Source organism: Microbulbifer pacificus (assembly GCF_033723955.1).
GTDB classification, from domain to species: Bacteria; Pseudomonadota; Gammaproteobacteria; order Pseudomonadales; family Cellvibrionaceae; genus Microbulbifer; species Microbulbifer pacificus.
Window position 1 is genome coordinate 1 of the sequence record NZ_CP137555.1, and the last position, 57,671, is coordinate 57,671.

Sequence of the window (57,671 nt, forward strand, 5' to 3'; positions counted from 1 at the left end):
ATGATTAAGCACGAAAAATTTCAACGAGCGCCGCTGGTACTGGCTATCGCCACGGCCTCCGTCATTGCTCCTAACGTATTTGCGCAAGTGGCGATGGACAGCGTCGCTGGCCCGCAAGCACAGCAGATTGAAGAGGTCATGGTTCAAGGGCGCCTGAAAGACTCTGCGGAAACGTTGGTCATGGAGCGTCTGGATGAAGAAGTGGTAACCGATATTCTCGGTTCCGAAATGATTGGCCGCGTGGGCGATTCTACCGTTGCTGCAGCTTTGCGCCGGGTATCGGGCCTGTCTCTGGTCAACGACAAATTCGTATATGTCCGCGGTCTCGGTGAGCGTTACTCCAGTACTACCCTGAACGGTGCCACGGTACCTTCACCGGATTTGACCCGGAACGTGATTCCGCTGGATATTTTTCCGACTTCTGTAGTCGATTCTCTGGCGGTACAAAAATCCTACTCTGCCGATCAGGCAGCCACTTTTGGTGGCGGTAATGTTGATATCCGCACCAAGAGTATCCCGGACTCGCTGACCTATTCCATCGAGCTGGGTAGCGGTATGAATACCGAAACGGACGGCGACGTACTCACCTATAGCGGCGGTGGTGACGACAGTCTGGGCACCGATGATGGTACCCGCGCAATGCCGGCGGAACTGCAAGCAGCGCTGCAGCGCTTTAAGGGCCGTCTCGGTGTCCAGGATATTCGCAAGGTTCTCGAGGCCGAAGGTAATGTTTATGGTTCTGCCTCCGAAGCGATCGCCGCAGCCCAGCAGGTCAACCGTGACTTGGCGTTGAATCTGAATCGTGATGTGAACCTGGAAGAAGAGTCCAGCAAACCCGATATGGATGTAAAGGCGAGCGTCGGCAACAGTTTTGTCCTGAACGACGACTGGGAAGTGGGTTTCCTGGCGGGCGGTTCTTACAAGAATCGCTGGCGTGAAGAGGAAACCATCAAGCGTTCTTACGGGTCTCCGGAAGAGCGCATCGATACCGAGAACACTTCCACTAATTCCGTGGATTTGAGCGCGAACGTGAACCTCGGTATCCGTTACGCCGACGAGCAGGAAGTGATGTTCACCAGCCTGTATCTGCGCAACACTGATGACGATGCGTCTATCCGTGACTACTTTAACGAAAACCGTGAAGTATCCGATGGTCGCGGATTTCGTGAATACACGCTCAAGTATGAAGAGCGTGACCTGATGCTGAACCAGGTGAAAGGCAGCCATCAAATGGGGCCTGCCAGTAAGGCATTGGTACCAGGCGGTCTGCTGAACTGGACTCCGGATGACCTCGTGGTTGATTGGTTCTACTCCGATGCAACCGCGCAAACCGATATCCCCAACGAAGTGAGCATTCTGGCCGACACCACCACCAATGCCAGTGGAGAAGTGGTCTCCTCTGCGGTGAGCACCGGTGTTAACAGCTCTGCGTTCCGTTTTACCGAGCTGGAAGATCAGGTTATCAACTACGGCTGGAGTGCTACTCTGCCGCTTGAATTCTCAAGCTCCACACTCGAGTTGAGCGGTGGCTACGCGCGTACTGAAAAAGGGCGTTGGTACAAGCAGACTGAATTCCGTCTGGGTGCCCTGACTGTCGGGGATTCCAGCTCTCTCGGTGGCAGCCTGGACGAAGTGTTTAGCGATGAGCAAATCACCAGTACCGACAATAACTACGTGTTCGATCGTGCGGGTTCCGACAACCAGAGCTACATCGCAGCAACCCTTACCGACGCTGCTTTCGGTAAGGTGGATTGGACGCTGAACGAGACTTGGCGCGTGTCTGCCGGCGCCCGCTGGGAAGAGTACAACCAGGTTGCGCTGGACTGGAACCCCTACGGTTTCACTTTGGACGACCCGCAGATCACCAACGATCCGGAAGAGCTGCGTGAAGCCACTTATGTAGAAGATGCGGTGTACCCGTCGCTGTCCCTGACCTACATGGGCTCCCTGTGGGCGGAAACCTTCCAACTGCGCTTTGGTGCCAGTAAGACTTCCGTTCGTCCTGACCTGCGCGAAATTACCGACGCGATCTACATCGATCCGATCACCGACGAGCAGATCAAGGGTAACCCCAACGCGCGTCCGTCTGAGATCACCAACTTTGATATTCGCGCTGAGTGGTTCTTTGACAATGGCGATAACCTGACGGTTTCCGCTTACTACAAGGACATCATGGACCCGATCGAGTTCTTCGAATTGGCTTCCAGTGATACCAACGTAGCGCGTGAAATCATCAACGCGGAATCCGGAGAAATCACTGGTATTGAAATCGAGGGTCTGAAGACGCTCGGCTTTATGGGTGAATTCATGGATAACTTCTTCCTGCAGGGCAACCTGACTGTGCAGGAAACCGAGCTGGTAGCAGGTACCGAAGCCGACGCGCCAACCAATCCGATTCGCGAGATGACCGGTGCCTCCGATTATGTGGTGAACATGCTGATTGGCTTCGATTCACCGGATGGCAACCATTCCGCCACCCTGGGTTATAACGTGTTTGGTGATCGTCTGTACCTGGCAGGCCGTAATGGCGCGCCGGATGCGTACGAGCAGCCGTTCCACTCGCTGGATCTGACTTACTCCTGGTATCCGACGTCGGAAATTACCATCAAGGCGAAGATGCAGAATCTGCTGGATGAGGCCATTGAAATCGAGCGCGCTGGTGTGATCGTGTTTGAAGAAAAGCCCGGTCAGACTTTCGCTCTGAGTGCGCAATACCAATTCTAAAAATATTAAGAACATTCCTGGAAGTTCTACACCAACAGGGATTGCTTGATAAGCCAGGTGCCGGTAAGGTACCTGGCTTTTTTATTGGTCTGTCACCCGGCTCTGAATCCGGTGATAAAGATTGGGCATAAAAAAGGGCACCATTGGTGCCCTGAAAAACTGACTGCTTCAGTAATTTACATGTTGGGGTAGTTGGGGCCGCCGCCGCCCTCCGGAGCCACCCAAATAATATTCTGGGTGGGATCTTTGATATCGCAGGTTTTGCAGTGTACGCAGTTCTGCGCATTGATCTGGAAGCGCTTGCTGCCGGCTTCTTCAATCACTTCGTATACACCGGCAGGGCAGTAGCGCTGAGCGGGTTCGTCGTAGATCGGCAGGTTGTGGTTTAGCGGGATGTCACTGTCCTTTAAGGTCAGGTGACAGGGCTGGTCTTCCTCGTGGTTGGTGTTGGAAATAAACACCGAGGAGAGCTTGTCGAAGCTCAGTTTGCCATCCGGCTTCGGATAATTGATTTTTTTGCAGTCAGCGGCTGGCTTCAGCTGGGCGTGATCCGCCTTGCTGTCGCTCAGGGTCCAGGGCAGCTTGCCCTTGAACAGGTTGATGTCGATGAAGGCATAGGCGGAGCCGATGATGTTGCCCCACTTGTGCTGCGCGGGACCGAAGTTGCGCTGCATGTGCAGCTCTTTCCAGGCCCAGCTGTTTTTGTAGCGCTCGCTGTAATCGGTGAGCTCGTCGCTTCCGCGTTCAGCCGCCAGTGCTTCGGCTACGGATTCCGCGGCCAGCATGCCAGACTTCATCGCGGTGTGGTTGCCCTTGATCTTGGCAAAGTTCAGGGTGCCGGCGTCGTCGCCGATCAGCAGGCCGCCTGGGAAGGTCATCTTCGGCTGTGACTGCAGGCCGCCCTTGACGATGGCGCGCGCACCGTAGGCAATGCGCTGGCCGCCTTCCAGGTACTGCTTGATCACCGGGTGGTGCTTGTAGCGCTGGAATTCGTCAAACGGGCTCACGTGCGGGTTGCTGTAGGAGAGGTCGGTGATCAGGCCGACCACTACCTGGTTGTCTTCCAGGTGATAGAGGAAGCCACCACCGGCAGAGCCGGATTCATCCAGCGGCCAGCCGGCAGTGTGCACTACCAGGCCCTGCTGGTGTTTCGCGCTGTCGACTTTCCAGATTTCCTTGATGCCAATACCGTAGTGTTGGGGATCGCGGTTGGCATCCAGAGAGAACTTGGCGATCAGCTGCTTGCCCAAGTGGCCGCGGCAACCTTCGGCAAACAGGGTGTATTTGGCGTGCAGCTCCATGCCGGGCATGTAGCTGTCTTTTTGCTCGCCATTTGCGCCGACGCCCATGTCACCGGTGGCAATACCTTTCACTGAGCCGTCGTCGTTGTACAAAACTTCAGCAGCGGCAAAGCCCGGGAAGATTTCAACGCCCAGTGCTTCTGCCTGTTCAGCCAGCCAGCGGCACAGGTTGCCGAGGCTGATGATGTAGTTGCCCTCGTTGTGCATGGTGCTCGGCACCAGTGCATTGGGGACTTTGAGGGATGAATCAGGGCCGCGCAGTACGTAGATATCGTCGCCCTTTACGGCGGTTTCCAGTGGCGCGCCGCGTTCTTTCCAGTCCGGGAAGAGTTCGTTCAGGGCGGTCGGTTCAAACACGGCGCCTGACAGGATGTGCGCGCCCACCTCGGAGCCTTTTTCCACTACGCAAACGGAAATGTCTTCGTTGATCTGACGCAGTTTGCACGCGGCGGCAAGTCCGGCGGGGCCGGCGCCCACGATCACTACGTCGTATTCCATTGACTCGCGTTCCACAGGTCACTCCTCAGCATATGTAGTTATTCAGCCGCCGAATTATGGCAGGCGCTTTTTAAACCGATGCATTATATAGAGCATCGAACAACCCTACCAATTGCAGGATTTTTCAAATCCGCTGGCAAAAGCAGTGCAATCCGGGGCGTTTCGGTCATGAAAATATGCCTGAATTATGGCCTGAAATTGATCTTGTGAATGGCTGCTAGGCTTAGTATTCAACTATTGATTTTGCCTTTTGAAAGGGCCAACATACACGCCGCTCAAACAACTGTTTGAACTTGCGGGGGGCCCGCAGGTGCCTGATTTCTTCCGCTTCGGGCGGGATAGGCTGGGCCGCCAAGTACTCGGCCGGGAGGCTGCCCGAGTTACCCATGTTGCGTCAGCGCTGTGATGGCTGCCGGCTCGCAACTTCCAAGTAGACTACTGAGACGGGATTTTCATGAAAGTTCTTGTAGCTGTGAAACGCGTTGTGGATTACAACGTGAAAGTCCGCCCCAAGGCGGACGGTTCGGATGTGGATATCGCTAATGTGAAGATGTCCATCAACCCCTTCTGCGAAATCGCGGTTGAAGAAGCGGTTCGCCTGAAAGAGAAGGGTGTGGTCAGCGAGATCGTCGCTGTTTCCATGGGCCCAAAACAGTGTCAGGAACAGATTCGCACTGCGCTGGCACTGGGTGCCGATCGCGGTATCCTGGTGGAGACCGATGCCGAACTCCAGCCGCTTGCGGTGGCCAAGTGCCTGAGCGCGCTGGTGGAAAAAGAAGCACCCCAGTTGGTAATTCTCGGCAAGCAATCCATCGACGGTGACAACAATCAGACCGGCCAGATGCTGGCGGCGCTCACCGGCATGGGGCAGGGCACCTTTGCCTCCGAGGTGAATGTAGAAGACGCGTCAGTCAAGGTTACCCGTGAAGTCGACGGCGGCCTGCAGACCGTTGAGCTGAAGCTGCCCGCGGTAGTTACCACCGACCTGCGCCTGAACGAGCCGCGTTACGCCTCTCTCCCCAATATCATGAAGGCCAAGAAAAAGCCGCTTGATACCACCACCCCGGATGAGCTGGGTGTGGACATTGCCCCGCGCACCAAAACCCTGAAAGTCGAGCCGCCGGCCGAGCGTCAGGCAGGCATCAAGGTTGCCGATGTGGCAGAACTGGTGGAAAAACTGAAAAGCGAGGCGAAAGTAATCTGATGAGCATTCTTGTAATTGCAGAGCACGATAACGCCGAGCTGAAAGGCGCAACTCTGAATACTATCGCTGCGGCCAAGGCCATTGGTGGTGATATCGACGTGCTGGTTGCCGGTAGCGGTTGCGGCGCAGTAGCTGAAGCTGCGGCCAAGGCGGACGGCGTGAGCAAGGTTCTGGTGGCGGACAGCGCCGCTTACGAACACCAGCTGGCAGAAAATGTCGCCAAGCTGGTTGCGGACCTGGGCAAGAACTACAGCCATGTACTCGCTCCGGCCACGACCACAGGCAAGAACATGCTGCCGCGCGCGGCGGCCCTGCTGGATGTGCAGCCGCTGTCCGACATCATCGCGGTGGAAAGCCCGGATACGTTCAAGCGTCCGATCTATGCCGGTAACGTGATTGCGACTGTTCAGAGCTCTGACGCCATCAAGGTGGCGTCTGTGCGTACTACCGCGTTTGACCCGGTAGCGGCCGAAGGTGGCAGTGCGGCAGTGGAGCAGGTGAGCATTGTTGATGACGCCGGCCTCTCCAAATTCGTGGGCGAAGAGCTGGCGAAATCTGACCGTCCGGAACTCACTGCCGCGCGCGTGGTCATTTCTGGTGGTCGCGGTATGCAGAACGGCGACAACTTTGAACTGCTGTACAAGGTTGCCGATAAGCTGGGTGCAGCGGTTGGCGCATCCCGCGCTGCGGTTGATGCCGGCTTCGTACCCAACGACATGCAGGTGGGTCAGACCGGCAAGATCGTTGCCCCGGATCTGTATATTGCAGTCGGTATTTCCGGTGCCATCCAGCACCTGGCAGGTATGAAGGACTCCAAAGTGATCGTAGCCATCAACAAGGATGAAGAAGCGCCCATCTTCTCCGTGGCGGACTACGGCCTGGTAGCGGATCTGTTTGATGCGGTACCTGAGCTTGAAACAAAACTGTAACCGGTAAGAAATATACTGGGATCAGTGGAAGGGCGGCGCAAGCCGCCTTTTTTATTGATGCGAAGTATTGGGGCTTGTGCTGCAATAGTTTGGAAGTGGTTAAGTTTTGTTCTTATGTGGGCGGTAACGTTGCCTTTCTCGGTTCAAGCCCCGAGAATAGGCGCCCAATAAAGAATAAGAGCTGTCTGTAGTATGGCAGCCATCTATTAGAGGCGGGTTTAGTCATGTCTTTAGTGAAGCGCACAATAACATCCGCTCTGCAGGGTTCCTCCGCCACAGTGGGGGGCAACACGGCAAAACGCAGTCTGTTGGCGACTGCCGGGGTCATCGGCGGCTGGTTTGCGGTGAATCTGCTGGCCTATGGGCATCTCGCCGTTCCGTCTGATACCGATAGCGGCTTGCTCGCGGAGCGCAGCACCCGCAGTGTCGGCACTAATACAGCGGTTTCTCTGCCGGCCACCGCTTTTTTCGGTGTTGCCGCGGTAAAAACCGAAGCTGCGCCCGAAATTGACCTCGCCAACATTCCCATTACGCAGTTGAATCTGGTACTTTCCGGCGTGCTCAGTAGCAGCGTCAATGATCGCGCCAGTGCTCTGGTATCCGAGCGCGGTAAGCCTGCAGAGCGTGTTTACGTAGGGCACAAGCTGCCTGGTGGCGCCGAAGTCTACTCTGTAGAGGTCGATCATATTATCCTTCGCCGCAACGGGCAGATGGAAAAATTGACCTATCCAGATGCTGAGGGACGTCCTGCAGTGCCAAAACAGTACGCCAGTTACGCACAACAGGCCGCTGAGGTCATCAGTGCCAATGCGGCGTCTGACCGGACGGACAAGCAACAGTCAATTCGCGAACGCCTTGAGCAGTTGCGTGAAATGGCGCGAGACCGGCAGGGGGCGCGATCTGCGAACTGAGCCGGCTTAAGGCGCCCGAGGGGGATCGGGTGCGACTTTCAAGACCATTACAACTGAACAGATAAGAATTAGAGCCAGATTTATAATGATTCGCGTGTTTCACCGACGACTGGTACCAGTCGCCCTGAGTTTTTTGTTGTCGTTTTCGGTGCTGGCTCAGACGTCCGCGGAAAGGGTGCGTGGCGTGCCCGAGCGGGTAACGCTTTCACTGGATAACGCCGATATCCGCGACCTGATCAATTGGGCGGCGGACTTCACCGGCAAAAACATCATTGTCCACCCCAACGTAAAGGGTAAGGTGACCGTCGTTGCCGGTGACCCGATGACCCATGAGCAGGCATTTGACGTGTTCATGTCGGTGCTGCAGGTCAACGGTTTCAGCCTGGTGGAGCAGGGCGATGCCTGGAAGGTGGTGCCGGATGCGCTCGCCAAGCAGCAGGCGATCCCGGTGGTGGATGACCTGACTCGCGCACCGGGCGAAGCGCTCGTGGTGCGCACCGTAAAAATCGAGAACATTTCTGCAGCGCAGCTGATCGCCATGCTGCGCCCCCTTATCCCCCAGACCGGCCACCTGGCCGCCTATGCGGATACCAACACCCTGATCGTGGCCGATCGCGCAGCGAACATTGAGCAGATCGTGCGTCTGATCAAGCAGCTCGATCGCGCCGGAGCCATCGATATCGAACTGGTACCGCTGGAGTTCGCCTCTGCCAAAGAGGTCAAACAGGTGATCAACGAATTGCTGCAAGGCGGCGGCAAGCAGGCGGGCAGTGATGTCCAGCCACTGCGTATTGCCGTAGACGAGCGCTCCAATGCGATCCTGCTGACCGGCGACCCGGTTGTGCGCCAGCAGCTGAAAAAGGTCATCGAGCGTCTGGACCAGCCGCTCTCCGGTGAAGGCAACACCGCCGTGGTTTACGTGCAGTATGCCAGCGCCGCGGATCTGAAGCCGATCCTCGAGGGTATGAGTGGCAGCATCCAGAAGACGGAAAAGGACCAGCAGGTTGCGGACGTCGAGGTGAGCATTCAGGTCAACGAAGAGCTGAACGCGCTGGTTCTCACTGCGCCGCCGTCGCTGCTGGAAACCATGAAGGGTGTCATTGCCAAGCTGGACGTGCGCCGTGCCCAGGTCCTGATTGAAGCAATTATTGTTGAGGTAACCGAAGGCACCGGTAACAAGCTGGGTGTCAAATGGATTGCCGGTAACAACGACGATGTATTTGCCGGTTTTGAAAATGATTTTGCGGAAACACCGATCATCGACGATGACGGCAATGTGCTCTCTGAATACAACCCGTTTTCCCTCTCTCCGCTGAACCTTGCGCGCTCGGGTCTCAATCTCGGATTCCTTACCGGCACAGACGTGCGGGTAGCGATCAACGCCATGGCCAGTGAGAACAACGCCAATATCCTGTCCACGCCCACCATCATGGCGCTGGATAACGAGGAGGCGGAAATTCTCGTCGGCCAGAACGTGCCGTTCATCACCGGCGAGCAATTGCTGTCTGGCAGCAATAACGATCCTTTCACCACCATTCAGCGTCAGGACGTGGGTACCACCCTGAAGGTCACGCCGCGGGTCAACAACAACAACTCCGTTACCCTTGAGATCGAGCAGAAGGTCGAGAACGTTTTGCCAGTCACCGGGCAGGCTGCGGATATCATCACCAGCAAGCGCGAAATCCGTACCAAGGTGCTGATCGACGATGGCGCCATTCTGGTGCTGGGCGGTTTGATCGAAGACAAGGTCACCGAAATCAATCAGAAGGTACCGCTGCTCGGCGATATCCCGGGGATCGGCCGCCTGTTCCGCAACTCGGACAAATCCGTCGACAAAACCAACCTGATGGTATTCCTGCGCCCGCGCATCCTGAGCAATCAGGTCGCAGGTTACGAGGAAACCCGCCGCCGCTACCGCGACATGCAGGAGAAACAACTCCAGCTGCGCGACAACACCAGTCGTGTCTGGGACTGGAACCGCGGTGAGGTCCTGCCGGATCTGCTGCCGCCAGCCGCGATCTATGAGCAGCAGGAAGAAGTGCCGCCTTTGGAGCCTGAGGACTTCAAATAATGACGGTGCTAGCGGTAAAACGTCTGCCTTACGCCTTCGCCAAGCGCCATCAGGTGCTGCTGGCGGAAGTGGAGGGCACGCCGGTGCTGCAATATGTGGCGCCGCTGAATCCCTCTGTACTGGCTGAGGTACAGCGGTTGTGCGAGCTGCCGCTGGGTATTGCCGCGGTGGATCAGGGTAGCTTCCAGCAATCCCTGCAACGGCAGTATGAAAACCGCGAGGGTGGCAATCTTTCCGACGTGGAAAGCCTCGGTGAGGATCTGGATCTGGCCGCGGTGGCCGATTCGCTGCCGGAAACCGAAGACCTGCTGGAGCAGGAAGACGACGCGCCCATCGTCAAACTGATCAATGCCATTTTTGCCGAGTCCCTGAAGCAGGGGGCTTCGGATATCCATATCGAAACCTTCGAAAAGCGCCTTGTGGTGCGCTTTCGGGTGGACGGTGTGCTGCGCGAAGTGCTGCAGCCGCGCCGTGCGCTGGCACCGCTATTGGTGTCGCGTATCAAGGTTATGGCAAAGCTGGATATCGCCGAAAAGCGCGTACCCCAGGACGGCCGGATTTCGCTGCTGATGGGCGGGCGCGAAGTGGATGTGCGGGTATCCACCATGCCGTCTTCCGCCGGCGAGCGTGTGGTGATGCGTCTGCTGGACAAGCAGGCCGGCAAGATGGACATGCGCAATCTCGGTATGTCCGAGCGCGATCTCAAGGTCATGATGGATCTGCTGGGGCGGCCCCACGGTATCCTGCTGGTGACCGGCCCTACCGGTTCCGGTAAAACCACCACCCTTTACGCAGGCCTCGCCAGCATCAATAACCGTGAGAAGAATATCCTCACGGTGGAAGATCCGGTGGAGTACAACCTGGAGGGCGTCGGCCAGACCCAGGTAAACACCAAGGCGGATATGACGTTCGCCCGCGGTCTGCGTGCCATCCTGCGTCAGGATCCGGATGTGGTGATGGTGGGGGAGATTCGCGACCTGGAAACCATGCAGATCGCCATTCAGGCGAGTTTGACCGGTCACCTGGTGCTGTCCACGCTGCACACGAACACCGCACTCGGCGCGGTTACCCGTCTTGTGGATATGGGGATTGAACCCTTCCTGTTGTCGTCCAGTATCATCGGTGTGCTGGCACAGCGGTTGGTGCGGGTGCTCTGTCCGGAGTGCCGCCAGCCTCACGAAGCGGACGCCTTCGAGTGCCGTATGCTGGGACTGGAGGAGGGGGCTCGTGCCACCATCCACCGCCCCGGTGGCTGCGAAAAATGTAACCACAGCGGTTATCTCGGTCGCGTTGGCATCTATGAGCTGGTGCCGGTAAATGAGAGACTGCGGCAGATGATCCACGATCGCGCCTCTGAAAGTTCGCTGGTTCAGGAAGCCCGCAAACTGGGGCCGAGCATTCGCGACGACGGCATGGCAAAGGTGCTGGCGGGAATCACTTCACTGGAAGAAGTACTGCGGGTAACCCAGGAGTCCTGAGATGGGTGCATTCGAGTACACCGCCCTCAATAATGGCGGACGTAAAAATCGCGGTACGCTCGAGGCGGACAGCGCAAAAGCGGCGCGTCAGCAGTTGCGGGCTAAAGGTCTTATCCCGCTGGAAGTGACTCCGGCGGTAGAATCCACTGCCGCCACCTCATCTGGCAATTTGCTTTCCGGCAGTCCGGGTCTCGGTATCAAGGCGCTGGCGCTACTGACGCGGCAGATTGCCACGCTATTACGTGCCGGTATTCCCCTTGAAGAAACCCTCGGCGCCATCGCCAACCAGAGCCGCAACCAGAAGGTACGACGCATCGTGCTCGCGGTACGTGCCAAGGTACTGGAAGGGCACAGTTTTGCGCAGGCGCTGGGCAGTTTCCCCCGTGCATTCCCCAAGCTCTACCGTGCCACCGTAGAGGCGGGCGAGCACTCCGGGCATCTGGACGATGTGCTCGAACGCCTGGGTGATTACACCGAGAACCAGCAGGTGTTCCGCCAAAAGGTACAGCTGGCGCTGATTTACCCGCTGGTGCTGGTGGTCATCTGTGTGCTGGTAGTGACCGGTCTGATGGTATACGTGGTGCCGGACGTGATCGAAGTGTTCACCGGTACCGGCCAGCAGTTACCCCTCGCCACCCGTATTCTTGTCTCCATCAGCGACTTTATTTCCGCCTGGGGCTGGATCATTCCACCGGCAATCGTGCTGTTGGTGGTGTGCTGGATTCTCCTGTTGCGCCAGCCTGGATTCCGCTATCGCTTCCACCACCGGCTGCTCGATATGCCGGTCATTGGCTGGCTGGTGCGCGGGGGCCAGAGTGCGCGTTACGTGGGTACGCTGGCCATCCTTACCGGGAGCAGTGTGCCATTGGTACAGGCCATGGGCATCGCCAGTGGCGTTATGGGAAATGACTATTTGAAAGAGCGGCTGCAGGTTGCGCAGAAATTCGTGCGTGAGGGCGGTAGTCTGCGGCGGGCACTAGAAGATGTGGAATACTTCCCGCCGATGATGACCTACATGATTGCCAGCGGCGAGTCCTCCGGGACCCTTGATCAGATGCTGGTGCGGGCGGCGGAGAACCAGGAGCGGGATCTGCAGGGTGCGGTCACCGCCTTTGTCAGTCTGTTTGAGCCAATCATGTTGCTGGTAATGGCTGGAATCGTGCTGTTTATCGTGATGGCCATCATGATGCCCATCATGAGCATGAATCAGTTGGTGGTGTGACCACCGCCAGACCTGTTCAATAGATGAACAATGCGGCAAAGTACGAAGCTTGCTGGCCGCACAATCGCTTAAAGTAAGAGGTGAAAAATGAGAAACATGCGTAAGAGCGGGGGCTTTACCCTGATCGAGATCATGGTGGTGATCGTGATTCTTGGTGTGCTGGGTGCACTTGTGGTGCCGAACATTATGGGCCGCACCGGCGAGGCACGGGTCAAGGCTGCCACTGTGGATCTGCGTGCCATCTCCACCGCGTTGGATATGTACCGTATGGACAATTTCGTTTACCCGAGTTCTGACCAGGGGCTGGAAGCTCTGGTGAGTAAACCTTCCGGTTTTCCAGAAGCCAAGAACTGGACCGAGCCCTACCTGAAGAAGGCTCCGAAAGACCCCTGGGGCAACCAGTACCAGTACATCAGCCCCGGCAGTTCTGGCCCCTATGACCTGCTCAGCCTGGGTGCCGATGGCAAACCCGGTGGTGAGGGCGAAGCCGCCGACCTGGTCGCGTCTGAACTCTGACACTGACCTGAGCCCACCATGCGCGTTGCAGCCCACTGCCAACGGGGTTTTACCCTGATCGAACTTCTGGTGGTGATTGTCATCATCGCTTCTCTTGCGGGTATGGCAACGCTCTCCCTGAATAATACCGACAGCCGCCACTGGACCGGGGAGGTCCAGCGGCTCGGTAACCTCCTGCAGCTGGTGGCAGACCGCGCGCTCATCGATAAAGCCCATTACGGGGTGGTTTTTGAGGAGCGCAGTTATCAGGTGGTTCGCTACGACTCCAGCGCCATGAAATGGCAGGAGATCGATTTTTCCGCGGCGCCCAATGTCGCCAATGCCCGCCGTTTTGCCGCCCACCAGCTTCCACCCAATATGCGCATCGAGGTGCTTTCACAGACTGAGCTGCCGGGTGCCACCAGTGAGCAATCAAGCTTTGGCGGTAACCGCAGTGGCGGTGGTTCACGTGGCGACAAAGGCAAAGAGGAGCTGTTACCCCAGTTTGCAGCGCTCTCCAGCGGTGAGGTGCTGCCGGTGGAAATTGGCTTTTTTTTGCTGAAGGACGGCAAAGACGGCCGCGGGGCAATCATCTCTTACAGCACTTTGCATGGTATGGAATTGGAGTGGCAGGCCGATGATTACTGAGTGCCGAATTGCCCGACGGCGGAATGCGGCCAGACAGCATGGCTTTACCCTGGTGGAGGTTCTGGTCGCGCTGGTGATTTTCGGCGTAATTGCCGCCAGCGTATTAAAGACCATGCAGGACAGCGTGCGGCAGCAGACTGCCTTGGAAGAGCGCCTTGCTGCCAACTGGGTCGCGCAACAGGCGCTTGCGGAAATTCGCCTGCGCACCGAGTGGCCGCCACTGGGGAAGAAGACTGAAAAGGTGACCCTGTCCGAGCGTGAGTGGCAGGTGGCCGCCGAGGTCACGGGCACCAGTGAGCCCAGAATGCGCCATATCGTCGTGCAGGTGGGCTGGCCGGACAAGCCGCCAATCCTCACCATAGATTCCTGGGTTGCACAGCCCGATGCCACTGCGGTGAGTCCATGAGTAGCTCGCAATTCAGCCGCAGCCGCGGCTTCACTCTTATAGAAATTATGGTGGTGCTGGTGATCGTATCGATCATCGGCATCGGCTCCTATTCGCTGCTGGAATCCTTTTTCACCACCGACCGTGTGCTCACCGCCCGTGCCGATGAAATGCGTCGGCTGTCGATGGCCATGTACCGGTTGGATGACGACCTGCGCCAGCTGACGGTACGCCCGGTCAAAAATGCCTACAGCGGCTATGAGCCGGTATTCCAGGGCGTATCCAATGAATTCGAGTTTACCCGCCTGGGGGCGGCCAACCTGACCGGCGAGCCCCGGGGCAACCTGCTGCGCCTGCATTACGGCATCGGCTACCCGGAAGAAGATTCGGTGCGCGGGCGGGGGCGAGATCGGGAACAGGATCAGGATGACGACACCACGCTGTTATTACGCAGCCGTTGGCGCATCCTCGATCGTGGCCCGGATTCCGAACCGATCGCGGAACCCATACTCGACGGCATCGTCGATCTGAATGTGCGCTATTACGATCGAGATACCGAGGTCTGGTTGGCCCAGTGGCCGCCAGCGTCAACGTCCACAACACCGGGTGAGGCGGATCTGCGCCTGCCGGAGGCGATCGAGATAACCCTGGTAACCCGCAGCGCCGGCGAGATGCGGCGCGTGTTTTCGCTACCTGAATACACCATCGAGTTCGGCGGTGGCTCTGGTTCCGGAGGCGATGGCGTCGATAACGGCGGCGACAGTGGTGGCGAGGATGATGGCTCTGACGAAGGTGAAGGGCGCAATAGTGATGACGCTGGCAGCCGCGACGACAGCAGTGATGGCGGCAATGGTGATTCGGAGGCCACACAGTGATCCGCGCCGGTCTCAGGCAACAGCGCGGTGTTGCGTTGATCACTGTGCTGCTGGTAATGGTGATAGCGATTGCGGCGGTCACCCATGCGGTGACCCGCAATCGCCTGGCAATTTCCCGTACCAGCGCCATTCTGGCCAATACCCAGTTGGCCGAGTTCGTTCAGGGGGCCGAGGCCTGGGCGATCATCGCGTTGGAAAAGGACTTTGAGGAAGATCGGGCCGCGGGTAACGCCAGTGACAACCTGATGGAACGTTGGGCCCAGCGACTGACGGAATTCAATCCCGGAAATGGGAAAATTCGCATACAAATCAACGACTTGCAGTCCTGTTTTAATGTGAATAATTTAGCCCAGGTTCGAGCTGGCGGCGGCGCCAACGCAAACAGTGAAATCCTTAAACGGCTTGTGCGCAATCTCGGCGGTAACCAGGAGAGCGCGCTCGCTATCGAAGATTGGGTCGATCCGGGCGATACCCCCCTTGCGTCGGACACCGAAGACAGTGGCTATCTTGGGCGGGAGCTGGCACACCGGACTCCAGACACCCTGATTACCGATGTATCTGAGCTGAGTGCCGTGCAGGGCATTGATGCAGAAGAGTGGCAGCGTATAGAGCCGCAGTTGTGTGCACTGCCGGAGGTCGGCACCAGAATCAATGTGAATACCGCTTCCCAGGAGCTGCTTAGCGCGGTGTTCCCGAGCGCGAATATTCCCGGATTGATCACACAGCGGGAGAGCGGTACCCCTTTTGCGCAGATGGCGGACCTGTCTGGGTTCGGGATCAGTGCCGGGGGAGAAGTGGAATTCAACAGCGCGTATTATGTCGCGCATATCGCCGTGCAGCTGGGTCTGGAGCATCGCCAGTATTGGGAGTCGATTCTCAAGCTGGATTCCAGAACCGGTAGAGTAAAAGTAATACAACGCCAACGGCGTGAATTTTCCGGGCAGTTATTGCAGGAATTACTGGGGGATTAATTGAGCCAGGAACTGAAATTATTGCGCCTGTGGGAGCCGGGTGCCGGTGCGTATGCCGGAGACCAGGAGCTACCTGCCGGCAGCGTACTCCTGCAGCACTGGCAACCGGACGGTTGGCATACTGTCGTCACCGACAGCAAATTCCAACGCGCGTTTGCGGCGGATGCGTCCGGGTCGATGCATAGCCAGGAAGCAGGAACGGCATTGGGCACGGCGGAAGTCGCCGAAGAGACTGCATTCGCTGGCGATGACGACATGGAAACCGCCAGCTCGGCGTCAGCTGAAACTGGGCTTCTCGCATTCGAGCCCGGCGAGCGCGCTGTGCTCCTCCTCCCCGGCAGCTGGGTGTGGAGTGGGCTGGAAACGGTGCCTCGTGCCGCGCGGCGCCAGAGCAGTGCGCTCGGCTATATGGTTGAAGACCAGCTGGCCGAAGATGTGGAAGATCTTCATTTTGTATGCGACCCGGTGGCGGGTGACCTCTGTTGTGTGATGGCCGTTGCCAGCGCCAAGCTGGAGATACTCAAGCAGCAGATCGAGCGCCTGGGTTGGCCGGTAATTGCCGCGATTCCCGAATACCGCGTACTCGCGGACGGCGCGGGCTCATCGGTCTGGCTGGAGCGGGATAAAGCACATTTCTGGCAGGGTGCCGGGCGTGGTCTTACCGTCAGTCGTCCGCTTGCGGGCATCATTGCCGGAAGTCTTTTTGCGGGTGATGACGAAGAGGGCGATGCCGAAGCTGGCGAAGGGGAGGCCTCCTTACGCTTGTATGGGGATATTTCCGAGCTGGAACTTGCCACTTTCCAACAGCTAGGCAGTGTCGAGGTTGCCGAAGCCGGTCCCGAGGCCGCTTGGTTGAAGGTGCAGGGCGCTCATATCTTGGGCAACTTACTGACCGGGGATTACCAGATTTCCCTGAAAACAGACGCGGGTCCCTGGTGGAAGAAGCCAGCAATCGCCGCTGCTGCCTGCTTTGTGTTGCAGTTGGTGTTTTTCGCCGGCGCCGGTACCTATTACAAGATTCAGGCGGGCAGGGCAGATGACGCGGCACGCAGTCTGTTCAGTGAAATCTTCCCGGGCGACTCGCCGGGCATCGATATTCGCCGTCAGATCAACGGCTACCTTAATCAGTCCTCTGGCGGTGGCGGTGAATTTGCCAGCCAATTACAACAATTGAGTGCGGTCTGGGCTACCGGCAAGCAGGGCGAGTTGAAACTGCAGTCTCTGCGTTTCGACGGCAATCGCGGCGAATTGGTGCTGCAGTTGCGCGCGGCCAACCTGGGGCAGCTTGATGCTGTGGTTGGCAAACTCAATGATGGATCCCAGTTCAAGGCCGAGCTGCTCGCCGCCAATGAATTGGAAGACGGTGTTTCCGGACGAATTCGGCTGCGCTGAAACCCGCGCGCAGGATCATCAGTGGGCTGAGTGTCCGTTTAGAAAATAATCAGATAGATCATCGACCAGATATGAAACAGACGATAGAGCAGTGGCGCCGGAAATGGGCGGCTCTGCCAGCAAATGACCAGCGTGCGCTGGGAATGCTGGGGTTGTTCCTCGGTGTGATTTTCGTTGTGTTTGGCCTGTTCAAGCCGGCGCAGTCGTTCTTTGACAATGCCCGTGTTGAAGCCGAGCAGTCGCGGGAGCTGGTGGCGTGGATTGAAAAACAGCGCCCTCAGCTCGAGCGAATTCAGCGCACCAGTGGCGGCCAGTCTCAGGCCCAGGGGACCTTGTTGCAGCGGGTGACCGCTGCAGCCAACAATCACAAGGTCACCATCAAGCGGTTTGAGCCTGAGGGTGACGGCCGCATCCGCCTGTGGATCGACGAAGCCCGCTATCAGGATTTGCAGCCCTGGCTCAATACCCTGCTGCAGCAGCGTTTTATCATCCGATCGGTCAGTGTCGACGCACTGGCGGAGGAGGGGATGGTCTCGGCACGATTGACGCTGGAGCGGTAATTCAGTCGACGGCAATCCGTTTTTTCCGCGGCCGGGTGGCCGCTTCATGAGGCTGCAGCGACGGTTACGAAAGGGTTTTTCTCGCAGTGCCGAGCATGAATAGAAAGCCGGTCTGCGTGGCGGTAGTTGATTGTTCGTTTCTGGATGCGTGAGGATGTTTTTTGTCCCAGCGTTCGTTTTTTTCGCTGGGTCTTCGGCTTATATTCTAATTTTGTTCGGTATATTGGAATTGTGACCCTTTTTTGGCCTTGGGTATGGCGCTGAAGATGCGGAAAATTGGGCTGAAATTACGTCGGAGATGGCGTCAGATTCTCCCTATACTCTAGGGTATTGATGAGAAGCAGGGGCCGATAATGCTGTTAAGAGATGCTGGATCCAACCACCTTATCGATGTCGCCGATATCGTCACTCTCTCCAACCCCTATGAGCTGACCGTGGTCGGTCGTTACCTCTGGGGGGAAGAGGTACAAGACCCTGAGGTGTTCGACAAATCGCAATTGCTTTTCCTGTCAGGTGAGGCATTACCGCGCTGCTGGCACGACAGTCGTTACCGGGACCGGGAAGTTCGCCGTATCAAGTGTGGCACCCGGATCGACGACAGCGACTACTATCAAGGCGCGTAAATAGAAAGGGAGGTTCTAACCCCATCTGCCGCTAACTCGTGGTTTCGTACCAATAGCTCCTATACAATACGCGCCAATTTTTCTCCGGCTGCTCGACGTCGGGGTGTGATGTTGGGCCCGAGAATCGAAGCGGAAAATTTGTGCCATGAGCTTTGAGCTGTTTGAAGAGTACTCCCTGTTATTGGGAATTGGCGGTCTGATCCTGTTCATGATGTTTATCGTGTGGAATCTGGCCAAGGAGTCCAAAGCCGGGCGTTTTGGCACTTTTATCTTGTTTATTGCCCTCGGCCTGGGTTTGCTGGGCTTTGTGGTGAAAACCGTACTGGTTGAAGTCATGGGTGTGGGCCAGTAAGGTCTCAGTGACTCCTGGCCCGCTGCTAACGCGAGTCGGATACAGGGAGCGTTCGCCGGAATCGTCTTATGCCGTTATTTGATCACCCCGAGCTGAAGGTCCAGAAAGACCGTCGCGTCTGCCGCAATACCGATACCCGTATCGCGAAATACAGCAGGCGCGGACTTCTGTTCAGCCTGGCGGCATTTGCCATTGCCATTGCCATTGGTGAACTTCGCACTATGGCGCCACGGCTTGTGCTGGTGCTGGCCATCGTGCTGGTGCTGGTAACCCTGGTGCGGGGTTACTATGTTTTCCGTTTCGAGCATATCTATGCCACCGGCCCCAAGCGCTGGCGGCATCGCTATTTCCTCGCGTCCACCATCGGTGCCATCTGGTGGGGCGTGATTCTGTTCTGTCACGTATTCCTGCTGGGCTTTTCTCCCTCCTCACAGTTCCTGTGGCTGTACACCGTCGTATTCTGTGCCAGTGTGGCCTCGGTATTCGCACCCTATTACCGCTTCCTCACCTGGTTTTTTGCCGCATCCCTATTGCCGGCGGCCGTAGAAGGCTTTTTGACCGGAGAAATTCTGGGAGCGATTTACGGCGCGCTGACCCTGGCGTTCGTGTGGTTGATGTCACATCAGGCCCGTCGCGAATCTGAAAATTACTGGGACCGTGTGGCGGCCATGCAGGAGCTGCAACAAAAGGCCAGCAAACTTGCGGCTGCGCGCAAGAGCTCCGATGCAGCGGTGGAAGTCACCAACGAGTTCCTGGCCAATGTGGGGCAGGAATTCCGCAGTCAGCTATCCGATTCCCTGGGTGCACTTGCCCTACTGGAGGGCGATCGCCTGACGGAACGCCAGCGGGAGTGGCTGAAACTGGCGAAGTATGCCAACAACCAGCAGTTGAAGCTGGTGGATAACGTGGGCATGTTTACCCGGGTGGCGCGCAAGGATATTCACCTGCGCCGGGCACCGTTCAACCTGGTGCGCACATTGGAAAAAGCGTTCAAGGTAGCGGCTCGTGCCGCCCAGCGCCAGCGCCTCGAGTTCAACTTCCAGATCAACGAAGATCTCCCGGTCATGGTGACGGGCGACAACCGTAAGACCGCACAACTGATTCGCAACCTGGTGGATTCCGCGACCGTTATCGCCCAGAACGGTGAGCTTTGGGGGGATGTCATTTTTGAGGAAATCGGCGCCGGGGAAGGGCAGCTGACGATCAAGCTGAGTGACAACGGCTGTGGTGAAATATTGCCGGACGAATCCGAGTTGTTCGGTGCCTTCTCGCGTCGGGATACCACGCAGGTAACCACAGGGCTCAGCCTGAATATTGCCAAGGGGCTGGCCGAAGCCATGGGTGGCTTCCTGCAGCTGCACTCCTCGGACGATGGCAACCGTTATCTGGCGGTGATCAAATTCGAAATCGAGCCGAACCAGCGTATCCACCTGCAGCCGGATCGCCGTCTGCAAGATACCGATGTACTGGTGCTGCACCAGAAGGGGCTGTTCGTCAGCGGTATCGTACAGGTGCTGGAATCATTCGGCATGAACGTGACCAGCAAGAACTGGGCAGACGGCAGTACCGAGCCCACCGATGAGCTGCTGCAATCCATAGGCCGTGGTCAGTTGGTAATCCTCGCGCCAGCCATGGGCGATGCACGGCTGCTGGGTGGCGTGACTCAGGTGATCAATTCCGCCGCGCGCCATACGCCGGCGAAGTTTCCGCTGCTCTGTGTGGGTAGTCTCGGGCACAAGAAACATTTTGCACCCCTCGCGGCGTTAGATCTGGAGGCCCAGTACCTGGCGCGCCCACTGACGCGGAAGGAATTCCACGACGCATTGGTGGTGCGCCTGTTCGGTGGTATCAAGAAAACCAGCCGTCGCGTGGTCGGCACCAGCGTGGACATTAACCGCAAGCGCAAACTGTTGTTGATCGAGGAGTCGCGCCAGCATCAGGGCGTTACTGAGGAAATGTTGCAGGCGCTTGGCTATCAGGTCGAGGTGGTGCCATCGGTGGAGGCTGCGCTCAGTCTGCTGCCCAACAACAGTTACGATTTACTGCTGGTGGACTGCCAGCAGAATACCGCCCACAGCGCAGAGATCATCGAGCGGCTGCGCCACTGGGAAAGTGAATTCTCCCCTGATGATCGCTTGCCGGTCATCGCCTTGACCAGCACCACGGAAGAGCAGTTTGAAGGTCGCTGCCTTGCCGCGGGAATGGATGACTTCCTTACCAAGCCGCTGAGCAAAGATAGTCTGGCAGAAACGCTGGAACGCTGGCTCGGCGAGTAACCTACCTCTTGTCGGTTAAAAAAATGGCCTGTCGATGACAGGCCATTGAGACTTTCGGAATATTCGACGCGATTGACACGCAAGGTGTCAAAAGCGTGTTTTCCTTAGAGATTGTCGTTTCAGGTATTTTCGACTTTTCCGTTGAGACGAAATTAGCCGTCGCCGCGATGTGGATCCGTTCGCCAGAGTTTCGCACTGGGTTACCGATAATATCGGCGCGCAGTTCCCGTTTGCTGATCGAAAACGTACCGGCAATAAAGAGAGCGCTATCGCACAAGCTGCGATAGCGCCGATCCTTTCTAAAAAACGATTAGATTTTGAATTCGGCCCAAACCGGCGCGTGATCGGAAGGACGTTCCATACCGCGAATATCGTAGTCGATACCGGTGGCGACACATTTCTCCGCGAGGCACTGACTGGCGAGAATCAGGTCGATGCGCAGCCCGCGGCGCGGCTCCCGTTCAAAACCACGGCTGCGGTAATCAAACCAGCTGAACAGGTCGTTGGTTTCCGGATTCTGTGCGCGGAAGGTGTCCACCAGACCCCAGCCCTGCAGCTTTTCCAGCCACTCCCGCTCTTCCGGCAGAAAACTACACTTGCCATCTTTCAACCAGCGTTTGCGATTGGGTTCACCAATTCCGATATCGAGATCGGTGGGGGAAATGTTCATGTCGCCCACCACCAGTACCGGCGCGTCCTTGTCGCACGCGCTATTCAGGTAGACATCCAGATCTGCGTAGTATTTGCGTTTGGCAGGAAACTTGACCGGATGCTCACGGTTTTCTCCCTGGGGGAAATAGCCGTTGATCACGGTAAGCGGCTTGTCCGCGCCGATATCGAACTGGCCGGCGACCAGGCGGCGCTGCGCATCGTCGGCGTCGGTCGGGAAGCCGTATTGCTTTTTCAGGAATGGGTAGCGTGAGAGCAGAGCGACGCCGTAATGGGTTTTCTGGCCGAAGTAGATGACTTCATAACCCAGGTCGCGCACCACATCCAACGGAAAATCATCGTCGGTGACCTTGGTTTCCTGCAGGCCGATGATATCCGGTGCGTGGCTTTGCACCAGCGCTTCCATCTGGTGCAAGCGCGCGCGGATACTGTTGACGTTAAACGAGATGACTTTCATTTTCCCTCCCCGGAATTCATAAAAAACCAAGGCCCGGGATTCGTCGCGCGAATGCCGGGCCAGGTGTCGTCGGTGGCCGGTTCAACCCGGCCCAAATTTTTTAATTATCGCTCAGTGCTCAATCAAAATTGGCGACCTGAGGCGGGCTGGTGCGTTTGTTGATGCCGATGAAGTCCGCCATGATGAATCCCGCTTCATTCAAGACCGGATCGTCTTCAAGGGTGATTTCCACCGCGCCGCCGACCGGCTCGGTATCTTCCGATTCACTCTTCTCCAGAGCCTCGAAGCTGGCGTAAGGTTCCAGTCCCTTGGCCTGGCGACGCTTATTCTCCATGGTCAGTACTTCCTGATTCATCTGTACGCGCTCTTGCTCGCGTACCGCTTCATTCAGGGACACCATTTTCTGCTTGGCGTGATCGGTCTGGTATTTGAACTGCTCGCGCAGGAAAACGAAGTCCGGATCAGTTTCGGTGCGTTTTTCATGCTTGCGAGAGAGCTCCGGTACCATCTCTTTCAGATTGAAGTACTTCGCATGGCGCACAGCGTGGATGCGATCCCAGGGCAGGGCGGTATCGTAGGCGCTCTCGCCTACGGTTTCGCTGTCGATCAGCTGCGGCATGCTGATGTCCGGTGATACGCCCGCGTGCTGGGTACTGTCGCCGGAAACGCGATAGAACTTGGACTGGGTGATTTTCAGCTGGCCCTCTTTGAGTGGTGCCATGGTCTGCACGGTGCCCTTGCCGAAGGACTGGTTGCCCACCACCAGGCCGCGGTTGTAGTCCTGGATGGCGCCGGCAAAAATTTCCGACGCGGACGCAGACAGGCGGTTGATCAGTACCATAAGCGGTCCGCGGTACATAGCGCGGGAGCGCGAACGGTTGTGGCGAGAGATCTGCTCATTGGCATGGCGGATCTGCACTACCGGACCCTGATCGATGAACAGGTCGGTGAGCATGGTGGCTTCCTGCAGGGAGCCGCCGCCATTATTGCGCAGGTCGAGGATGACACCGTCAACGCCTTCTTTCTGCAGCTCTTCCAGCAGGTTCGCCACATCGCGGGTGGTGCTCTTGTAGTTCGGGTCGCGCCGGCGGTAGGCCTCGAAGTCGATATAGAAGGTAGGCAGGTTGATCACGCCGACTTTGTAGGTCTGGTCGCCTTCGGTGAATTCAAACACGGCTTTCTTCGCCGCCTGATCTTCCAGTTTCACCTTGCTGCGCTGGATGGTGATGGTGCGGTGTGAGCCGTCGCCACCGGTAGGAATGGTTTCCAGGCGAACATAGCTGCCGGCGGTGCCGCGGATCAGGTCCACTACATCGTCCAGGCGCCAGCCGACCACGTCCACCATTTCACCTTCCTTGTCCTGGCCCACGGCGACAATCTTGTCGTTCGGTTTGACCTTGCCGGTGCGGTCGGCCGGGCCGCCAGCGACCAGGCGCGCGACCTTGGTGTATTCATCTTCCATCTGTAGCACGGCGCCGATGCCCTCCAGGGACAGCGACATGCTCATGTTGAAGTTTTCCAGTGAACGCGGAGACAGATAGTTGCTGTGCGGGTCGTACAGACGGGTGAGGGAGTTCATGTAGAGCTCGAACACGTCGTCTGAGTTCTGCTGGCCGAGGCGCTTGAGCTGGCCCTTATAGCGGCGCAGCAGCAAATCGGCGATTTCCTCATCACTTTTACCGGTGAGGCGCAGGCTCAACACGCTGCCTTTCAGGCGCTTGCGCCAGAGGTCGTCAGCCGCGCTGATGGACTGCGGCCACTCGCTGTCTTCGCGATCCAGCTCAAGGGATTCATCGACGTTGAAGTCGTATTTGGGCAGGCCGTTGTCGAGCTGGGAAATAATGTTGTTGAGGCGGTCAGATACCCGCAGGCGATAGCGGTTGTAGATCTCAAAGCCGCGATCCACATTGCCCGCCTTCAGGTCGTCGTCCAGCTTGGTACGCCACTGGCGGAATTCACTGATGTCCGATGACAGGAAGTAGCTTTTGCTCGGGTCGAGGCTGTCGATGTACTCGTCCCACAGCCCGGCAGACATTTCGTCGCCCACCTTGAGCTTGTTGTAATGCAGCATCTCTAGCTTGCTGACGATCTCACGGGCGGTACCGCCCTGGTCCTGGTGGGGCTTGAGATCATCAACTTCTGCCAGGGTGATTGGCGAGAGGAGGACCAGCAGTGAAAAGGAAAGGCCGGAAGCGAGTGCGGCAATTCGATGGCTAAGCATAAGGAGTCTCTTTATACGTCCTACTTCAAGGCGCCCCACTGGCTTTATGGGCCGGAAGCGGGCTTCCGGGCAGTGGCGACTTATAGCTTAGGACAAGTATAAAGGCTGAAAGCTCCGAAAGGCATGTAATGCTTCCATTACAAGGTGAAAGGTGTCCCGGTTGCGGTGATCGGTAAAACGTTTTACCCGCCATTGACCCAAAATTGACGGAAATTTGCTCTGTTTTCCGGCGGGGGCTGCGAGCCATTCCGCTGTTGCCCCTCTTTTTCGCTCGAAATTCGATCAATAGAGGCTCTTCTGCGACAGGGCGCCCGCCTCAGACATTATTCCCCCGAGCTCATCCGGCGTTTTCGGGCTGTTTGCGCAAATGCCGGGAGGTCTGCAACATTTCCAGCATGGCTTCGACGTGGCGCTCGCCGACCTCAGCGATGTTGAATGCCGCGGGGTTCATCAACCACTCCTGGAGCAAGCCGACAATGCCCGCGTGTACCAGCGGTACGGCGATATCGATGTCCAGGTCTGCCGGAAGTTGGCCCACGGACACGGCATTTTCTATCAGATTGCGCAGGCGCATGGTCGCTTCTGAGTGCCCTTGCACACAGCGCTGGTTGATCTCGCCATTTTCTGGGACCCATTCACAGCGGAGCAGGATGATGGCGAAGATCCTGCGCCACTGCTCATTCGACATCACCTCGCGGTAGAGGAACACCCAGCGCTTGCGCAATTCGCCAAGCGGGTCGCACGAATGCTGCGGCGCCTGACAGAGTGATTCATCCGGTAGCTGGATACGGTCGGCCAGCGCACCGAACAGATCTGTCTTGTTCTGGAAGTGCCCGTACACCGCGCCACGGGTAACACCGGCAAGCTCAGCGATTTCGGTCAGGGAAGGGCGGGACACGCCGCGCTGGTCGAACACTTCAATTGCCGCGTCGAGAATCCGTTCGCGGGTTTCCAGTGCATCTTCCTTTGTACGTTTGGCCATCATCGCTACCTGGTTATCGGTGTGGGGCTGCCCGCACACTCGGCTTGGCCAGTGGTGTGGAGGCTCAATTCGGCCCGGAACAGGCCGATCAGAACGGCGTTAATTTTACTTTACATTCATCGGTGAATAAATAGTTGATATTCATTCATGAATGTATTTAAATTCTGGCCGAGTCGACACTTAAGACAGATTTGTCTGGTTGACACCATCTGCTTATCAACTGACCGGGTATTCAGTCAGCCCGTCACAGTCCCTTGAGTGCACCGCTTCCAGATGTCTCTGGGAGTGGTGTTTTTTTCAAGAATTCAATCGCCAGTGGTGCCGCTCCAGGTGCCGGTATGGATGCAATCACGAGGTCGTCATGTTGCAAAAGAAGAAGTCGTTGATCTCCGGCAGCTTGTTGCTTGCCGTAGCGCTGTTGTCAGCCTGCGGAGAAAAACAGCAGGCCATGCAAGGACATACGCCACAGGTCACCGTCGTCACCCTGGCTACTGAACCCGTCACTCTGACTCGCCAATTACCCGGTCGCACCAACCCGTTCAAGGTGGCGGAAGTGCGTCCGCAAGTGGACGGCATCGTCAAGGATCAGCTGTTCAACGAGGGCGGCCTGGTAGAAGCCGGCAGTGCGCTGTACCAACTGGACGATGCGCGCTATCGCGCGGATTACGACAGTGCGCGAGCCTCGCTGGAGCGGGCACAAGCCACCCTCAATGTGGCAAAGCTGCAGGCGGACCGCACGCAGGAGCTGGTAAAGACAGGTGCAGTGAGCAAGCAGGACAACGACAGCGCGGTTGCCTCACTGCAACAGGCGAAGGCGGATGTGGCCGCCGCGAAAGCCGCGGTACAGCGCAGCAAGGTGACACTGGAGTTCGCCCGCATCAGTGCGCCGATCAGTGGGCGCATCGGCATCTCCTCTGTGACCCAGGGCGCGCTGGTGACCAGCAATCAGGCCACGGCACTGGCGACAGTCCAGCAGCTGGACCCGATTTATGTAGACCTGACCCAGTCGGTCAGCGAGTTGCTGAGCCTGCGCCAGTCGCTGGCAGCGGGCACCATGGAGAGCACCGACGATCTGCCGGTGACCATTCTGCTGGAGGACGGCAGTCCCTATCCCCACGCTGGCAAACTCGCATTCTCTGAGGTGAGTGTGGACCCTACCACCGGTAGCGTTCGTCTGCGTGTGGTCGTACCCAATCCGGACCACGTGCTGCTGCCGGGTATGTATGTTCGTGCCTCTGTGGGCAGTGGCCAGCGGGAAAACGCCATTTTGGTGCCACAGCAGGGCATCGCCCGCGATCCCAAGGGCAACACCACGGCGATGGTGGTGGGCGAGGGCAACACCGTAGAAGTGCGCCCGGTACAGGTTTCCCAGACCGTGGGCAGCGCCTGGCTGGTGGAAAGTGGCCTTAAGGCGGGCGACCGCGTGATCGTCGAGGGACTGCAGAAAGTGCGCCCTGGCGTGGAGGTGAACGCAGGGGAAGTGGCCGCGCCGGCGCCGCTCGATCTGCCGGCACCATCTGCTGACAAATCCGCAAGCACCGCATCCGAAAAAGTACAGCGCGACGCCAGCAAGGGGTAACAGCGATGGCAGGTTTTTTTATTGATCGCCCGATCTTTGCGTGGGTGATTGCCATAGTCGTGATGCTGTTTGGTGGCCTCGCGATTACCAAATTGCCGGTAGAGCGCTACCCGGATATCGCGCCCCCGGTGGTGTCCATCAGCGGTGCCTATCCCGGTGCCTCTGCCAAGGTGATTGAAGACACGGTTACCCAGGTGATCGAGCAGAACATGAAAGGGCTCGACGGCCTGCTGTACATGTCTGCCACCAGCCAGTCCATCGGCACCACAGAAGTCACCCTGACATTTGCCAATGGTACCGATCCGGATATCGCCCAGGTACAGGTGCAGAACAAACTGCAGCTGGCCATGCCGTTGTTGCCGGAAGCGGTACAGCGCCAGGGGCTGACCGTGGGCAAAGGTCGCGCTGGCTTCCTGATGGTGGCGGGTTTCGTCTCCACCGATGGCAGCATGAAAAAAGAGGATATCGCGGACTACGTGGTGTCCAACGTGGTCGACCCGCTGAGCCGTGTACCTGGCGTCGGCAGCATTCAGGTGTTCGGCTCCAAGTACGCCATGCGTATCTGGCTGGACCCGAACAAACTCGACGCGTACAAGGTTACCCCCACCGACATCATCTCGGCGGTGAACAGCCAGAACCAGCAGGTGGCCATCGGCAGCCTCGGCGGCACGCCGGCGATCCAGGGGCAGCAGCTCAACGCGAGCATTACTGCGCAGAGTCGTATGCAGACGCCGGAGGAATTCCGCAATGTGATCCTGCGGGCCAATCCCGATGGTTCGGTGCTGAAGCTGGGTGACGTGGCGCGGGTGGAAATGGGGACCGAGAGCTACGACTTCCTCACCCGCTATAACCGCGCGCCGGCAACGGGTATCGCTATTTCCCTCGCCACCGGTGCAAACGCACTGGAAACCGCCGACGCGGTTAAAGCAAAACTCGCGGAAATGGGCCCCAATTTCCCCACCGGCCTCAAAACCGTGATTCCGTTCGACACCACGCCGTTTGTCGAGGTATCGATCAAGGGCGTGCTGCAGACGCTGGTGGAAGCGGTCATCCTGGTTTTCCTGGTGATGCTGCTGTTCCTGCAGAACATTCGCGCTACGGTCATTCCCACCATTGCGGTGCCGGTGGTACTACTCGGTACCTTTGGAGTGCTGTCGCTGCTGGGTTTCTCCGTGAACATGCTGACCATGTTTGCCATGGTGCTCGCCATCGGTCTGCTGGTGGATGACGCCATCGTGGTGGTGGAGAACGTGGAGCGGGTGATGCACGAGGAGAACCTCTCGCCCAAGGAAGCCACCAAAAAATCCATGAAGCAGATTACCGGCGCGCTGGTTGGTATTGGTGTGGTGCTGTCGGCGGTGTTCGTGCCCATGGCATTTATGGATGGCTCCACCGGCGTGATCTACCGCCAGTTCTCCGCGACCATTGTTGCCGCTATGGCGTTTTCGGTTCTGGTTGCCATTGTGCTGACACCGGCGTTGTGCGCCACTATGTTGAAGCCGGCTTCCCACGGTGGCCAGAAAGGCTTCTTCGGCTGGTTCAACCGTAATTTCGATCGCAGTGCGGCAACCTATCAGCGCGGCGTGCGCGGCATTCTCGCGCGCAGCGGTCGCTTCATGCTGCTGTTTGTGCTGCTGACCGCGGTGATGGTGTTCCTGTTCGTGCGTTCGCCGAGTTCCTTCCTGCCGGAAGAGGATCAGGGTGTGCTCTTCTCTCTGGTGCAGACGCCGGTAGGGGCTACCCAGGAGCGCACCATGGAATCGGTGCAGAAACTGGAAGATCACTTCCTCAACAATGAAAACGAACTGGTAGAGTCGGTATTCTCGGTGCAGGGCTTCAGCTTTGCCGGTAGCGGCCAGAACAACGCCATGGCGTTTATCAAACTGAAGGACTGGGACGAACGTGAAGAGGAATCCGAACAGGCCAAGGCCGTTGCCATGCGTGGCATGGGCGCCCTGAGCCAGATCAAGGATGCCATCGCCTACGCGTTTTCGCCGCCGGCACTGCCGGAACTGGGTACCTCTGCCGGTTTCTCCATGTACCTGAAAGACAATGCCAACCGCGGGCACGAGGCACTGATCAATGCGCGCAACCAGCTGCTGGGCATGGCAGCCCAGAGCCCGCTGCTGACCGGTGTGCGCCCGAATGGCCAGGAAGATACGCCACAGTTCAAGCTGAAGGTGAACAATGCCAAGGCGGCGGCACTGGGCGTGTCCATCGGCAGCATCAACAGCACCCTCGGCGTTGCCTGGGGCGGCCAGTACATTGATGACTTTATCGACCGCGGCCGCATCAAGCGCGTGTACATGCAGGCGGATGCGCCGTTCCGTATGAACCCGGAAGATTTCCGCCTGTGGTCCGTGCGCAACAGCAATGGTGAAATGGTGCCGGTGTCTTCCTTTGCCTCCTTTGACTGGGAGTACGGCTCGCCGCGTCTCGAGCGCTACAACGGTGTGCCCGCAGTGCAGATCCAGGGGCAGGGCGCTCCGGGTGTCAGCTCCGGTGAATCCATGGCGGAAATGGAACGTCTGGTTAGCCAGCTGCCGGAAGGTTTCGGCCTGGAGTGGACCGCGCTGTCATACCAGGAGCAGCAGGCAGGTTCCCAGACCACGCTGCTGTATGCACTGTCGATTCTGATCGTGTTCCTGTGCCTGGCGGCACTGTACGAGAGCTGGACCGTACCCACCGCGGTACTGCTGGTAGCCCCGCTGGGTATTCTCGGCGCGGTACTGGCCAGTAACCTGCGCGGTTTTGATCGTGACATCTACTTCCAGGTCGCCATGCTCACCACCGTGGGTCTGACCAGCAAGAACGCGATCCTGATCGTGGAGTTTGCCAAGCAGAACCTGGAAGCGGGCATGGAGCTGATTCAGGCCACCATGCATGCGGTACGCGACCGCCTGCGTCCGATCATCATGACCTCGCTGGCCTTCGGTCTCGGGGTCCTGCCGCTGGCGATTGCCTCTGGTGCCGGTTCCGGCGCGCAGCAGGCCATCGGTACCGGTGTTCTGGGCGGCATGATTGTGGGCACACTGCTGGGTATCTTCTTCATCCCGCTGTTCTTTGTGGTGGTGCAGAAAATGTTCGGTGGCAAAAAGGCCGCGGCGAATGCAGAACATTTCGCCGACAAGCGTGCCTTGGAAAGCAATTCATCCGAGCGGCGCACCGAACCCGCGTAACGGGAATCCGCCGCAACGGAATTGAACAGACTGTAAACCTTGGCCGGGTAATGCATGTGCAGCCCGGCCTTTTTTGTGTGTGGGATTTGCTGGTTCGCCTGCTGTCGGACGGATTTCGCGCGTGCCAAAAACTTTAGTGAAGTTGGCTATCGAACGATCGCCACGGATTTGATCTGCGCCCAGAGTTCACTCCCCGTAGTTATCGCCAGTTCCTGCAGTGATCGGCGGGTGATGCGTGCAATCAGGTGCGACTCGCCGTGCGCCATTGTTTGATCACCCGATGGTTGCAGGCGCAGTAACACCATCGCCGGATCGCGATCTGCACTGATTTCCTGCACCCTTACCGGCAGGCGGTTCAGGATGCTGGTTCGGGTGTCCTCATTGAGGGTGAGGCTGATGTCGCGGGCCAGGATACGCACGCGGATGGACTCTCCGGCTGCCTCACCGCTGTCGCGCAGCCACAAGTGCCCGCCGTCAAACTCCGCACGCGCCAGATGCCATTCACTGTTGCGCTCGGCAATCCGCGCCTGAATCAAAACCCCCAGATCGTCACCCAGTTGTACCGGAAAATCCGTGCGGGAAAGGATACTTGCCGCCGGTCCCTCGCGCTGGATTTTGCCGCTGTCCATCAGCAACAGATGGTCCGCGAGGCGGGCAATTTCCTCCACCGAGTGAGTGACGTAGATAATCGGGATATCCAGCGCGCGGTGGAGCTTTTCCAGATAGGGCAGGATTTCCCGCTTGCGCATCTGGTCCAAAGAGGCGAGTGGCTCATCCATCAGCAGCAGGCGGGGTTTGACCAGCAGGGCGCGGGCGATGGCCACGCGCTGCTGTTCCCCACCGGAGAGGTTCGCCGGGAATTGGCCCAGCAGATGCTCAATCCCCATCAGGTCGATGACCCGTTCGTATTCCGCCGGCGCGACCTCTTGCCAGGCACGCTTGCGTGCAAACGCCAGATTTTGCTCCGCACTCAGGTGCGGAAACAGACTCGGTTGCTGGAATACAAATCCGAGCGGGCGCCGGTGTACCGCCAGTGTTTTGCGCGGGTTGTGCGCGAGCTGCCACGGCTCACCGTTGACAGAGAGGCTGCCGTTGTCACAGGGCTGCAGACCCGCCATGCAGCGGAGCAGGGTGGTTTTGCCGGAACCGGACGGGCCGAAAATACCGGTTACCCCGCGTCCCGGCAGGTCGAGTTTCACATTCAGGGCAAATTGACGGTCGCCGGTGCTGCTCTGCAGGGGCAGGTGAAAATGCCCGACGATGCCATGCATGGGAACGTGAGATTGAGAGCCGGGAAATTCTCGATCAGTTGCCATAGCGCATCCCCACCGCCGATTTGCGCTGCTGCAGAAGGTACAGCAGAAGCAGCACTAGAAAGGAAAATCCGATCATTACTGCCGATAGCCAGTGGGCCTGGGTGTATTCAAGGGCCTCCACGTGGTCGTAAATCTGTACCGAAACCACGCGGGTCTCACCGGGAATATTGCCACCGATCATCAGCACCACACCGAATTCACCCACGGTGTGCGCAAATCCCAGCACGGTTGCGGTGAGGATGCCGGGCTTGGCGAGTGGTAGCGTCACATGCCAGAAGCGGTCCCAGGGGCCGGAATGCAGGGTTGCCGCCACCTCGGACGGGCGCGCGCCCTGTGCCTCGATGGCATTCTGGATCGGCTGCACCACGAACGGCAGCGAATAGAGTAGCGAGGCCACCACCAAACCCCAGAAGGTAAAGGGCAGGGTCCCCAGTCCGAGCAACTCGGTGAATTTGCCCATGGGACCTGACGGGCCCATGAAAATCAGCAGGTAAAAACCGAGTACCGTGGGAGGCAGAACTAGCGGCATTGCCACCAGTGCGCTGACGGGACCCTTCATCGCCGAGCGGGTCTTTGCCAGCCACAGCGCCAGCGGTGTACCCAGCAATAACAGCAAAACCGTTACGGTAGTGGCCAGACGCAATGTCAGCCAGATGGCGGCCCAATCGGCGTCACTTAGCATTGTCGCCCCCGAGCGTAGAAGGGGTACCGTAGCCGTAGCTGCGAATGAGTGCGCTCACCTCGGCGCTATGCATATACGCCCAGAGTTGCTCCAGTGCGGGTACATGTTCCCCGCGCTTGAGCACCACCGCGTCCTGGCGGATCGGGCTGTAGAGCTGCACCGGTACAATCCACGCGGATCCTTCTTCAACCTTTCCATCTTTCAGAATCTGTGACAGTGCCACCAACCCCAGGTCGGCGTTTCCGGTCGCCACAAATTGATAGGTCTGGGAAATATTCTCACCCTGTACCCGGCGTGCGCGGGTTTGCTCTTCCAGCTGTAACTGCTGCAGCAGTTCCACTGCCGCCGCGCCATATGGCGCGAGTTTCGGATTGGCGATCGCGAGTTTGTTGTAGTCCCCGTGTTTCAGTACTTCGCCTGCCGCGTCTACAAATCCCGGTTTACTGGACCAGAGCGCCAGCCTGCCTTCGGCGTAGGTGAAGCGGCTGCCAGCGTCTGCCAGCCCAAGCTTCACCAGTTGTGCGGGCTTCGCCTGGTCTGCGGAAAAGAATGCGTGATAGGGGGCGCCATGGCTGATCTGGGCGAAAAACTTTCCCGACGAGCCAAACGCCAGCTTTACCCTGTGGCCACTGCGCTGTTCGAATCGCCTGGCAATTTCCTGCATGGGGGCGGTGAAGTTCGAGGCCACCGCGAGGGTCAGCTCGTCTGCCTGAGAAGGAATTGAGAAAAAAAGCGGGAAAAGCAGCAATACGCGCCCAAGTACCGCCCTGACATCCGAACCTTGCACCAACGCCTCCCGGGAAGTCGCTTTTTTTATCGCCGTATAGTTGGGCATATAGCGCTTCAGGGCAAGTTCAAATTCCCGTACCCGGAGGCAAAGAAGCGAAGGGGGCAGGGAACTAGTTGAGCTGTGGCACTGCTGGGTGGCCGGGGTCGGCTTTGCTACCGGCGTTGCCGTACCAGAAATGGTAGAAGTCCTCGGTCACCTTCTGTTCGATCTCTGTGGCGGATTCACGGGGGCAGAACAAGGTGATGGTCAGTACATCATGGCCAAGTTCGCTGGTGCTGAACTGGATTTTTGGCTCGACGCTGGCGAGCTCCACGCCCATGCGGTTTTCGATCAACTTGCAGTAGCGTTCGGCAACATCCTTAAAGGACTCGCAGTACTGCAATACACAATCGGTGATGAACTTTTTGATGGCAAACGGATTCTGCCCCTTGTTCTCGCGCACGATGACAAAGGTGTGCTCGATATAGCGGCGCATGAAGTTGAGGTTTTTCACCGGCTGGGAAAAGAACACACTGTTTGGAACATACAGCGTGGTGCCGGTGTAGCCGTTGCCAAGGCCGTGTGGGTCGATTTCCAGCAGGGTGGTGCTCAACCAGTTGTTGTCGATTACTTCACCAAACTGATCGCCAATTTTCACCCAGTCGCCAATGGTGAAGGAGCGCATGCTGGCCTGGTAAATGCCGCCAACCAGGCACTGCACCGCATCGCGCAGGGCCACCACGATGGCAACGGAGAAGGCGGCAATGGATAGCGCAAAATTCCGCAGCTCTGGCAGCCAGATGCCAAACAGGGCGAAGACAATGGCGAGATTACCGATGTTGTGCACCGTGTGAATGCGGCGACGGATGTCCTGTCGTGGCCAGCTCGATTTCCGAAACAGCGTGGTCAGGATATAACGCACGACCAATATGGCAGCGACCGTCAATAGGCTGATAACGAACTTGTTATGAATGAGCTTGGCGAGTAAATCGGCGGGCATGGACAATCCAACGTTGAAGACCGGTGATGCGGTTATTCCGGCGTGGCAAGGATAGTCGGATTGATTCGGTAAATGAACCCGCATATAGCGATTCACAGGCGCATTTCACATTTTCTGACAACAGGTATGCCAATTAGTCTGCAGTGGCTTTGGATGATTTTGTCGCCGCCCGTTCGCTTTGCGCACGCAGCGCGTAGCCGAGCAGAGAAAAATATTCACTGAATGCGGCATTGATGCGCTGTCGATGGGCTCCAGTCGGATAGAGCCCCATGCGCGCTTCCTCGGTGGCTTTGGTGCCAGAAACCAGAAAATTGTTGCTGATACTGGCGTCCTGCACGAAGGCTTCGAACGCCCTGGCGCAGATTTCCGCCGGGTCGCTGAAATAGATAGCGCCGTTGGCCTTATCCGCGGCGACCGAGACGCGGAAGAGCTCGCTGGGATTTTCGCCAGTTTCATCCAGCATGATCGCCCTGAAGCAGGCGAACAGGCGATCATTGAGCGGGTGTGGTATCGGTGTCGCGTCGCGCAGCCAGGCTTCCGAAGCGTAAGCGCGGTCGCCGACGTCACTGAATACCTTGTCGGCGAGGTAGTGATCCAGCGCGTGAAACCACTCGTGGGCGATGGACCCTGGGCCCGCATTTTTCGCCAGGGAAAAAGTACGGGTGGCGGGTTCGTAAAACGCCATGGTGCCAGGGCGCCCGCCGATGCCGTACTGGAATGCCAGCGTCTCGCGCAGGGAAATAAGAATTTCCGGCCCGCGCAGGATCGACATCAGATCCGCGAGGGCGTCGTAGAACAGGCCGGCGGCCCTGTCGCGTTCCGCTTCGGTCACCCAGCGGCCGATACTGATGGCGCGGAAACCGAATTTTCGCCGCACATCCACAAAGCTCACGCTGGCGCTGTCGCGCTGTATCGGGCCGCGGCGGTAGAACTGTCGTTTTGAAACCATGATTCTCTGACTACTTCTGTGTGTCCCAGAAATTACCGAGCGCAGTCGACAGTACCTCGCCGTTGGCGCAGTGCTGTAGTTGCCAGTGCTGCGGGAACAGCGGCCGATAAAAAGGGTCGGCGAAGCGCGCGTCCGCGAGGATGACCACGCCGCGGTCTGTCTCGGTGCGGATCACACGGCCCGCGGCCTGCAGCACCCGGGTGAGTCCGGGATAGCGATAGGCGATATCGAAACCATTGGAGAAAACCTTGTCGCCACCAGTTGCTGCGGCCTGTCGCAACAACTCCTGCTCCTCGCTGACTTGCGGCAGTCCGACACCGGCGAGTATGCATCCCACCAGTTGTTCTCCCACATAGTCGATGCCCTCGCCGAATATGCCGCCCATGATGGCAAAGCCAAGACTGCGCCGATTGTCGCTGAAACGGTCGAGAAACGCTGCGCGTTCCTGTTCACTGGCGCCCGCGGTTTGCTGGATCAGGTCGATTGCAGGATGTTGCGCGGCAAAGCGCTCGGCGACTTGCTGCAAAAACCGGTAGGAGGGGAAAAACACCAGATAGTTGCCGGGGCGGCTGTGGTACACCCGCGCGATCAACTCCACCAGCGCATCCGCGGCACTCTCCCGCGCCCGGTAGCGTGTGTCCAGGTAAGGGCACAGAAATACACCGAGCTGATTGGACGCGAAGGGCGAGGGCAGTGACAGGTAGGGGGCTTCCGCTGCCACGCCCAGTTGCCGCTGTATGTAGGGGGCCGGGCGCAATGTGGCGGAAAACAGGATCACCCCGTGGAACTGCCGGAAGCACTGTTGCAGAAAGTCTGCAGCGCTGATGCACATCAGCTTGAGTTGTTGCTCCTGCCAGGGCGCGTCCCGATTCTCCCGCCGGGTGAGGCAGCGGTGCTGATCGTTCAATAGGCCGACGATGGTCAGGAACCGGTACAGGCCATTCAGCCACTCGCCAATTTCCTCGGGCGGTGATTGCGACTGTTCCCACATCTGGCTTACCACGGCCATGATTTTGTGTGCGGCGGTAATGACCGCATCCGGGCCATGGTTAGCATCGCTGGTTGTCTTTGTATCCATGGGTGTCAGCCAGGCTTCGGCGGCTGCGTCCGCCGGTCCCGGGTGGAAGCGTTCATCCCGGGGTCTTTCGTCAACCCACTGATCCAGTGCCCGCACCAGTGCATTGATCGCGCGTTTTAACGCCGGGTAGCCCCGGCAGTCTTTGGCGGCCTGTCGGCTACCGCGGCGGGACAGCTGTGCGCTGTACATGCCGCGCGCGCGATCGCCCAGGTTGTGTGCCTCGTCCACCAGCAGCGCACGCCGTTGCTGGTCACTTTGCAGGCTGTTCAGGCGCACCAGAGGATCGAATACATAGTTGAAGTCGCACACCACCAGATCGACCCACGGCAGCATCTGTAGCGATAGCTCAAACGGACACAACTGCAGTGCATCTGCCACCGCGGCGACTTTTTCCGGTGTCAGTAGTGGCTGTCCGAGCAGCTGCTGGCGGGCTTCGGGTAAACGGTCGAAAAAACCCCGCGTGCGCGGGCAGATGCCATCGGCATCGGGGCTGCACAGGCCGAGTCGGCAGGCACAGGTTTTGTCCTTGGCCTGGATCTCCAGCAGGCTCAGCTTGAGGCCCTGCTCGTGTAACCGCGTGGCGGTTTCCCGCACCACCTGGCGACCGGAGTTTTTCGCGGTCAGGTATACCAGCTGGTCCAGGTGGTTTTCCCCCAGTGCCTTGATCGCCGGGAACAGGGTGCTGACGGTCTTGCCTATGCCGGTAGGCGCCTCCGCCACCAGTTCACCGCCGTCGCGCAGGCAGCGGTACGCGGAAATCGCCAGCTCGCGCTGGCCCGGCCGGAAGTTGGGGAAGGGGAATTCAAGGGCGTGTGCGCTTGTGCGTACGCTGTTGCGCTGCTGTTGCCACGCCCGGTGCCATTCGAGGTAACTGCGCAGCGCCTTGTGGGCAAAGTCTTCCAGCTCCGGCCAGGCAAATTCACGCAATTCAGGGTGGGATTTTTTCTGCTTGAGGTTGTACCACTGCATCTGCAGGCGCAGGCAATCCGCCCGATCCGGTGCCGCTCCGGTGCCCTCCTGGCGCTGCAGCAGATAGCAGAAACCGTAGATCTTCAGTTGCGCCCAGTGCAGCTCGCGCACGGAATCCGCTAGCTGCTCGGGATGGCAGTAGGTGGTCTTGATTTCGTCCAGCTGTGCGGGGCGATGCAGATCCGACTGCGGGTGCACGATGTCCACACGGCCGCTAAGCACAATCGTTTCGCCAAGAAACGGGTACTCCACTTCCAGCCGGTATTCCGCCTCGCTGCCGGGCGGGCGTTTTTTCTGCAGCTTCTGGTGGGCGCGAATGCCCTCAAGCGCAGTGGGACCACTGGGGGTATCGGCGATCAGGTCTCCTGTCCGGCATGAAAAGGCGACCAGTTCACCCACCGACAATCGCAAGATTTGCCGTTCGCTCACGTTGCCTGCCATTCCACATGCAGCACCCGGTGGGGAATCTCGTGCCGGGCAAAAAAGGCCAGCCAGCGCTGCTGGTTCTGCTGCAGCCGGTCTCCGGGGCCTTTCACTTCCACCAGCTCATAGCCGCCGGCATCGGGGAAGCGGATCAGGTCCGGCAGGCCGCTGCGGTGGTTGGCGATATCCGCCAGCAAACGCCGGAACAGCGCCTGCCAGTGTGCGGCGGGTATGCGCTCCAGGGCGAGCCTCAGCAATGGCGCCGAGAGCGCGTCCCAGGCAACCAGCGGGTTGGCAATGCCGTATTTCTGGTCAAAGTTCTGCCATACGCGAACGGCGAGATTTTCGCAGTCGAGTTCCGCGAGACGCTGTTCGAACGCTTGGCGGCGTGACGGGTAAAAGTCCGGTGTGCGGAAATCACTGGGCGCGGCCTGGAAAGGATTGAAGAAGGCGCCGGGCAGTGGCGCGAACACGATATCCCACACATAGAGCCCCAGTATCCCGTTGAACAGGGTGTTTTCCACGTAGTGACAGGGCCCGCCGGCATCCACTTCCAGCCAGGCCGCGGCAATCAGCTCCACGCACACTGCGGCCGACGGTAGCGCCACGGTTTCGGTTGGGGCCTGGTAGCACGAGGGCGCCGCCCAGCCGTGCGGGCGTTGTTCACGCTTGGCGGTGCGGTAGCCAAAGCTCTCGGCAAACACTTCTTCGGCTTCACTCAGCGGTGCTGCGAGAATTTCCCGGCACAGTGACAGGCTGCCATCGATATCGCCACGTGCTACCGCAATGCGCGCACGGCGCTCCCGCGCGGGTGGGCGAGCGCACAGCCGATACAGTTGGTCTGCGGCGTCCAGTACTTCCAGTCGTTCCAGCTGCCGGGCCATGGTCAGTCGCACCCGGTCGAGGCGGCGCTGCAGGGTCGCGTCTGCTGCGTCCGCGGGCGGTAATTGCTGTGCCAGTGTCAGAATCGCCTCGGCGCCGGAATCCAGGATGTCGTCCAGTACTGACAGACAGTCGTAGTACCTCAGGTGTTGTTCGATCTGCGCGCGGTTCTGGAACGGGAGATGGTGGCAATCGAGCGCGTATTGTTCGTATTGGAAAAGTCCCAGGTCACGCAGCACCCAGTCGGTGAGATCCTGGTTCAGGTTGCCGAAAAAGCACAGTTTGAAGGTCTCGAAGTGCTCTGCCGCCTGCACGGCGAGCAGCGGGTCTTCGGCGCTGAGCACGGAGGTATCGATACCCTGTTGTAACAGTGCTTGTGCCAGTTCCGGGCGCTTCAGGGAGCGGGGCAGGGGGGCGCTACTCAGTGGCACCAGCTCCGCCTTGCTGTATAGCGGCAGCACTTCTGCCGCTTCCAGTGGCGGGTTGCGCTGCAGTAATCCGGTTTCCACCAGCCGATCAGCGGCAGTGGCCAGGTCGCCAATCTCGGCATAGGCAAGTTTACGCTGGCGAAAAAGTGAACCGGCACTGGAGGGCACCCCTTTGCGGGGCAGTAGCCTGACATACAGCCGCTGGCTGTCCACATCCAGGGTGCGGAAATCGGCGTAAAACCGGCGCTCACCCGCCGACAGCAGGCCCTCGTAACGGGACATCACGAAGTCAACGAGGGCGAGGAAGTTCGTCAGGTAATAGTCTGGTGCCAGTTCAACGGGGGCGGGCATGGCTTACGGCGCGTCGTTCGATGTTGTGTAGATAAGGCTGGATGGTTATACAGCACATCGGCGAGCGGAACAAACAGGAACGCGACCCACGATTCGCGTCCTCGTGAGGAATGACGGATCGGAATGCCGCGAGCGCCCCGGTCTAGACTTCGACGGCAGGGACCAGCCCGGCAATCTGGCAAAAGCATCGCGAAGGCGTTTGAGGGGAGTCACCTATGATTCGCAATTTCAGGGAACATGCCGCCAACGAGCGCACCTTTCTCGCCTGGGTGCGGACGGCCATCGCCGTGGTGGGTTTCGGAGTTGCGATCGGGCGCCTGGGCAATCATGCTCCCTCCCCATGGACGGAAGTCGCGCTGTTCGTGACCGGTGGGCTGGTCGTGTTACTTTCCTACCTGCGAATGCGTGCCAAGCAGCGGCAGATTGACAGACCCACGGAATATGCCGACGAGGAGCGGTCTTTCGACCTGTTGCTACTCGCCCTGGTCTGCAGCATGTTTGCGCTGATGGCGTTTTTCACCCTGCATCTGGTCTAGCGGAACGCCCATAACAACAATTTTGAATCTTTGGCTGAAGTAGAAGCATGAAATTGATGATTGTCGGTGCCACCGGGTTGGTGGGCCGCCATGTACTGGAGCTCGCGCTTGCGGACAGGGCGGTGGGGCAGGTGATTGCACCGGCACGCCGGCCACTAGCGACACACCCCAAGTTGATTTCGCCTCAGGTGGATTTCGATCGGTTGCCGGCGGAAGCCGACTGGTGGCGGGTGGATGCGGTGATCTGTGCACTGGGAACCACCATGCGCACTGCGGGTTCACGGGAGGCGTTTTTCCGGGTGGATCACGATTACCCGCTGGCGATCGCCGAGCTGGCCCACCGGCACGGCACTAAGACTTACGTGCTGAATTCGGCGCTCGGCGCCGATGCGGATTCGCGCTTTTTCTATAACCGCACCAAGGGTCAGCTGGAAAGAGCGCTGCAAACGATGGGATTTGAATCCTTGACGTTTGTGCGTCCGGGACTCATCGGCGGGCACAGGGACGAGTTTCGTCCTGGCGAGCGTCTTGCGACCGTACTTCTCAAGATTGGCGGGCCGTTATTACCACGGCGCTGGCAGATAAACCCGGCAGAGAACATCGCGCGGGCAATGCTATGCGCGGCACTCGGTCACAAATCGGGAGTGCACACAGTGGAATCGGCGGAGCTGGCATAAGCGATTTATCTGACGCATCTAGAGCGTGCGTTCTGTCAGTTTCACGCCATCGGTAATCCGCTCACTCGGGTGCAGCACAATGGTTTCCCCCGGGCTGATGCCGGATAAAATTTCCGCAACACGCCCGTTGTTGTGGCCGACTTCAACCTCTGTGCGCACTGCGCGATCGCCAACCACTTTGAACACCGCCCACGCTTTCTGGTGACGGAACAGGGCGCCGGTCGGCACCTGTATCACATCGTCGCCGCGCCAGATTTCGATGGCGGCATCGACGCGATAACCGTGGCCGAGCCGAGACCATTCTTCCCGGGGATCGGTAAAGTCGACGATTACATTCACCCGCTGTTCCTCGATCCCCAGTGCGGAAATCTTGGTAAAACCGTAGGGCTCCACCAAGCGCACGCGTCCGTGCAGGGTTTTGTCGCCACCCCAGGCGGTGAGGGCGACCGGCGCCCCTTGCTGCACGCGTACGGCGTCGCGGGACAGCAGATCAATGACGATTTCCAGTTGCCCCGGGTTGCCGATTTCCAGCAGTGGTGTGCCGACGGCTACTACCCGCTCGCTTTCCTGCAGTAGCTGCAGAACCCGGCCGCCCACGGGTGCGGTGACCTTCACCAGGTTGCCGTGGTCCAGCTTGGGGGCGCCGCGCTGGGGGGCTATCAGGGCCGCACGGGCGTTGTCCAGTTCTCCTGCGCTGACACGTTCCGCGGCACGCGCGGTATCCAATGCGGCCTTGGCGCTATCGAGGGTGAGTTCGGTGCGCTCCAGTTCCACTTTGGAGATATAGCCTTTTCCCGCGAGTTTCCGCGCGCGTTTGGCATCGGCCTCGGCAAATGCCAGTTTGGCTTCGGCATCGCGCCGTTCTGCTTCGGAAAGTTTCAAAGCGGCCTGGGCGCTGCTGATGGCGGCTTCTGCCTGATTGCGACTGCGCTCGTCGAGAAACTGCGGATGGGTGGGAAGCAATTCGGCGAGCGTGGTAGTGCCTGCCTCGACGGTATCGCCCACGTCACTCTGGATACGCAGCAGATACCCGGTGACCGGTGCCGAAACCACAAACACATCGTGCACGCGGGTGTAGCCTTCATCACTGACCGCCAGCTGCATGGGGCCGCGGCTCACCTGGGCCAAGTCCACCGGCACCGGTTTCGGCATAAACGCATACACGAGAAATGCCAGTAGACCAGCGAGTAATAATATTCCGACGATGCGCTTAAACAGTTTCCGCCCCATATCACTCCCGCGTCTTGAGTACGGCGATCAGGTCCAGCTGCTGGATGCGCCGGTGCACCAACAGGCCGGAGGCAGCGGCCGAGAGCAGTACCACCAACGCGGCGTAGCCGTAGGTGGAGGAGCTGATGATCAGTGGAATGCGGAACAACTCGGTATTGAACGACTGCACCAGTGTCCACGCCAGCAGGAAGCCAAGGAAAGCACCGAGCGGCAGGGCCAGCAGTGTGAGTAATGCGAGCTCACCCAGCAGAATGTAGGACACCTCGCCGCGGGTAAGACCGAGCACGCGCAGGCTGGCCAGTTCACGCCCTCGCTCCGACAGCGAAATGCGCGCGCTGTTGTACACCACCCCCAGCGCAATCAGTCCGGCAAACAGGGTATTGAAAAACACAAAGGTACCGAGGCTTTCCTGCAGGGTTTCATAAAAGGCATCCTGGGCTTGTTCCTGCAAACTGACACCGGCGACGACGGGCGTATTTTTCAGAGACTGATAAAACGCGTCGGTAAGGTCCGGGTCTACCAGTAAATAGGTGCCGGAAATCGCGATATCGTCTTTCAACATCCGGTTCATCACTTCCAGATCCATGTAGGCCGCGGTGCCCATATAGGTTTTTACTATGCCGCTGACTTCCATATCCAGTTCCGGGCGCCGCCCGGTGCGCACCTCGAGGCGCAGGAATTCACCACTGCGTATATCCAGTAATTCCGCCAGCTTGTCGGACAGCACGATACCGTAGCCCGGCAGTGGTACCGGGCGCAGTTCGGTATCCACCACGCGGCTCAGTTCTGCGTTGGGTTGCAGGCCGATGATGGCTTCGCGGCGGCTGTGAGTGCCATTGCGCAGCACCACCGGAATCGCGCGGAAGGGCTCCGCATGCATGGCTCCCGGCGCGTGCAGTACATCCTGAACCGCGCGCACATTGCGCGGCTCGACAAAATTGACGGTCACATCCTGGCGGTCGATCACATTGAAACTGATATCCACCATATACATCATCGCGTCCAGGGAAAAACTCGAGCCGATCAGCAAGCCCATGGACATGGCGATGCCAATGGTGGTCATCGCCGCGCGCCGCGGCCAGCGATATAGGTGCCGCAGAATCATCCGCGAGGGCTGGTCAATCCAGCGCGCCAGTCGCTCCAGCCAGTACGCGGAGCGGCTGTAATCCGGCGGGGGTGGCGGCACCATCGCCACGGCGGGATCGAGGCGTACGACCCTGAGTACCGCCCCGAACGTTCCCACAGCCGCCACCAGCAGGCTGAAGCCTATGCCCACAAGATAGACCTCCGGCGGTGCGCGAAATAGCAGAAACGGGAATTTGAAATAGTCCATGTACATATGCGCGAGCCCGTGGCCGAGCCACATTCCGAGCGCAATGCCGATCGCTATGCCGAGCAGCGTCACCAGGCCGATCATTTTCAGATAGTGCCGGGCTACGGCGCCGTTGCTGTAGCCGAACGCTTTCAGCAGCCCGATCTGTTCACGTTCGGTATCCACCAGTCGGCCGATCACCACATTGAGCAGAAACGCCGCCACCAGCAGGAAAATGGGTGGCAGTAGGCGGCCCATGGTTTCCAGCTGCTGGATTTCATTGGTGAGGAACTGGTCGGAGATCTGCTGATCGCGGCCGTAGGCACCGGTGGCGCCATAGCGCTTCAGCAACAGGTCCAGTTGTTCCAGCAGCGCATCGGTATTTTCACCGGGGGACGCCAGCAGCACCGCCTCGTTGAAGGCGCCATCCAGGTCGAAGGCATTCGCCAGTGCTTCCAGGTTCATCCACAGAACACCGAAGCGCTTTTTGTCCGGAACGATTTCACCCGGTGAAATGGCGTACACATATTCCGGCGAAAGCACCAGGCCCGTGATGATGAGTTTTTTCTTGGTGCCATTCAGGATCGCATACAGGTGATCCCCCGGCTCGAGCTGGTGGGCCTCGGCAAAGGCCTCCAGCGCGAGCACTTCCTCCTCGCGCTCCGGGTCCGGGTAGCGCCCGTGGCGCAATACGAAGTCATTGATGTGCGGACCGGGAATCGCCGGCAGTGACTGGATCTCGCCGGTGATGGGCGCGGCGGCGCCCTCGACGTCGAGAATCACTCCGGCACGGATGCGGGTTTCCGCACGGCGCACCCCGGGCAGCTCGGCGATCTGTTCCAGCAGTGCTTCGGGCGCGCGCTTTACCGGTGCCCAGATATCCGCAAAACGGTAGCGCTCGTAATAGGCGGCGCGGGTCTCCGCGAGGGACGCCAGCATGCCCTTGGACATCAGGTACATGCCCACGCCGCAGCCAATCACCACCGCAATGGCCAGGGCCTGGCCCTTGATGGTCCAGAGATCCCGCAGCAGTTTGCGGTCGAGTGGCGCGAGGAATTCGATCACCGCCGGCTACCAGCTCAGTTCCGCGGGGGCACAGGGGTGAGCATTGTGTTCGATGCTCTGAATACGTCCGTCCGCCATGCTCAAAATGCGGTCGGCCATTTTTGCGATGGCCGCGTTGTGGGTGATCACCATGGTGGTGGTGCCGAGTTCGCGATTGACCCGCGCGATGGCTTCCAGCACCACGATGCCGGTCTTGCTGTCCAGTGCGCCTGTGGGTTCGTCACACAGCAGCACCCGCGGTTGCTTGGCGATGGCGCGTGCGATGGCGACCCGCTGCTGTTCACCGCCGGATAATTGCGCGGGGAAGTGATCCATGCGCTTGCCGAGCCCCACCAGTTCCAGCGCGTGTTCCGGCGTCATCGGGTCGCGTGCAATTTCCGTTACCAGTGCGACATTTTCCCGCGCGGTCAGGCTGGGAATCAGGTTGTAAAACTGGAACACGAAACCGACGTACTCGCGGCGGAACTGGGTCAGGTGGCGATCGTCGAACGCAGTGAGTTCATCGCTGCCAAAAAACACGCGGCCTTCGGTGGGAGAATCCAGGCCGCCGAGAATATTGAGCAGGGTGGATTTACCGCTGCCGGATGGGCCCAGCAGCACCACCATTTCACCCCGCGGTACGCTGAGATCCACACCGCGCAGCGCATACACCGTGGACTCGCCGCTGCCATAGGTTTTGGTGAGGCCTTCAGCGCGAATCGCTGCCTGATGGCTGGATGATTGCTTATTGCTATTCATGACGGACACCAGTTCCTTTGGTTGTCCATTTCACTGCATGGATTTATCGGCGTGTTGCGGCCCGGATTTGTTACTGGCGGCATAAGGCTCGCCACTTACGGATAACCGGCTACGGAGTCACTGACTGCTTCTATTCTAGAAGGAAACGTATGACATGAAATAAAAGCCATGCTGAACACGCAGGATGACGCCGTCGTGTGCGCGCCCATTGGCACCATTGCCGAGGTGCACGGGCCGGTGGTGGTCATTCGCTGCGACAAACTTCCGCCACTGCGCCAGGCCCTGCGCGCATCCATCGATCACGAAAGCTACCTGTTTGAAGTGCACCAGCACCTGGACCAGCACCACGCCCGCGCGATTACGCTGCACCGCACCGCGGGCCTGCGTCGCGGCCTGCCGGTGTTTGATACCGGTGCACCGCTGCATGTGCCGGTGACGCCGGACTGCCTCGGGCGCCTGCTGAATATTTTCGGCGAGCCGCTGGATGGCGGTGCGCCGCTTGAAGCGCGCGAGTTTCGCAATATCCATACGCCACCGGCGGCACTGTGGGACGCGGTGGGCACCGGGGATATTTTGCAGACTGGCATCAAGGTCATCGACCTGCTGTGTCCCTTTGTACGCGGTGGCAAAACCGGCCTGTTTGGTGGTGCCGGTGTGGGCAAAACGGTACTGGTGATGGAATTCATGCACGCGGTGGCCTCACTGCACAGCGGCGTGTCGGTGTTTGCCGGTGTCGGTGAGCGCATTCGCGAGGGCCATGAACTGTGGCACGAGATGCGCGAGGCCGGGGTGATGGAACAGACGCTGATGTGCTTCGGGCAGATGGACGAGTCTCCGGGGGTACGCTTTCGCGTGGGGCTTTCGGCGCTGTCCTACGCGGAGTACCTGCGGGACTCGCTGCACAAGGAAGTACTGTTCGTGATGGACAATATTTTCCGATTCGTGCAGGCGGGTAGTGAAATCTCCAGCCTGCTCGGCCGTATGCCCGCCACCGTCGGTTACCAGCCGACCCTGATCAGTGAGGTGGCGGAAATGCAGGAGCGCATTCTTTCCACCCCGCAGGGTGCGGTGACTTCGGTACAGGCGGTGTATGTGCCCGCGGACGACATGACCGACCCGGCGGTGGACGCGATCCTGGGCCATCTTGATAGCTCGGTGGTTCTATCCCGGGCGCAGGCGGGCAAGGGCATTTACCCGGCGGTGGAGCCGCTGCAATCCGCCAGCCGCCTGATGGATCGCCACACCCTGGGTGACCGGCACTACACGGTGGCGGAGGGGGTGCGCGAGTACCTGGCGCGCTATCACGAACTGGAAGACATCATCGCGATGCTCGGTATCGGTGAACTGTCCGCCGCCGACCGTCTTGTGGTGATGCGCGCGCGCAAATTGCAGCGCTACCTCACCCAGCCGTTTATGGTCACCGCCTCACACACTGGCATCGCCGGGGTATCCGTGTCGCTTGAAGACACCCTGGATGACTGCGAGGCTTTCCTGCGTGGGGATTACGACGCGTTGCAGGAAGAGGACTGCTACATGCGCGGCAGTATGAAGGCCGGGAAATGAACAGCTTTTCCCTCGAATTGCTATCGGCCACGGAACAACGGCGCGTTGATGGCGTGACCAGCTTTGTGGGCGAGGATGCCTCTGGCAGCTTCGGCATTCTCGCCGGACATACCCGCACCATTGCGCCGCTGCTGTTCGGGCTCGCGCGCTTTCGCCGCGGCAACGAACAGTGGCAGTACCTGGCACTACCGGGAGGGCTGCTCTATTTTCTGGACAACCACCTGCAGATTTTCACGCGCCGCTTTCTGATCGATGCCGACTACGCGCGGATCTCCGCGCTGCTGCAACAGCAATTGCTCGCCGAGGAGCAGCGTCTCGTGGAGACCAAGGAAAGCCTGGCGCGCATGGAGGAATCGATGCTGCGGAGGTTGTGGGAGCTGAGCCGGGAATAGGGGAGAACAGGCATCAAGATGGCGACTAATCGTGATCAAAAGCAGCGTGATCAAAAGCAGCGTGACCGGCAACAGCGCAATCACCAGTTGAGCGAGCGCGTGGAGCGCCAGGCCAAGCGCATGAAAAAGGCCGAGCGCGAACGGGAAACGTTGCTGGCGCAGACCATCTATATCGGTACCCTGGGGCTGGTGTTTGTACTGCCGGTCGTCGGCGGCGCGTATCTCGGTCGCTGGCTGGATGGTTTCGTGGAAGGCTACTCCACTCGCTGGACCCTGAGCCTGATTTTTCTCGGTGTGGTGGTGGGTGCCGTCAATGTCTATCTGTTGATACGGGAATAGGTGATTCGGAGATAGCGCATGCACGGTGACACCATGTCATTTCCGGTGGTTCTGCATCTCGGGCCACTACAGGTGACCACCACGGTGGCGACGACCTGGGTGATCATGGCTTTGCTCGTGCTGGTGGCTTGGCTGGTCACGCGGCGCCTGCTACTGCACCCCGGGCGCGCACAAACCGTGGCCGAAGGCATCGTCTCCACTATCGAAGAAGCGATCCGCGCGGTAGCGCCAAATCACGTTTCGCTGTTGCTGCCGTTCATTGCCACATTGTGGATCTTCCTGGTGGTGGCCAACCTGTGTGGCCTGATTCCCGGGGTGCATTCGCCGACCCGGGATTTGTCGGCAACGGCGGCGCTGGCGATTCTGGTGTTCCTGTCGGTGCACTGGTTCGGGATCCGCGACCAGGGCCTGAAGGCCTACCTGCGTCATTACCTGGTGCCGACGCCGTTGTTGCTGCCGTTTCATATCCTCAGTGAAATCACCCGTACGCTGGCGCTGGCGGTGCGCCTGTTTGGCAACATCATGAGCCTGGAAATGGCGGCGTTGTTGATCCTGCTGGTCGCCGGGTTTCTCGCCCCGGTTCCTATACTGATGCTGCATGTGATCGAGGGGCTGGTGCAGGCCTATATTTTCGGCATGCTGGCGCTGATCTATATCGCCAGTGGGCTGCAAACCCAACAAATGAGGCAGGAAGCCCGCAATGAATGATCTGTCCTGGTTTACGACCCTTTCCACTGTCGCCGCGATGATCGGCATGGGCATTGGCGTGCTGGGTCCCGCGATTGCCATGGGTCGTGCCATCAGCAGCGCGCTTGAGGCCATTTCGCGGCAACCGGAGGCGGAGAAATCGATCCTGCGCACGCTGTTTATCGGTCTCGCCATGATCGAGTCGCTGGCGATCTATGTTCTGGTGATCGCACTTATCGTCCTGTTCCGCAATCCGTTGCTGGAATACCTGCTCAAAACCAAGTCGTGACCGGGGCGCAATCGTGGAGCTGAGCTGGTCGACCTTCCTGCTGGAAATTTTCAACTTCCTCGTGCTGGTATGGATTCTCAAGCACTTTCTCTATCGCCCGATCCAGTCGGTGATTGCACGCCGCCAGCAGGATATCGACGGGCGCCTGGCAGAAGCCCGGGAGAAAGAAGCGCAGGCCGGCCAGTTGCAGAAAGACTATGAAGGCCGCCTGGCCGAATGGCGCAGCGAGCGCGAAAAGTCCCGTGAAGCGCTGGAGACCGAGCTGCGCAGCGAAAGAGTGCGGCGGGAAAAGTTGCTGGCGGACGAGCTGGAGCAGCAGCGGTCAAAGTCCTCTGCAGTTGATGCGCGGCGACAGGGAGAACAGCGCCGTCAGCTGGAATTGCAGGCGTTGGAACAGGGCAGCCGATTTGCCGCGAAATTACTTGAGCAGGGCGCCGGACCCGAAACAGAAACTCGCCTGATTAATCTCTTTCTCAAGAGCCTCGCGGAAATGCCGGAAGCGCAGCGGCTGCAGTTGTGTGAGCAAATCCGCGATTCGGCGAAAGCAGCACCGCTACGGGTGGCGAGTGCGCATGAGTTGGACGCCGGCACCCGCGACAAAATCGAACACGGGCTGGCGGCTTGCCTGGCGCGCGAGGTGGCCTGCCGCTTTGTGGAAGATCCCGACCTGATTGCTGGCGTGCAGGTATCCTTGGGCGCGTGGACCATGGGGCTCAACGTGCGTGATGAACTGCAGGGCTTCGCGCATCTTGCCCCGGAATCCGTTGCAGGGTGACCTATGAACGGAAGCCTACTTCAGCAGCGGAGTAATTGGCTCGACAAATACCGACTACAAGTTCGGATAGCCGAGCAGGGCTGGGTGGTGTCCGTTGGCGATGGCATCGTCTGGGTTGCGGGATTGCCGACCGTGGCCATCGACGACGTGCTGGAATTCAGTGATGGCAGCCGCGCTCAGGTATTCGACCTGAACGTGAACCTGGTCGGCGGGGTGCTGTTGCAGGCAACGGATGCGCTTACCGCTGGCACCCGTGCAACCCGCGGCAGCCAGGTTCTTGGTATCGCTGTGGGCGATGAGCTGTTGGGGCGTGTGCTGGATCCGCTGGGCGGGCCGCTGGACGGCGGTGCGATGCCGGACTGTGCCGGTTGGCGACCGTTGGAAGCGCGTGCACCGGCCATCGCCGAGCGGGATTTTGTGCAGCAACCGCTGTACACCGGCAGCAAGGTGCTGGACACCATGATTCCGATTGGCTGTGGCCAGCGGCAGCTGCTGATCGGGGACGAGGGGCTGGGGCGCAGTGCGTTGGCGCTGGATGCCGTCACCAATCAGAAAGGCAAAAACATCCGCTGTGTGTATGTGTTGATCGGCCAGAAGCGCTCCACGGTCATCGGCACCATCGAATTGCTCCGCAACGCCGGCGCACTGGAATACACCACCGTGATTGTGGCGGAGGCCAGTGCACTGCCGGGGTTACTGCACCTGGCGCCATTTGCCGGCTGTACCGTTGCCGAATACTGGATGCGCCAGGGCTGGCATACCCTGGTGGTCTACGACGACCTATCCACCCACGCCAAGACCTACCGCGAACTCTCGTTGCTGTTGCGGCGGCCTCCGGGGCGCGAGGCCTATCCCGGCGATATCTTTTCCGTACACGCGCGCCTGCTGGAACGCGCCACCTGCCTGAACGCTGCCAATGGTGGCGGTAGCATGACCGCGCTACCGATCGTGGAAACCAAACTCGGCGAAATCGCGGCCTACATCCCCACCAACCTTATTTCCATTACCGATGGCCAGGTATACCTGGACCGGGACCTGTTCAGTGGCGGCTTCCGGCCCGCCATTGATATCGGCAAATCGGTATCGCGTATTGGTGGTCGCGCCCAGCATCCGGCGGTGAAAAAGGAAGCGGGGCGCATGAAGCTGGATTACCTGCAGTTTCTCGAGCTGGAAATGTTCACCCGTTTCGGCGCCAAGCTGGAGGCAGCGATGGAAAAGGTGATCCGTCGCGGACGGGTACTGCGGGAAATCTTCAAACAGGATCGCCTGTCGCCGCTGCCCATCGAGTTTCAACTGGCATGGATGGTTGCGTTCAATGACGGTCTGCTGGATGAGTGGGAACCCCGCGCACTGTCGGATAAGTTGTCGCAACTGGAAATGCAGGTGGCGGCCAGCGGCCTGACCCTGGACGACGGGCGCGACAAGTGGGCAGCACTGGCACGGGACTGGGCCGGTGAACGAGAGGCCAGTGCACAAGGAGAAACGCGGTGAGCCGTCGCCATGAACTCCTGCATCACCAGAACCAGCTGGCGGAGGCGCGCCAGATTATCGGCGCCATGCAGTCGCTGGCGTTTATCGAAGTGCGCCGCCTGCGCAAGGTAATGGAGATCCAGCAGAAGGTGGTAGCCGGGCTTTACCGCGCGGCGCAGGATCTGCTGGGTTTTCACCGCGAGCTGCTGCCTGTGGCGCAAGCGGAAAGCCCGCTGTTTCTGGTGCTCGGATCTGAGCGCGGATTCTGTGGCGACTTCAATGATCCACTGATGGAAACCCTGCAACAGTGCCTTACTGAAACCGGGGGAAGTACCGCAGGGTTTGTAACCTGTGGTCGCAAACTGAGCGGCCACCTGGAAACCCACCCGCAACTGAAGGCGGCCTTTGAAGGCGCCACGGTTCTGGATGAGGTGGAAGACACCCTGATCCGGCTGGCGAATGGGCTGTCGGGACTGCTAAAAGGGGATGCCCCGCTGATCGTGATTTATCACGGCGGCCCGGATGAGGAAGTGCTAGCGCGACCGCTCTTGCCGCCATTTGCAGAACTGCGGGACCAGCCAGCGCAATTTGCCTATCCCCCACAACTGAACGTCACACCCGCGCAGCTTATGCAGGATCTTGTCGACCAGTACCTGTTCGCGGCGCTCCACGAAATACTCTACGTGTCGTTGATGGCAGAAAATCACCGCCGCATGCAGCACCTCGAGGGTGCGGTGCGCCATCTGGACAAACGCCTCAACAGCCTGAAAACCCGCGAAAACCAACTGCGCCAGGAGGAGATCATCGAAGAAATCGAGGTAATTCTGCTCAATGCGGACAGTGAGGCGGTATCGAACTTCAACGGTAACTGATTGATCCGGCCACAATGGCAATTCCGGGCCCCATCGCTATACAAGCAATCCTGGAAACAGCAGCATGGCCACACCAAGCAGCAGCATCACCAGACCGCTGATGAACTTGAGCCAGCGTCCGCTGCCTTGCGACAGTTTGCGGCTGCCGAGTGCGATTACCGCAAGGGCGACCATCAGCGCGTCGTCGGCAATATAGGCGAGAATGTAGAGGCCGAGATAACCGTAATACGCGGGCTGGCTTAATTCGTGCTGTGACAGCACGGCGGTGTAGATCGCCGGCAGGCCGGCGGTACACAGCAATTCAATAAAATTCACCAGCACCGCAAGTACCGCCACGCCCACAAGAGAGGTAAGCAGGCTGTTGTCGTGCATGAGCTTGTGCATACGGGCGTAGATGCCGGGTTTGGCGGACTCCGGAATCGACAGCGTGTAGTCGCGACGGTGATTGAAGAAGTCCCGCAGATTCACCAGACCGATGGCGATGGCAATGGCGGCCAACAGCCAGCGCAGCCAATTTGCAAAGCCCACCACCAGAAACAGGTTGAGCCACGCTGCCATGAACGCGTAGTAGATGGCGCCGCTCACCAGCACGAAGGTGCCGGCGATCAGCGCCATGCGACGCCGGTCCTGCAGCCGCACCAGAATCGACAACAGAAACAGCAGTACCCACATGGCGCATGGATTGAAACCATCGATCAATCCCAGGGCAAGGGTGAAGAGTGGGAGGCCGAGCTCGGCGGCATTCAACCTGCCGAACCCGGCCTCTTCAGCCTTTCCCGGCGGTGCGCTCCCGCCATCAATAAGCCGGTGCAATATCGGCCCGGTTTCTTCCGCACTGATAAAGCCCACATGCACACGGCCGTTCGCGACAAAGGTCGGCACACCGGGCGGCCACTCTCCGGCCTGGCGGGAGTAGCGCTCCAGTTCATCTATCGCCCCGGGATCTTTGTCGATGGCCCGGTACACGATACGCAGGTTGGGTATTTCCCGGGCCAGTTTGGGCAGATATTGCTTGGCATCGGCACAGTGGGGACAGCCATCGCGCACGTAGACAATGAGCACCTGCGGGGACTGAGACGGCTTGTCCGCTACCGCATCGGAGGTTACTGACACGAGCAGCAACATCAGCACCACAGGCACAATCGCCCGTAAGAATACGCAAAGCGCCGAGGGCGGGGAAAGGGAAGGGCCAATAGCCTTTTTACGCTGGGTCATGGCATGTAATTGGTACCGGTTTCGACACATGTACCCTTGAGTAAAGACCAACGCGAGTCAGGACTGGGAATCACTCAGCGTAAAGTAGAGTTCTTCTTCCTGGGCAAAATGCAAACGCACGATGGCGATAAGGCTGAACAGCAGCCGCCTCAGTTCCTGCAGTTGAAGTTCGTCCGGCTGCACCCCGGCGAGGTCATCGGCGAGTTGCTCGAAGCGGCGCGCGAGACGAAAAATCTCCCGGTGGGTATGGCTCATGGCGCCCATCGGATCGAATCCCCGCACCATTGCCGCCAGTGTCGGGTAGAGCTGTTCTTCGTCTTCGCGCTCGTGGGGCAGAAGCTCGTCACGTATCACCCTGGATACCGCGTTGATTTCATTGGTAGCTGACAGGTGCAATCCGCCGTTGAGTGTATTGCAGGCCTGTTCCAGGCGGTCCAGCACCGGCTGCAGTTCGCTGTGCTGTAGTCGCAAACGGTCGGCAAGTTCAACGGGCATGACCGCTGCCGAGCGATGTTGCGCCGGTGGGCGCAGTGCTCGCAGTGCGTTGAAAATTACTGCCACGTCGATACCTTCCTGCACCAGTGCGCCGATCACCGGAGGCAGGTACCCGAGCGCGGCGATCAGCATCGCAAGTGCGGACAATCCCATGCCCGCCATTACACTCTGCAACGCGATCTGGCGACCGCGCCTTGAGATATGCAATCCCTCCGGCAATCGGTCGAGTCGATCCACCAGCAACACTACATCCGCGGCCTCGGCGGAGGCGCCGGCACCGCGAGCGCCCATGGCAATACCCACGTCGGCCGCCGCCAGTGCCGGCGCATCATTGATGCCATCGCCCACCATGGCGGTGGTGCCGCTCTCACATTCTGCTTTGACCGCCGCCACCTTGTCCGCCGGTGAGCGCTCCGCGAGCACTGCGTCAAAACCCAGCGCCAGCGCCACCGTCTCCGCCACATCCTGACGATCACCACTCAGCATGACGGTGCGCTCGACGCCGGCGCGATGCAATTCCCGCAGTGCGCGCGGGGTATCCAGGCGGATCTGGTCCGCCAGCAACAGCACGCCCGCCATCTGGCCGTCAATTGCGACGAAGGCGCCAGACAGGCCGCGCAACGCCATGTAGCGCAAGCGGGTCTCAGACCAGTGGTCTATGGCAGCACCATTCAGTACCAGAGTGAGACTGCCGACGGCGACGCTTTTGCCCCCGACCTGCCCACGCAAACCCTCGCCGGGGGTTTCCTGAGCCTGTTCAGGGATGGACAGCACCAGATCGCGGCGCCGCGCCTCGGCGACCAGGGATTGGGCGGTGTTGTGTTGGGAAACCTGATCCAGTGACGCCGCCAGCCGCAGCACCTCGTCGGGATGGAACCCCGGGGGTGTCTCGATGCCCACCAGCTGCTGGCGTCCGGTGGTCAGGGTGCCGGTCTTGTCGAACACCAGGTTTTTGGCATTGGCGAGCTGTTCCAGCGCAGCGCCGTTCTTGATCAGGATGCCGCGTCGGGCGGCGAGGGAAATGCTGGCGATAATCGCCACCGGTGCCGCGAGAATCAGCGGGCAAGGGGTGGCGACCACCAGTACCGCCAGTGCACGCAACACATCGCCGGAAATAGCCCAGGCCAGTCCGGCAACGAGCAGCGCCGCCGGTATGAACCACAGCGCATAGCGATCGGCGAGGCGGGTAAAAGGCGCCTTGGCCGCCTGGGCTTCGGTCACCATGCGCACAATGCCGGCGTAGGTACTTTCCTGCGCGGTTTTCAGTGCCTGTAAATCCAGCGGCCCACCGGCGTTGATCACGCCGCTCATCAGCTGGTCCCCGCGCATGCGTCGGCGCGACAGCGATTCGCCGGTTACCGCGGATTCGTCCAGCTCCGCGGTTGCAGACAGCAATAATCCGTCCACCGGCACCGCCTCGCCAGATTTAACGATCAGCTGATCGCCGATCCGCACCTGTTCCGCTGCGATCTCCTCAATGCCCGAGCGCACACGGCGATGCGCGACGCGCGGGCTGCGCGCAAGCAGCGCTGACAGCGCCTGTTGCGCGCGCCCGCTGGAGTATTCCTCCAGCGCGCGGCCACTGGCAAACATAAACGCGATCACCGCCCCGGCGAGGTACTGTTCCAAAAGCAGGGCGCCCGCCATAGTCAGCAGCGCCAGCACATCGACGCCTGCCTTGCGCCGGGCAAGGGCTTGCACGCTTTCCACGCTGGCGACCACAAGCATGAGCAAAACGGCAACGATCCACGGCAGGGGTGGCGATGCGTTCAGCAGTCGCGCTGCGCCGCCCGCAGCGAGCAACAGGGCGATAATGACCGCGAGGGATTTGTGCAGGTGGCGTGTAAGGTATGTTGCATCGCGCTCTGCTGGCTTACTTGCCGCTGGCACTGGAATTTCTCACCAGATAGTCGACGGTGCTATCGAGACTCTGCAACTTTGTGTAGTCCTGTTCGGGTATATCGATCTGGAATTCACGTCCGATGGCGATGGCGAAGTGCATGAAATCCATCGAGTCGAAATCGTACTGATCGCGAATTGGCATTTCCGCGTCCAGTTGCGCAGCATCGATGTCCGGCGCCACCTGTACGAGTTTCTCCAGAACCACGGATCTGATTTCGTCGGGGCTCATAGGGATTCCGGCTCCTGTAACAGGCGATCGATTTCCGCGAGAAAAAGACCGCCGCGGTGTCCGTCGCTGACACGGTGATCGGCAGCGAGGCTGGCATTGATGACACGGCGCACCGCCGGTTTTCCGTCAACGGGCAACACGCGCTCAATTACGGAACCGAAGCCCACGATCGCCAGCTGTGGAGGGAAAATGATCGGAAACACGGTTTCCACGCCCTGTTCCCCGAGGCTGGTGACGGTGATGGTGCCGTCCTGCAGTTCCGAACCGCGCAGGTGACCACTGCGGGCGCGCTCCACCAGATCGAAAAATTCCGGCATCAGCCGATCCAGTGCTTTTTCATCCGCGTCGTGCAGGGCGGGCACCACAAGTCCACCGGTGCGCAGGGATATGGCGACGCCAATATGTACCTGCGCGCTGAACTGCGCCTGGCCGTCGACAAAAAAACCGTTCATTTCCGGAGTCTTTTTCACTGCCCGCGCCACCGCTTTCAGCAGCAGTATGGCGTAGACCATGCGCTCGGGCAGTGGGCGCTCGGCATTTTGTGCCTGTAGCCAATCCAGTGCGCGGGTCATATCAATGGTGGTTGCAAGATAGAAATGGGGGATCTCGCGCTTGGAGCGCACCATCGCGGCGGCGATCGCCTGGCGCATACCGGTTGCGGAAGCATCGTTTTTTGTCGTCGTGCTGGAAACGGGCGCGGCGGGTCCGGCGCTGGCGAGAACGTCTTCCAGCGTCACCGCACCGCCGGGACCGCTGCCGTGCAGGCTATCCAGATCCACACCCAGTTCGCGGGCGCGCTGGCGCGCGGCGGGGGAAATACGCTTGCGTGCTGGTGCTTCCATCGGCGCGTGCTTGGTTTCCGCGGCTAATGCTGGCGATTCCGTGGTTTCTTTTTTAAGCGGGCGTTGTACGCATTCCCGCGCGAACTCTTCGACCGCGCTCTCGTGCTCACCGCGGTAGAGTGCCAGCGCCGTGCCGACTGGCACTTTTTCATCCAGCCCAACGAGTAACTGCTCGATGGTGCCACTTTCGAAAATTTCGATATCGATAATGCCTTTGTTGGTCTCCACCGCGGCGACGATATCGCCTTTCTGCACCACATCGCCGGGTTTTACGAACCATTCACGCAGGGTGGCGTCATCCATATCGGCGCCGAGAGAGGGCAGACGGAACTCAGACATTTTGCCCCAGCAACTCACGCGCCTTGTTTACTATGGTGGCCACCTGGGGCAGTGCCGCCTGCTCCAGGTGACCGGGGTAGGGGATGGGAACTTCCGCGGTGCACACCCGCGCCAGTGGCGCGTCGAGATCGTAGAACGCCTGCTCGCTGATGCGCATACCGATTTCCGCCGCCAGACTGCCGCTGCACCAGCCCTCATCAATGAGCACGGCGCGACGGGTCTTGCGCACCGAGGCCAGGATGGTTGCATCGTCCAGCGGGCGCAGTGAACGCAGGTCGATCACTTCTGCTGCGATCCCTGACTTGGCCAGTTCGTCGGCGGCTTCCAGGGCCTTGATCAGGTTGCCGCCGTAAGCGATCAGGCTGATATCGCTGCCTGCGCGGCGCACGGCAGCGCGGCGGATTTCAGAAACGGTTACGTCTTCTGCCAGTTCGCCTTCGCGGTTGTACAGGGCGTTGTGCTCGAAGATGATTACCGGGTCCGGATCATCCAGTGCGATACGCAACATACCGCGCATGTCTTCCAGGGTGGCCGGTGCAATGACCCGCAACCCGGGAACATGGGCGTACCAGCATTCGAGACTGTGGGAATGCTGCGCGGCCAACTGGCGGCCGGCGCCGGTGGTCATACGCAGTACCACCGGCACACTGAACTGGCCACCGGACATATGCCGCAGGGTGGCAGCGGTATTCACGATCTGGTCCAGGCACAGCAGGCTGAAATTTACCGTCATCACTTCGACGATGGGGCGCATGCCGCCGAGGGCGGCGCCGATACCTGCACCAACAAATGCCGACTCGGACAGCGGGGTGTCGCGGATACGCTCTTCACCGAACTCGTCCAGCAGTCCCTTGCTGACGGCGTAACAACCGCCGTAACGGCCGACGTCTTCGCCCATCAGGAATACTCGCTCGTCCTGCTTCAGGGATTCGCGCAGTGCGGCGCGCATCGCTTCGCGGTAGGTGATGTTCATGCGCGGTAGGTGATATGCATGGGAAAGATCCTCCCTGTTTCAAGTGCTCCCGGACTGGCCAGTGTTTTGCGCGCTGTCGGTGTAGACATACTTCAGCAGGTCTTCCACAGGTTCCCATTGCCCGGCTTCCGCGAAGGCGACGGCCGCCTGGATTTCCTCACCGGTGGCCTGTTCTAACGCAGCCACATCCCCGTCCTCGATCACCTGCTGGGCCTTGAGCCGTGCGCTCAGAGTGGCGATGGGGCAGAGTTGTTTCCACTGTTCGACTTCGGCTTTCTCCCGGTACAGCTCCGGATCAAACATGGAATGGGCGCGGAAGCGGTAGGTGCGCATTTCCAGAAACACCGGCACCTGTTGCGTGCGGATTTTTTCCAGCGCGTTACGCGCCGCGGTATTCACCGACATCACATCCATGCCGTCCACCGCAGTGGAATCAATGCCATAGCTCTCGGCCTTGCGGTGAATGTCGGTGACCGATTCCGAGCGCGCCAATGCTGTACCCATGGCGTAGAGGTTGTTTTCACACACGAACAGCACCGGCAGCTGCCAGAGCGCGGCCAGGTTGAGGGATTCGTGGAATTCGCCTTCGGCCACCGCGCCCTCGCCGAAAAAGCACGCCGTCACCCCTGGCCGGTTTTGCATCTTGTCGGCGAGGGCCAGGCCAATGGCGAGGGGCAGGCCGCCCGAGACGATGGCGTTGCCGCCGTAGAAATGGGTTTTCGCATCAAACAGATGCATGGACCCGCCGCGACCGCGTGAGCAGCCCTCCTGTTTTCCAAACATTTCCGCGAGGATGGCGTTCATGGAAATGCCGCGCACCAGTGCGTGGCCGTGTTCGCGGTAGGTGGCCACCACCGCGTCTTCCGCAGCCAGTTCCGGAAT

At 59.3% G+C, this 57,671-nt stretch carries 49 protein-coding genes (1 of these 49 running past the window's edge); 29 read left to right on the forward strand and 20 right to left on the reverse strand.

The window, feature by feature from the left end:
- Window positions 1-2,724, forward strand: coding sequence for a TonB-dependent receptor domain-containing protein (locus R5R33_RS00005; protein ID WP_318954031.1), 2,724 nt, complete (start codon window positions 1-3; stop codon window positions 2,722-2,724).
- Window positions 2,725-2,900: 176 nt separating this feature from the next.
- On the opposite strand, the gene R5R33_RS00010 is transcribed toward R5R33_RS00005, so the two are convergent.
- Window positions 2,901-4,523, reverse strand: coding sequence for an electron transfer flavoprotein-ubiquinone oxidoreductase (locus tag R5R33_RS00010; protein ID WP_318955756.1), 1,623 nt, complete (start codon window positions 4,521-4,523; stop codon window positions 2,901-2,903).
- A 454-nt stretch (window positions 4,524-4,977) separates the two neighbouring features.
- Between R5R33_RS00010 and R5R33_RS00015 the strand changes: the two genes are divergently transcribed.
- From R5R33_RS00015 to R5R33_RS00090, 16 genes are all read left to right on the forward strand, one after another.
- On the forward strand, window positions 4,978-5,727 hold the full coding sequence (locus tag R5R33_RS00015; RefSeq protein ID WP_318954032.1) for an electron transfer flavoprotein subunit beta/FixA family protein: 750 nt from the start codon (window positions 4,978-4,980) through the stop codon (window positions 5,725-5,727).
- A complete protein-coding gene (locus tag R5R33_RS00020) occupies window positions 5,727-6,656 on the forward strand; it encodes an electron transfer flavoprotein subunit alpha/FixB family protein (RefSeq protein WP_318954033.1) in 930 nt (309 codons plus the stop codon). The genes R5R33_RS00015 and R5R33_RS00020 overlap by 1 nt, the downstream gene beginning before the upstream one ends.
- A 224-nt stretch (window positions 6,657-6,880) precedes the next feature.
- On the forward strand, window positions 6,881-7,567 hold the full coding sequence (locus R5R33_RS00025; protein ID WP_318954034.1) for a type II secretion system protein N: 687 nt from the start codon (window positions 6,881-6,883) through the stop codon (window positions 7,565-7,567).
- Window positions 7,568-7,652: 85 nt separating this feature from the next.
- Window positions 7,653-9,638: a type II secretion system secretin GspD gene (gene gspD, locus R5R33_RS00030; RefSeq protein ID WP_318954035.1), complete on the forward strand. Its 1,986-nt coding sequence runs from the start codon at window positions 7,653-7,655 to the stop codon at window positions 9,636-9,638.
- Window positions 9,638-11,116: a type II secretion system ATPase GspE gene (gene gspE / locus R5R33_RS00035; protein WP_318954036.1), complete on the forward strand. Its 1,479-nt coding sequence runs from the start codon at window positions 9,638-9,640 to the stop codon at window positions 11,114-11,116. The genes gspD and gspE overlap by 1 nt, the downstream gene beginning before the upstream one ends.
- 1 nt (window position 11,117) lies before the next feature.
- Window positions 11,118-12,338: a type II secretion system inner membrane protein GspF gene (gspF, locus tag R5R33_RS00040; protein ID WP_318954037.1), complete on the forward strand. Its 1,221-nt coding sequence runs from the start codon at window positions 11,118-11,120 to the stop codon at window positions 12,336-12,338.
- 87 nt (window positions 12,339-12,425) lie between these two features.
- Window positions 12,426-12,854, forward strand: a complete 429-nt coding sequence (gspG, locus tag R5R33_RS00045; protein ID WP_318954038.1) for a type II secretion system major pseudopilin GspG — start codon at window positions 12,426-12,428, stop codon at window positions 12,852-12,854.
- Window positions 12,855-12,872: 18 nt separating this feature from the next.
- Window positions 12,873-13,481, forward strand: a complete 609-nt coding sequence (locus tag R5R33_RS00050; protein ID WP_318954039.1) for a type II secretion system protein — start codon at window positions 12,873-12,875, stop codon at window positions 13,479-13,481.
- Complete coding sequence (gspI, locus tag R5R33_RS00055) at window positions 13,471-13,887, forward strand: type II secretion system minor pseudopilin GspI (protein WP_318954040.1); 417 nt, start codon at window positions 13,471-13,473, stop codon at window positions 13,885-13,887. The genes R5R33_RS00050 and gspI overlap by 11 nt, the downstream gene beginning before the upstream one ends.
- Window positions 13,884-14,741, forward strand: a complete 858-nt coding sequence (locus tag R5R33_RS00060) for a type II secretion system protein GspJ (RefSeq protein ID WP_318954041.1) — start codon at window positions 13,884-13,886, stop codon at window positions 14,739-14,741. The genes gspI and R5R33_RS00060 overlap by 4 nt, the downstream gene beginning before the upstream one ends.
- Complete coding sequence (gspK, locus tag R5R33_RS00065; protein ID WP_318954042.1) at window positions 14,738-15,712, forward strand: type II secretion system minor pseudopilin GspK; 975 nt, start codon at window positions 14,738-14,740, stop codon at window positions 15,710-15,712. Before R5R33_RS00060 ends, gspK begins: the two co-directional genes overlap by 4 nt.
- Window positions 15,713-17,104: a type II secretion system protein GspL gene (gspL, locus tag R5R33_RS00070; protein ID WP_318954043.1), complete on the forward strand. Its 1,392-nt coding sequence runs from the start codon at window positions 15,713-15,715 to the stop codon at window positions 17,102-17,104.
- 71 nt (window positions 17,105-17,175) lie between these two features.
- On the forward strand, window positions 17,176-17,664 hold the full coding sequence (locus R5R33_RS00075) for a type II secretion system protein M (RefSeq protein WP_318954044.1): 489 nt from the start codon (window positions 17,176-17,178) through the stop codon (window positions 17,662-17,664).
- 353 nt (window positions 17,665-18,017) lie between these two features.
- On the forward strand, window positions 18,018-18,287 hold the full coding sequence (locus tag R5R33_RS00080) for an acetyltransferase (RefSeq protein WP_318954045.1): 270 nt from the start codon (window positions 18,018-18,020) through the stop codon (window positions 18,285-18,287).
- 145 nt (window positions 18,288-18,432) lie between these two features.
- Complete coding sequence (locus R5R33_RS00085) at window positions 18,433-18,639, forward strand: DUF2788 domain-containing protein (RefSeq protein ID WP_318954046.1); 207 nt, start codon at window positions 18,433-18,435, stop codon at window positions 18,637-18,639.
- 68 nt (window positions 18,640-18,707) lie between these two features.
- Window positions 18,708-20,915, forward strand: a complete 2,208-nt coding sequence (locus R5R33_RS00090) for a hybrid sensor histidine kinase/response regulator (RefSeq protein ID WP_318954047.1) — start codon at window positions 18,708-18,710, stop codon at window positions 20,913-20,915.
- A gap of 310 nt (window positions 20,916-21,225) precedes the next feature.
- Here R5R33_RS00090 and xthA read toward each other — a convergent pair whose 3' ends face one another.
- From xthA to R5R33_RS00105, 3 genes are all read right to left on the reverse strand, one after another.
- A complete protein-coding gene (gene xthA / locus R5R33_RS00095) occupies window positions 21,226-22,041 on the reverse strand; it encodes an exodeoxyribonuclease III (protein ID WP_318954048.1) in 816 nt (271 codons plus the stop codon).
- Window positions 22,042-22,159: 118 nt separating this feature from the next.
- Window positions 22,160-24,262 carry a carboxy terminal-processing peptidase gene (locus R5R33_RS00100; RefSeq protein WP_318954049.1) on the reverse strand — a complete coding sequence of 701 codons (2,103 nt, stop codon included), beginning with the start codon at window positions 24,260-24,262 and terminating at the stop codon, window positions 22,160-22,162.
- A 337-nt stretch (window positions 24,263-24,599) separates the two neighbouring features.
- A complete protein-coding gene (locus R5R33_RS00105; protein WP_318954050.1) occupies window positions 24,600-25,244 on the reverse strand; it encodes a TetR family transcriptional regulator in 645 nt (214 codons plus the stop codon).
- 361 nt (window positions 25,245-25,605) lie between these two features.
- On the opposite strand from R5R33_RS00105, the gene R5R33_RS00110 reads away from it, so the two are divergent.
- Together R5R33_RS00110 and R5R33_RS00115 are read left to right on the forward strand one after the other, a co-directional pair.
- Complete coding sequence (locus R5R33_RS00110; RefSeq protein WP_318954051.1) at window positions 25,606-26,823, forward strand: efflux RND transporter periplasmic adaptor subunit; 1,218 nt, start codon at window positions 25,606-25,608, stop codon at window positions 26,821-26,823.
- 5 nt (window positions 26,824-26,828) lie between these two features.
- Window positions 26,829-30,002, forward strand: coding sequence for an efflux RND transporter permease subunit (locus R5R33_RS00115; RefSeq protein ID WP_318954052.1), 3,174 nt, complete (start codon window positions 26,829-26,831; stop codon window positions 30,000-30,002).
- A 146-nt stretch (window positions 30,003-30,148) separates the two neighbouring features.
- Here R5R33_RS00115 and modC read toward each other — a convergent pair whose 3' ends face one another.
- The 7 genes from modC to R5R33_RS00150 form a co-directional block, all read right to left on the reverse strand.
- The gene (modC, locus tag R5R33_RS00120) at window positions 30,149-31,318 is read right to left on the reverse strand and encodes a molybdenum ABC transporter ATP-binding protein (protein WP_318954053.1); all 1,170 of its coding nucleotides are present in this window, start codon (window positions 31,316-31,318) and stop codon (window positions 30,149-30,151) included.
- Entirely contained in the window at window positions 31,308-32,000 is a 693-nt protein-coding gene (gene modB / locus R5R33_RS00125; RefSeq protein ID WP_318954054.1) for a molybdate ABC transporter permease subunit, read from the reverse strand. The genes modC and modB overlap by 11 nt, the downstream gene beginning before the upstream one ends.
- Entirely contained in the window at window positions 31,990-32,787 is a 798-nt protein-coding gene (gene modA / locus R5R33_RS00130; RefSeq protein ID WP_318954055.1) for a molybdate ABC transporter substrate-binding protein, read from the reverse strand. Before modA ends, modB begins: the two co-directional genes overlap by 11 nt.
- 112 nt (window positions 32,788-32,899) lie before the next feature.
- Window positions 32,900-33,769: a mechanosensitive ion channel family protein gene (locus R5R33_RS00135; protein WP_318954056.1), complete on the reverse strand. Its 870-nt coding sequence runs from the start codon at window positions 33,767-33,769 to the stop codon at window positions 32,900-32,902.
- Window positions 33,770-33,902: 133 nt separating this feature from the next.
- Complete coding sequence (locus tag R5R33_RS00140) at window positions 33,903-34,718, reverse strand: CLCA_X family protein (protein ID WP_318954057.1); 816 nt, start codon at window positions 34,716-34,718, stop codon at window positions 33,903-33,905.
- A gap of 10 nt (window positions 34,719-34,728) precedes the next feature.
- Complete coding sequence (locus tag R5R33_RS00145; RefSeq protein WP_318954058.1) at window positions 34,729-37,194, reverse strand: ATP-dependent DNA helicase; 2,466 nt, start codon at window positions 37,192-37,194, stop codon at window positions 34,729-34,731.
- Complete coding sequence (locus R5R33_RS00150; RefSeq protein WP_318954059.1) at window positions 37,191-38,849, reverse strand: VRR-NUC domain-containing protein; 1,659 nt, start codon at window positions 38,847-38,849, stop codon at window positions 37,191-37,193. The genes R5R33_RS00145 and R5R33_RS00150 overlap by 4 nt, the downstream gene beginning before the upstream one ends.
- Window positions 38,850-39,064: 215 nt before the next feature.
- Between R5R33_RS00150 and R5R33_RS00155 the strand changes: the two genes are divergently transcribed.
- Window positions 39,065-39,385, forward strand: a complete 321-nt coding sequence (locus R5R33_RS00155; RefSeq protein ID WP_318954060.1) for a YidH family protein — start codon at window positions 39,065-39,067, stop codon at window positions 39,383-39,385.
- Between the two features lie 47 nt (window positions 39,386-39,432).
- Window positions 39,433-40,062 carry an NAD(P)H-binding protein gene (locus R5R33_RS00160; protein ID WP_318954061.1) on the forward strand — a complete coding sequence of 210 codons (630 nt, stop codon included), beginning with the start codon at window positions 39,433-39,435 and terminating at the stop codon, window positions 40,060-40,062.
- Window positions 40,063-40,080: 18 nt separating this feature from the next.
- On the opposite strand, the gene R5R33_RS00165 is transcribed toward R5R33_RS00160, so the two are convergent.
- From R5R33_RS00165 to R5R33_RS00175, 3 genes are read right to left on the reverse strand one after another with little or no spacing between them, the layout of a single operon-like run.
- A complete protein-coding gene (locus tag R5R33_RS00165; RefSeq protein ID WP_318954062.1) occupies window positions 40,081-41,292 on the reverse strand; it encodes an efflux RND transporter periplasmic adaptor subunit in 1,212 nt (403 codons plus the stop codon).
- Between the two features lies 1 nt (window position 41,293).
- The gene (locus tag R5R33_RS00170) at window positions 41,294-43,669 is read right to left on the reverse strand and encodes an ABC transporter permease (protein ID WP_318954063.1); all 2,376 of its coding nucleotides are present in this window, start codon (window positions 43,667-43,669) and stop codon (window positions 41,294-41,296) included.
- A gap of 6 nt (window positions 43,670-43,675) precedes the next feature.
- Window positions 43,676-44,407 (reverse strand): ABC transporter ATP-binding protein, encoded by a 732-nt coding sequence (locus tag R5R33_RS00175; protein WP_318954064.1) that lies wholly within the window; start codon window positions 44,405-44,407, stop codon window positions 43,676-43,678.
- Window positions 44,408-44,575: 168 nt separating this feature from the next.
- Between R5R33_RS00175 and atpD the strand changes: the two genes are divergently transcribed.
- The 8 genes from atpD to R5R33_RS00215 are packed head-to-tail and all read left to right on the forward strand — an operon-like array spanning window position 44,576 to window position 50,794.
- Window positions 44,576-45,970, forward strand: coding sequence for a F0F1 ATP synthase subunit beta (gene atpD, locus R5R33_RS00180; protein WP_318954065.1), 1,395 nt, complete (start codon window positions 44,576-44,578; stop codon window positions 45,968-45,970).
- Window positions 45,967-46,362: a F0F1 ATP synthase subunit epsilon gene (locus R5R33_RS00185; protein WP_318954066.1), complete on the forward strand. Its 396-nt coding sequence runs from the start codon at window positions 45,967-45,969 to the stop codon at window positions 46,360-46,362. The genes atpD and R5R33_RS00185 overlap by 4 nt, the downstream gene beginning before the upstream one ends.
- An 18-nt stretch (window positions 46,363-46,380) precedes the next feature.
- On the forward strand, window positions 46,381-46,701 hold the full coding sequence (locus tag R5R33_RS00190; RefSeq protein WP_318954067.1) for an AtpZ/AtpI family protein: 321 nt from the start codon (window positions 46,381-46,383) through the stop codon (window positions 46,699-46,701).
- Between the two features lie 18 nt (window positions 46,702-46,719).
- Complete coding sequence (locus R5R33_RS00195; protein WP_318954068.1) at window positions 46,720-47,409, forward strand: F0F1 ATP synthase subunit A; 690 nt, start codon at window positions 46,720-46,722, stop codon at window positions 47,407-47,409.
- A complete protein-coding gene (gene atpE / locus R5R33_RS00200; RefSeq protein WP_318954069.1) occupies window positions 47,402-47,677 on the forward strand; it encodes an ATP synthase F0 subunit C in 276 nt (91 codons plus the stop codon). Before R5R33_RS00195 ends, atpE begins: the two co-directional genes overlap by 8 nt.
- Window positions 47,678-47,690: 13 nt before the next feature.
- Window positions 47,691-48,452 carry a F0F1 ATP synthase subunit delta gene (locus R5R33_RS00205; RefSeq protein WP_318954070.1) on the forward strand — a complete coding sequence of 254 codons (762 nt, stop codon included), beginning with the start codon at window positions 47,691-47,693 and terminating at the stop codon, window positions 48,450-48,452.
- Window positions 48,453-48,455: 3 nt separating this feature from the next.
- Window positions 48,456-49,943, forward strand: coding sequence for a F0F1 ATP synthase subunit alpha (locus R5R33_RS00210; protein ID WP_318954071.1), 1,488 nt, complete (start codon window positions 48,456-48,458; stop codon window positions 49,941-49,943).
- Window positions 49,940-50,794 carry a F0F1 ATP synthase subunit gamma gene (locus R5R33_RS00215; RefSeq protein WP_318954072.1) on the forward strand — a complete coding sequence of 285 codons (855 nt, stop codon included), beginning with the start codon at window positions 49,940-49,942 and terminating at the stop codon, window positions 50,792-50,794. Before R5R33_RS00210 ends, R5R33_RS00215 begins: the two co-directional genes overlap by 4 nt.
- 36 nt (window positions 50,795-50,830) lie before the next feature.
- Here the strand turns inward: R5R33_RS00215 and R5R33_RS00220 are convergent, their stop codons facing one another.
- The 6 genes from R5R33_RS00220 to pdhA form a co-directional block, all read right to left on the reverse strand.
- Window positions 50,831-51,907, reverse strand: coding sequence for a glutaredoxin family protein (locus R5R33_RS00220; RefSeq protein WP_318954073.1), 1,077 nt, complete (start codon window positions 51,905-51,907; stop codon window positions 50,831-50,833).
- 159 nt (window positions 51,908-52,066) lie between these two features.
- Complete coding sequence (locus R5R33_RS00225) at window positions 52,067-54,394, reverse strand: heavy metal translocating P-type ATPase (protein WP_318954074.1); 2,328 nt, start codon at window positions 54,392-54,394, stop codon at window positions 52,067-52,069.
- Window positions 54,378-54,635 (reverse strand): acyl carrier protein, encoded by a 258-nt coding sequence (locus tag R5R33_RS00230; RefSeq protein ID WP_318954075.1) that lies wholly within the window; start codon window positions 54,633-54,635, stop codon window positions 54,378-54,380. The genes R5R33_RS00225 and R5R33_RS00230 overlap by 17 nt, the downstream gene beginning before the upstream one ends.
- Window positions 54,632-55,816: a dihydrolipoamide acetyltransferase family protein gene (locus R5R33_RS00235; RefSeq protein WP_318954076.1), complete on the reverse strand. Its 1,185-nt coding sequence runs from the start codon at window positions 55,814-55,816 to the stop codon at window positions 54,632-54,634. Before R5R33_RS00235 ends, R5R33_RS00230 begins: the two co-directional genes overlap by 4 nt.
- Window positions 55,809-56,789, reverse strand: coding sequence for an alpha-ketoacid dehydrogenase subunit beta (locus tag R5R33_RS00240; protein WP_318954077.1), 981 nt, complete (start codon window positions 56,787-56,789; stop codon window positions 55,809-55,811). The genes R5R33_RS00235 and R5R33_RS00240 overlap by 8 nt, the downstream gene beginning before the upstream one ends.
- Before the next feature lie 39 nt (window positions 56,790-56,828).
- Window positions 56,829-57,671, reverse strand: the 3' portion of a protein-coding gene (gene pdhA / locus R5R33_RS00245; protein WP_318954078.1) for a pyruvate dehydrogenase (acetyl-transferring) E1 component subunit alpha. It continues 168 nt past the right edge of the window; only the last 843 of its 1,011 coding nucleotides appear in the window; its start codon lies beyond the right edge, outside the window — the gene reads right to left on this strand; its stop codon occupies window positions 56,829-56,831.

Coding starts and splice junctions, on each gene's coding strand:
- gspI (WP_318954040.1), top strand. CDS start 13,471: ATGATTACTGAGTGCCGAATTGCCCGACGGCGGAATGCGGCCAGACAG.
- gspF (WP_318954037.1), top strand. CDS start 11,118: ATGGGTGCATTCGAGTACACCGCCCTCAATAATGGCGGACGTAAAAAT.
- R5R33_RS00235 (WP_318954076.1), bottom strand. CDS start 55,816: ATGTCTGAGTTCCGTCTGCCCTCTCTCGGCGCCGATATGGATGACGCC.
- R5R33_RS00185 (WP_318954066.1), top strand. CDS start 45,967: ATGAACAGCTTTTCCCTCGAATTGCTATCGGCCACGGAACAACGGCGC.
- R5R33_RS00175 (WP_318954064.1), bottom strand. CDS start 44,407: ATGAATAGCAATAAGCAATCATCCAGCCATCAGGCAGCGATTCGCGCT.
- gspE (WP_318954036.1), top strand. CDS start 9,638: ATGACGGTGCTAGCGGTAAAACGTCTGCCTTACGCCTTCGCCAAGCGC.
- R5R33_RS00110 (WP_318954051.1), top strand. CDS start 25,606: ATGTTGCAAAAGAAGAAGTCGTTGATCTCCGGCAGCTTGTTGCTTGCC.
- atpD (WP_318954065.1), top strand. CDS start 44,576: ATGCTGAACACGCAGGATGACGCCGTCGTGTGCGCGCCCATTGGCACC.
- R5R33_RS00165 (WP_318954062.1), bottom strand. CDS start 41,292: ATGGGGCGGAAACTGTTTAAGCGCATCGTCGGAATATTATTACTCGCT.
- R5R33_RS00050 (WP_318954039.1), top strand. CDS start 12,873: ATGCGCGTTGCAGCCCACTGCCAACGGGGTTTTACCCTGATCGAACTT.
- xthA (WP_318954048.1), bottom strand. CDS start 22,041: ATGAAAGTCATCTCGTTTAACGTCAACAGTATCCGCGCGCGCTTGCAC.
- R5R33_RS00210 (WP_318954071.1), top strand. CDS start 48,456: ATGAACGGAAGCCTACTTCAGCAGCGGAGTAATTGGCTCGACAAATAC.
- R5R33_RS00005 (WP_318954031.1), top strand. CDS start 1: ATGATTAAGCACGAAAAATTTCAACGAGCGCCGCTGGTACTGGCTATC.
- R5R33_RS00160 (WP_318954061.1), top strand. CDS start 39,433: ATGAAATTGATGATTGTCGGTGCCACCGGGTTGGTGGGCCGCCATGTA.
- atpE (WP_318954069.1), top strand. CDS start 47,402: ATGAATGATCTGTCCTGGTTTACGACCCTTTCCACTGTCGCCGCGATG.
- R5R33_RS00090 (WP_318954047.1), top strand. CDS start 18,708: ATGCCGTTATTTGATCACCCCGAGCTGAAGGTCCAGAAAGACCGTCGC.
- modC (WP_318954053.1), bottom strand. CDS start 31,318: ATGGCAACTGATCGAGAATTTCCCGGCTCTCAATCTCACGTTCCCATG.
- R5R33_RS00195 (WP_318954068.1), top strand. CDS start 46,720: ATGCACGGTGACACCATGTCATTTCCGGTGGTTCTGCATCTCGGGCCA.
- gspG (WP_318954038.1), top strand. CDS start 12,426: ATGAGAAACATGCGTAAGAGCGGGGGCTTTACCCTGATCGAGATCATG.
- R5R33_RS00150 (WP_318954059.1), bottom strand. CDS start 38,849: ATGCCCGCCCCCGTTGAACTGGCACCAGACTATTACCTGACGAACTTC.
- R5R33_RS00015 (WP_318954032.1), top strand. CDS start 4,978: ATGAAAGTTCTTGTAGCTGTGAAACGCGTTGTGGATTACAACGTGAAA.
- gspD (WP_318954035.1), top strand. CDS start 7,653: ATGATTCGCGTGTTTCACCGACGACTGGTACCAGTCGCCCTGAGTTTT.
- R5R33_RS00080 (WP_318954045.1), top strand. CDS start 18,018: ATGCTGTTAAGAGATGCTGGATCCAACCACCTTATCGATGTCGCCGAT.
- R5R33_RS00025 (WP_318954034.1), top strand. CDS start 6,881: ATGTCTTTAGTGAAGCGCACAATAACATCCGCTCTGCAGGGTTCCTCC.
- R5R33_RS00240 (WP_318954077.1), bottom strand. CDS start 56,789: ATGAACATCACCTACCGCGAAGCGATGCGCGCCGCACTGCGCGAATCC.
- modB (WP_318954054.1), bottom strand. CDS start 32,000: ATGCTAAGTGACGCCGATTGGGCCGCCATCTGGCTGACATTGCGTCTG.
- R5R33_RS00190 (WP_318954067.1), top strand. CDS start 46,381: ATGGCGACTAATCGTGATCAAAAGCAGCGTGATCAAAAGCAGCGTGAC.
- R5R33_RS00105 (WP_318954050.1), bottom strand. CDS start 25,244: ATGGCCAAACGTACAAAGGAAGATGCACTGGAAACCCGCGAACGGATT.
- R5R33_RS00140 (WP_318954057.1), bottom strand. CDS start 34,718: ATGGTTTCAAAACGACAGTTCTACCGCCGCGGCCCGATACAGCGCGAC.
- R5R33_RS00100 (WP_318954049.1), bottom strand. CDS start 24,262: ATGCTTAGCCATCGAATTGCCGCACTCGCTTCCGGCCTTTCCTTTTCA.
- R5R33_RS00020 (WP_318954033.1), top strand. CDS start 5,727: ATGAGCATTCTTGTAATTGCAGAGCACGATAACGCCGAGCTGAAAGGC.
- R5R33_RS00115 (WP_318954052.1), top strand. CDS start 26,829: ATGGCAGGTTTTTTTATTGATCGCCCGATCTTTGCGTGGGTGATTGCC.
- R5R33_RS00155 (WP_318954060.1), top strand. CDS start 39,065: ATGATTCGCAATTTCAGGGAACATGCCGCCAACGAGCGCACCTTTCTC.
- R5R33_RS00135 (WP_318954056.1), bottom strand. CDS start 33,769: ATGCCCGCCGATTTACTCGCCAAGCTCATTCATAACAAGTTCGTTATC.
- R5R33_RS00075 (WP_318954044.1), top strand. CDS start 17,176: ATGAAACAGACGATAGAGCAGTGGCGCCGGAAATGGGCGGCTCTGCCA.
- R5R33_RS00085 (WP_318954046.1), top strand. CDS start 18,433: ATGAGCTTTGAGCTGTTTGAAGAGTACTCCCTGTTATTGGGAATTGGC.
- R5R33_RS00010 (WP_318955756.1), bottom strand. CDS start 4,523: ATGGAATACGACGTAGTGATCGTGGGCGCCGGCCCCGCCGGACTTGCC.
- R5R33_RS00060 (WP_318954041.1), top strand. CDS start 13,884: ATGAGTAGCTCGCAATTCAGCCGCAGCCGCGGCTTCACTCTTATAGAA.
- R5R33_RS00230 (WP_318954075.1), bottom strand. CDS start 54,635: ATGAGCCCCGACGAAATCAGATCCGTGGTTCTGGAGAAACTCGTACAG.